49 protein-coding genes and 2 pseudogenes (1 of these 51 only partly in view) are annotated in these 55,907 nt (G+C 73.4%); 19 read left to right on the top strand and 32 right to left on the bottom strand.

Annotated elements, in window-relative coordinates:
• The 3 genes from ACMA1D_RS13880 to ACMA1D_RS13870 all read left to right on the top strand — a co-directional run.
• A protein-coding gene (locus tag ACMA1D_RS13880; RefSeq protein ID WP_414724247.1) for a DNA-binding protein crosses the window boundary here: on the top strand, positions 1–3,341 show its 3' portion. It extends 346 nt beyond the left edge of the window; the window shows 3,341 of its 3,687 coding nt (coding positions 347–3,687); its start codon lies beyond the left edge, outside the window; it ends in the stop codon at positions 3,339–3,341.
• A 340-nt stretch (positions 3,342–3,681) separates the two neighbouring features.
• Positions 3,682–4,053, top strand: a complete 372-nt coding sequence (locus tag ACMA1D_RS13875) for a peptidoglycan-binding domain-containing protein (RefSeq protein WP_414724246.1) — start codon at positions 3,682–3,684, stop codon at positions 4,051–4,053.
• 128 nt (positions 4,054–4,181) lie between these two features.
• Positions 4,182–4,343 (top strand): peptidoglycan-binding domain-containing protein, encoded by a 162-nt coding sequence (locus ACMA1D_RS13870; RefSeq protein ID WP_414724283.1) that lies wholly within the window; start codon positions 4,182–4,184, stop codon positions 4,341–4,343.
• Positions 4,344–4,445: 102 nt separating this feature from the next.
• Here ACMA1D_RS13870 and ACMA1D_RS13865 read toward each other — a convergent pair whose 3' ends face one another.
• A complete protein-coding gene (locus ACMA1D_RS13865) occupies positions 4,446–5,105 on the bottom strand; it encodes a TetR/AcrR family transcriptional regulator (RefSeq protein WP_414724245.1) in 660 nt (219 codons plus the stop codon).
• 111 nt (positions 5,106–5,216) lie between these two features.
• Here ACMA1D_RS13865 and ACMA1D_RS13860 point away from each other — a divergent pair, with 111 nt between their 5' ends.
• Positions 5,217–6,242 carry a hypothetical protein gene (locus ACMA1D_RS13860; RefSeq protein WP_414724244.1) on the top strand — a complete coding sequence of 342 codons (1,026 nt, stop codon included), beginning with the start codon at positions 5,217–5,219 and terminating at the stop codon, positions 6,240–6,242.
• 55 nt (positions 6,243–6,297) lie between these two features.
• Here ACMA1D_RS13860 and ACMA1D_RS13855 read toward each other — a convergent pair whose 3' ends face one another.
• Positions 6,298–6,741 (bottom strand): MarR family winged helix-turn-helix transcriptional regulator, encoded by a 444-nt coding sequence (locus ACMA1D_RS13855; RefSeq protein WP_414724243.1) that lies wholly within the window; start codon positions 6,739–6,741, stop codon positions 6,298–6,300.
• A gap of 86 nt (positions 6,742–6,827) precedes the next feature.
• Between ACMA1D_RS13855 and ACMA1D_RS13850 the strand changes: the two genes are divergently transcribed.
• Positions 6,828–8,300: an MFS transporter gene (locus tag ACMA1D_RS13850; protein WP_414724242.1), complete on the top strand. Its 1,473-nt coding sequence runs from the start codon at positions 6,828–6,830 to the stop codon at positions 8,298–8,300.
• 74 nt (positions 8,301–8,374) lie between these two features.
• Here ACMA1D_RS13850 and ACMA1D_RS13845 read toward each other — a convergent pair whose 3' ends face one another.
• From ACMA1D_RS13845 to ACMA1D_RS13810, 8 genes are all read right to left on the bottom strand, one after another.
• Positions 8,375–9,034 carry an HD domain-containing protein gene (locus ACMA1D_RS13845; protein ID WP_414724241.1) on the bottom strand — a complete coding sequence of 220 codons (660 nt, stop codon included), beginning with the start codon at positions 9,032–9,034 and terminating at the stop codon, positions 8,375–8,377.
• A 299-nt stretch (positions 9,035–9,333) separates the two neighbouring features.
• The gene (locus ACMA1D_RS13840; protein ID WP_414724240.1) at positions 9,334–10,275 is read right to left on the bottom strand and encodes a nucleoside hydrolase; all 942 of its coding nucleotides are present in this window, start codon (positions 10,273–10,275) and stop codon (positions 9,334–9,336) included.
• Positions 10,276–10,482: 207 nt separating this feature from the next.
• On the bottom strand, positions 10,483–11,712 hold the full coding sequence (locus ACMA1D_RS13835; protein WP_414724239.1) for a cytochrome P450: 1,230 nt from the start codon (positions 11,710–11,712) through the stop codon (positions 10,483–10,485).
• Positions 11,705–12,682: an MOSC domain-containing protein gene (locus ACMA1D_RS13830; RefSeq protein WP_414724238.1), complete on the bottom strand. Its 978-nt coding sequence runs from the start codon at positions 12,680–12,682 to the stop codon at positions 11,705–11,707. Before ACMA1D_RS13830 ends, ACMA1D_RS13835 begins: the two co-directional genes overlap by 8 nt.
• Positions 12,683–12,925: 243 nt before the next feature.
• The gene (locus ACMA1D_RS13825) at positions 12,926–13,642 is read right to left on the bottom strand and encodes a class I SAM-dependent methyltransferase (protein ID WP_414724237.1); all 717 of its coding nucleotides are present in this window, start codon (positions 13,640–13,642) and stop codon (positions 12,926–12,928) included.
• 478 nt (positions 13,643–14,120) lie between these two features.
• Positions 14,121–14,723 (bottom strand): RdgB/HAM1 family non-canonical purine NTP pyrophosphatase, encoded by a 603-nt coding sequence (rdgB, locus tag ACMA1D_RS13820; protein WP_414724236.1) that lies wholly within the window; start codon positions 14,721–14,723, stop codon positions 14,121–14,123.
• A gap of 54 nt (positions 14,724–14,777) precedes the next feature.
• Positions 14,778–16,115: an IS701 family transposase gene (locus ACMA1D_RS13815; RefSeq protein WP_414724235.1), complete on the bottom strand. Its 1,338-nt coding sequence runs from the start codon at positions 16,113–16,115 to the stop codon at positions 14,778–14,780.
• A 181-nt stretch (positions 16,116–16,296) separates the two neighbouring features.
• On the bottom strand, positions 16,297–16,557 hold the full coding sequence (locus ACMA1D_RS13810; RefSeq protein WP_414724234.1) for an acyl carrier protein: 261 nt from the start codon (positions 16,555–16,557) through the stop codon (positions 16,297–16,299).
• An 863-nt stretch (positions 16,558–17,420) separates the two neighbouring features.
• On the opposite strand from ACMA1D_RS13810, the gene ACMA1D_RS13805 reads away from it, so the two are divergent.
• Positions 17,421–18,233 (top strand): AfsR/SARP family transcriptional regulator, encoded by an 813-nt coding sequence (locus tag ACMA1D_RS13805; RefSeq protein ID WP_414724233.1) that lies wholly within the window; start codon positions 17,421–17,423, stop codon positions 18,231–18,233.
• 254 nt (positions 18,234–18,487) lie between these two features.
• Here ACMA1D_RS13805 and ACMA1D_RS13800 read toward each other — a convergent pair whose 3' ends face one another.
• Positions 18,488–20,524 carry a LuxR C-terminal-related transcriptional regulator gene (locus ACMA1D_RS13800; RefSeq protein ID WP_414724232.1) on the bottom strand — a complete coding sequence of 679 codons (2,037 nt, stop codon included), beginning with the start codon at positions 20,522–20,524 and terminating at the stop codon, positions 18,488–18,490.
• A gap of 547 nt (positions 20,525–21,071) precedes the next feature.
• Between ACMA1D_RS13800 and ACMA1D_RS13795 the strand changes: the two genes are divergently transcribed.
• The gene (locus tag ACMA1D_RS13795) at positions 21,072–21,737 is read left to right on the top strand and encodes a histidine phosphatase family protein (protein ID WP_414724231.1); all 666 of its coding nucleotides are present in this window, start codon (positions 21,072–21,074) and stop codon (positions 21,735–21,737) included.
• A gap of 139 nt (positions 21,738–21,876) precedes the next feature.
• On the opposite strand, the gene ACMA1D_RS13790 is transcribed toward ACMA1D_RS13795, so the two are convergent.
• Positions 21,877–22,548, bottom strand: coding sequence for a CatB-related O-acetyltransferase (locus ACMA1D_RS13790; RefSeq protein ID WP_414724230.1), 672 nt, complete (start codon positions 22,546–22,548; stop codon positions 21,877–21,879).
• A gap of 99 nt (positions 22,549–22,647) precedes the next feature.
• Between ACMA1D_RS13790 and ACMA1D_RS13785 the strand changes: the two genes are divergently transcribed.
• Positions 22,648–23,310 (top strand): TetR/AcrR family transcriptional regulator, encoded by a 663-nt coding sequence (locus ACMA1D_RS13785; RefSeq protein WP_414724229.1) that lies wholly within the window; start codon positions 22,648–22,650, stop codon positions 23,308–23,310.
• Between the two features lie 120 nt (positions 23,311–23,430).
• Complete coding sequence (locus ACMA1D_RS13780; RefSeq protein ID WP_414724228.1) at positions 23,431–24,213, top strand: hypothetical protein; 783 nt, start codon at positions 23,431–23,433, stop codon at positions 24,211–24,213.
• A gap of 227 nt (positions 24,214–24,440) precedes the next feature.
• Here the strand turns inward: ACMA1D_RS13780 and ACMA1D_RS13775 are convergent, their stop codons facing one another.
• Positions 24,441–25,649, bottom strand: coding sequence for an MFS transporter (locus ACMA1D_RS13775; RefSeq protein WP_414724227.1), 1,209 nt, complete (start codon positions 25,647–25,649; stop codon positions 24,441–24,443).
• Between the two features lie 87 nt (positions 25,650–25,736).
• Between ACMA1D_RS13775 and ACMA1D_RS13770 the strand changes: the two genes are divergently transcribed.
• Positions 25,737–26,237 (top strand): winged helix-turn-helix transcriptional regulator, encoded by a 501-nt coding sequence (locus tag ACMA1D_RS13770; protein ID WP_414724226.1) that lies wholly within the window; start codon positions 25,737–25,739, stop codon positions 26,235–26,237.
• Between the two features lie 242 nt (positions 26,238–26,479).
• Positions 26,480–26,551 (top strand): annotated as a pseudogene (locus ACMA1D_RS13765).
• 204 nt (positions 26,552–26,755) lie between these two features.
• On the opposite strand, the gene ACMA1D_RS13760 reads toward ACMA1D_RS13765, so the two are convergent.
• Both ACMA1D_RS13760 and ACMA1D_RS13755 read right to left on the bottom strand, forming a co-directional pair.
• A complete protein-coding gene (locus ACMA1D_RS13760; RefSeq protein ID WP_414724225.1) occupies positions 26,756–27,520 on the bottom strand; it encodes an NAD(P)-binding domain-containing protein in 765 nt (254 codons plus the stop codon).
• A 212-nt stretch (positions 27,521–27,732) separates the two neighbouring features.
• Positions 27,733–27,912: pseudogene (locus tag ACMA1D_RS13755) on the bottom strand (alpha/beta hydrolase); the annotation flags it as partial.
• Between the two features lie 243 nt (positions 27,913–28,155).
• On the opposite strand from ACMA1D_RS13755, the gene ACMA1D_RS13750 reads away from it, so the two are divergent.
• Complete coding sequence (locus tag ACMA1D_RS13750; RefSeq protein ID WP_414724224.1) at positions 28,156–28,809, top strand: TetR/AcrR family transcriptional regulator; 654 nt, start codon at positions 28,156–28,158, stop codon at positions 28,807–28,809.
• A 181-nt stretch (positions 28,810–28,990) separates the two neighbouring features.
• The gene (locus tag ACMA1D_RS13745; protein ID WP_414724223.1) at positions 28,991–29,590 is read left to right on the top strand and encodes a GNAT family N-acetyltransferase; all 600 of its coding nucleotides are present in this window, start codon (positions 28,991–28,993) and stop codon (positions 29,588–29,590) included.
• A gap of 56 nt (positions 29,591–29,646) precedes the next feature.
• Here the strand turns inward: ACMA1D_RS13745 and ACMA1D_RS13740 are convergent, their stop codons facing one another.
• The 8 genes from ACMA1D_RS13740 to ACMA1D_RS13705 all read right to left on the bottom strand — a co-directional run bounded on the left by ACMA1D_RS13740 (position 29,647) and on the right by ACMA1D_RS13705 (position 38,974).
• The gene (locus ACMA1D_RS13740; protein ID WP_414724222.1) at positions 29,647–30,189 is read right to left on the bottom strand and encodes a GNAT family N-acetyltransferase; all 543 of its coding nucleotides are present in this window, start codon (positions 30,187–30,189) and stop codon (positions 29,647–29,649) included.
• Between the two features lie 107 nt (positions 30,190–30,296).
• On the bottom strand, positions 30,297–31,172 hold the full coding sequence (locus ACMA1D_RS13735; RefSeq protein WP_414724221.1) for an SAM-dependent methyltransferase: 876 nt from the start codon (positions 31,170–31,172) through the stop codon (positions 30,297–30,299).
• 595 nt (positions 31,173–31,767) lie between these two features.
• Positions 31,768–31,953 (bottom strand): DUF1737 domain-containing protein, encoded by a 186-nt coding sequence (locus ACMA1D_RS13730; RefSeq protein ID WP_414724220.1) that lies wholly within the window; start codon positions 31,951–31,953, stop codon positions 31,768–31,770.
• Between the two features lie 318 nt (positions 31,954–32,271).
• Positions 32,272–33,717 (bottom strand): bifunctional folylpolyglutamate synthase/dihydrofolate synthase, encoded by a 1,446-nt coding sequence (locus ACMA1D_RS13725; RefSeq protein ID WP_414724282.1) that lies wholly within the window; start codon positions 33,715–33,717, stop codon positions 32,272–32,274.
• A gap of 222 nt (positions 33,718–33,939) precedes the next feature.
• Positions 33,940–34,647, bottom strand: coding sequence for a hypothetical protein (locus ACMA1D_RS13720; protein ID WP_414724219.1), 708 nt, complete (start codon positions 34,645–34,647; stop codon positions 33,940–33,942).
• Between the two features lie 127 nt (positions 34,648–34,774).
• Positions 34,775–35,647, bottom strand: a complete 873-nt coding sequence (locus ACMA1D_RS13715) for a hypothetical protein (RefSeq protein ID WP_414724218.1) — start codon at positions 35,645–35,647, stop codon at positions 34,775–34,777.
• The gene (locus ACMA1D_RS13710) at positions 35,644–37,128 is read right to left on the bottom strand and encodes an AAA family ATPase (RefSeq protein ID WP_414724217.1); all 1,485 of its coding nucleotides are present in this window, start codon (positions 37,126–37,128) and stop codon (positions 35,644–35,646) included. Before ACMA1D_RS13710 ends, ACMA1D_RS13715 begins: the two co-directional genes overlap by 4 nt.
• A 220-nt stretch (positions 37,129–37,348) precedes the next feature.
• Positions 37,349–38,974: an MFS transporter gene (locus ACMA1D_RS13705; protein WP_414724216.1), complete on the bottom strand. Its 1,626-nt coding sequence runs from the start codon at positions 38,972–38,974 to the stop codon at positions 37,349–37,351.
• A 170-nt stretch (positions 38,975–39,144) separates the two neighbouring features.
• On the opposite strand from ACMA1D_RS13705, the gene ACMA1D_RS13700 reads away from it, so the two are divergent.
• The gene (locus tag ACMA1D_RS13700) at positions 39,145–40,203 is read left to right on the top strand and encodes a cupin domain-containing protein (RefSeq protein ID WP_414724215.1); all 1,059 of its coding nucleotides are present in this window, start codon (positions 39,145–39,147) and stop codon (positions 40,201–40,203) included.
• Positions 40,204–40,359: 156 nt separating this feature from the next.
• On the opposite strand, the gene ACMA1D_RS13695 is transcribed toward ACMA1D_RS13700, so the two are convergent.
• Together ACMA1D_RS13695 and ACMA1D_RS13690 are read right to left on the bottom strand one after the other, a co-directional pair.
• Positions 40,360–41,568 (bottom strand): YncE family protein, encoded by a 1,209-nt coding sequence (locus ACMA1D_RS13695; RefSeq protein WP_414724214.1) that lies wholly within the window; start codon positions 41,566–41,568, stop codon positions 40,360–40,362.
• Between the two features lie 122 nt (positions 41,569–41,690).
• Entirely contained in the window at positions 41,691–42,137 is a 447-nt protein-coding gene (locus ACMA1D_RS13690; RefSeq protein WP_414724213.1) for an NUDIX hydrolase, read from the bottom strand.
• 774 nt (positions 42,138–42,911) lie between these two features.
• Here ACMA1D_RS13690 and ACMA1D_RS13685 point away from each other — a divergent pair.
• Positions 42,912–43,598 (top strand): BlaI/MecI/CopY family transcriptional regulator, encoded by a 687-nt coding sequence (locus ACMA1D_RS13685; protein WP_414724212.1) that lies wholly within the window; start codon positions 42,912–42,914, stop codon positions 43,596–43,598.
• A gap of 337 nt (positions 43,599–43,935) precedes the next feature.
• Here ACMA1D_RS13685 and ACMA1D_RS13680 read toward each other — a convergent pair whose 3' ends face one another.
• From ACMA1D_RS13680 to ACMA1D_RS13670, 3 genes are all read right to left on the bottom strand, one after another.
• Positions 43,936–44,277, bottom strand: coding sequence for a DUF5713 family protein (locus ACMA1D_RS13680; protein WP_414724211.1), 342 nt, complete (start codon positions 44,275–44,277; stop codon positions 43,936–43,938).
• 100 nt (positions 44,278–44,377) lie between these two features.
• Positions 44,378–45,196, bottom strand: coding sequence for an SAM-dependent methyltransferase (locus tag ACMA1D_RS13675; RefSeq protein ID WP_414724210.1), 819 nt, complete (start codon positions 45,194–45,196; stop codon positions 44,378–44,380).
• A gap of 13 nt (positions 45,197–45,209) precedes the next feature.
• A complete protein-coding gene (locus ACMA1D_RS13670) occupies positions 45,210–46,028 on the bottom strand; it encodes a DUF5753 domain-containing protein (RefSeq protein ID WP_414724209.1) in 819 nt (272 codons plus the stop codon).
• Positions 46,029–46,271: 243 nt separating this feature from the next.
• Here ACMA1D_RS13670 and ACMA1D_RS13665 point away from each other — a divergent pair, with 243 nt between their 5' ends.
• Both ACMA1D_RS13665 and ACMA1D_RS13660 read left to right on the top strand, forming a co-directional pair.
• A complete protein-coding gene (locus tag ACMA1D_RS13665) occupies positions 46,272–46,664 on the top strand; it encodes an ATP-binding protein (RefSeq protein WP_414724208.1) in 393 nt (130 codons plus the stop codon).
• Positions 46,661–46,930, top strand: coding sequence for a hypothetical protein (locus tag ACMA1D_RS13660; protein ID WP_414724207.1), 270 nt, complete (start codon positions 46,661–46,663; stop codon positions 46,928–46,930). The genes ACMA1D_RS13665 and ACMA1D_RS13660 overlap by 4 nt, the downstream gene beginning before the upstream one ends.
• 193 nt (positions 46,931–47,123) lie before the next feature.
• On the opposite strand, the gene ACMA1D_RS13655 is transcribed toward ACMA1D_RS13660, so the two are convergent.
• Positions 47,124–47,957: a class I SAM-dependent methyltransferase gene (locus ACMA1D_RS13655; RefSeq protein ID WP_414724206.1), complete on the bottom strand. Its 834-nt coding sequence runs from the start codon at positions 47,955–47,957 to the stop codon at positions 47,124–47,126.
• A gap of 75 nt (positions 47,958–48,032) precedes the next feature.
• On the opposite strand from ACMA1D_RS13655, the gene ACMA1D_RS13650 reads away from it, so the two are divergent.
• Positions 48,033–48,632 carry a TetR/AcrR family transcriptional regulator gene (locus tag ACMA1D_RS13650; RefSeq protein ID WP_414724205.1) on the top strand — a complete coding sequence of 200 codons (600 nt, stop codon included), beginning with the start codon at positions 48,033–48,035 and terminating at the stop codon, positions 48,630–48,632.
• Positions 48,633–48,731: 99 nt separating this feature from the next.
• Here ACMA1D_RS13650 and ACMA1D_RS13645 read toward each other — a convergent pair whose 3' ends face one another.
• From ACMA1D_RS13645 to ACMA1D_RS13635, 3 genes are all read right to left on the bottom strand, one after another.
• Positions 48,732–50,843, bottom strand: a complete 2,112-nt coding sequence (locus ACMA1D_RS13645; RefSeq protein ID WP_414724204.1) for a protein kinase domain-containing protein — start codon at positions 50,841–50,843, stop codon at positions 48,732–48,734.
• Between the two features lie 249 nt (positions 50,844–51,092).
• The gene (locus tag ACMA1D_RS13640; protein ID WP_414724203.1) at positions 51,093–53,264 is read right to left on the bottom strand and encodes a protein kinase domain-containing protein; all 2,172 of its coding nucleotides are present in this window, start codon (positions 53,262–53,264) and stop codon (positions 51,093–51,095) included.
• 4 nt (positions 53,265–53,268) lie between these two features.
• Positions 53,269–54,135: a serine/threonine protein kinase gene (locus tag ACMA1D_RS13635; RefSeq protein WP_414724202.1), complete on the bottom strand. Its 867-nt coding sequence runs from the start codon at positions 54,133–54,135 to the stop codon at positions 53,269–53,271.
• 826 nt (positions 54,136–54,961) lie between these two features.
• On the opposite strand from ACMA1D_RS13635, the gene ACMA1D_RS13630 reads away from it, so the two are divergent.
• The gene (locus tag ACMA1D_RS13630; protein ID WP_414724201.1) at positions 54,962–55,843 is read left to right on the top strand and encodes a DUF4157 domain-containing protein; all 882 of its coding nucleotides are present in this window, start codon (positions 54,962–54,964) and stop codon (positions 55,841–55,843) included.
• Positions 55,844–55,907: the final 64 nt, after the last annotated feature.

The raw sequence follows: 55,907 nt of genomic DNA, 5'->3' as shown, positions 1-55,907 counted from the left end.
CCGGGTTGGTCCCCGCGCTGCGCACCACGGAAGGACCCCCGGCGGCGATCCGCATCCTGACGCCCGGGGAACACCCGATGCGCAACCACGCGCAGGCGTTGCGCCCCAAGGGCCCGGCGGGGCACACCCTCGTCGTCGTGGACCAGTTCGAGGAGGTCTTCACGCTGTGCCGGGACCCCAACGAGCGCGCCGAGTTCCTCGACGCACTGCTCACCGCGCGGCAGCCGGACAGCCGACTGCGCGTCGTGATCGCCGTACGGGCCGACTTCTACGGGCGCTGCGCCGAGCACCAGGCCCTCGCCGAAGCGCTGCGGGATGCGAACCTGCTGGTGGGGCCCCTGAGTCCGGCCGAGTTGCGCGAGGTCATCGTCCGTCCGGCCCAACTCGCCGGGCTGATCGTGGAACGTGAGCTGACGGCCCGACTCGTCGAGGAAGTGGACCGCGAACCGGGCGGTCTGCCCCTGCTCTCGCACTGCCTGCGCGAGACGTGGCGGCGCCGACGCGGCCGGGTCCTTACCGTGCAGGCGTACGAGGCGGCGGGCCGGGTGCACGGGGCGATCGCGAAGACCGCCGAGGAGGTCTACGCGCAGTTCTCCGCCGATCAGGCCGAGTTGGCCCGCCGCATACTGCTGCGGCTGATCACCCCCGGTGAGGGTTCGCCGGACACCCGTCGCCCTCTCGACCGTACGGAACTGAGCTTCGCCCCGGCCGACGAAGTGGCCCTGGTAATCGACCACTTGGCCCGGGCCCGTCTCATCATCCTCGATGAGAACACCGTCGACCTCGTGCATGAGGCGCTCATCACGTCCTGGCCCCGGCTGCACGCCTGGGTGGAGGAGGCACGCGAGCGGCTGCACGTACATCGGCGCCTGACCGAGGCCGCGCACGCCTGGGTGGACCTGGACCGGGACGTGGGGGCCCTGTACCGGGGTACGCGGCTGGCGATGGCCGACGAACACCTGGTGGGCGAGCCGCTGACCCCCATGGAGCAGGAGTTCCTGTCCGCCGGTCGCACCACGCGCAGCAGGGAGCTGCGACGTCGCCGCGCCCTGCTGGCCACGCTCGCCACCCTCCTCGTCCTCGCGCTCGTCGCGGGTGCCGCCGCCTGGCAGCAGTCCCGTACCAGCGAGCGCCGCCACCGTGAGTCCGAGGCCCGGCGGATCGCCGCGATGGCCGACAGCCTGCACACCACCGATCCGGTCACGGCAGCCAGGCTGAGCGTCGCGGCCTGGCGGCTCGCCCCCACCATCGAGACCCGCTCGGCGGTGCTGGCGGCGCTCAACACCCGTGAGCGGGACGTCTTCAGGGTTCCGGAACACGACGCCCGGTCCACCGTCCGCCGCATCACCGGCGACGGGCGGACCCTGGTGTCGGCCTCAGGTGACCACATTCGTGTCTGGGACCTGCGCACCCACCGGCTCACCCACGCCTACCCGGGGCCCGGCGAACGGTTGTCCGGACCCGATGAGGATGTGATCAGTCCGGATGGTCGGACCATGGCCCTAGCCCGTGAGGACTCCCTCAGCGTGTGGGACATCCGCGCCGGCCGGTTGGTGGCCACCCTGCGCACGGAGCAGCCGGTGACCGTCGCGTTCAGCGGGGACGGGCGCAGCCTCGTGACGAGCGGCGCGCGCGAGGTGCAGGTGTGGGACGTGGCGACGCTTCGGCTGCGGCTGCGCGTTCCGGTCGGTGGTGGTGACGGGGGTGCCTCGTACTCGGCGATCAGCGCGGACGGGCGTCGGCTGGCCGAGTGCAGCACCCGGCACCCGCTGCGGATCTGGGACGTCGCCCGCCGCACGCCACTGGACCTGCCGTGGCCGGCGAGGTACGGCTGGGGCGCGTGCTCGCGGAGCCGGCTCACCTTCTCACCGGACAACGCCACCCTCGTGTTCGACGGTCCCGGTGGCATGCGCGTGTTGGACGTCGCCTCGGGACGCGAGCTCGCTGCCCGGGGAGCGGAAGAGCAGGCCGACGTACGGTTCAGCCCGAACGGCGCCTTCATGACGTCGGTCAACGAGGAGGGCCACGTCCTGGTGTGGCGCTTCGCGCTGCCCAACATCACTCCGGTTTTCCGTCACACCCTGAAGAACCAGACCGCTGATCACTACGAGATCGACTTCACCGCGGGTGTGATCCGCTACCTCGACAGCTCGCGCACGGCCGTACGGTCCTTGGCGCTGGGCCAGGTCACCACGGCCGGCTGGCGCCGATGGCCAACGGATGCCGCGCTGTTGTCCCGGGAGGGCCAGACGTTGGCGGCTCTGCGCGCCCCGCAGGAGGCGGTGGGCGAGCGGAGCGTCACCCTCTGGGACACCCGGACCGGCCGGTCCTTGCTCACGATGCCTGACCAGCCGTGCCCCGTCGAATCGGCCGATCCCGAGGCAGCGTCCGACGTGTCCCGCCCCCAGGAACCGCGGGCCAGCGAGGAGAAACTCACCGTCGACGGTGCGGATGCCGGTGCCCCGTCGGAGGGTGCGGAGGACGTCGACTGCATCAATGCGATGGCGCTGAGCGCTGACGGCCGCTTCTTCGCATACGCCCGAAGCAGTACCGCCCCTGACGCTTCCGCCGGTCAACGCATCACCGTCTGGGACGTACCGGCACACCGCAGGAGTGCGAGCATCGTCATCCGGCCCGGCGGGGACGACCTGACCACCGTTCACTCGCTGGCCATGAGCCCCGACGGCCGCACCCTGTACGTGGCCAGGTCGGGCGCGCGAGAGGACGTCGAGGTCTGGGACGTACCGCGGAACAAGCGCCTCCGGACGCTGCGCAACACGCCCGTCACGGGCCTGGCCCTCCGCGGTGACCAGCACCTCCTCGTCACCGGGCAGGGCCAGGTGACCAACCCGTGTACGGGACAGACCCACTACCGCGCCCTCGGCGACGGCATAGCCGACGTGCTGGCCTTCAGCCCGGACGGGGCGCGCTTCGCGGCGGGCGACGCCCGGGGACACGTCAGCGTGTGGAACGGCGGGGTGCGTGATCGGCTGGGTGCGACGGGCACCACCCCCGGCGAGGCCGTCACCGCGCTCGCCTTCTCACCGGACGGCAACACCCTGGCGGTGGCCGGGAGCGACGGCACCGTGCAGCTCTGGGATGTGCCCTCCAGCCGCCCGCTCGGCTCTCCCCTGCCCACCCCGGGTGACCTCCCGCGGGCGCTCGCCTTCAACCAGAACGGCACCGTGTTGTACGTGGCGGGTTCGCACGTACGGGTCCGCGCGTACGACATCGCTCCCGCCGAGGCGGCCCGTCAGGTCTGTACCCGCGCCGGATCGGGGCTCTCCCGCGCGGACTGGAAGAAGTACCTGCCGGGGATTCCGTACCGCAGGACCTGCTGACCGGCCCGAGGTGGCTCCGCCGGCGGGGAGCTTCGGTCCCGGTGCGGTGCTCGGAAGGTGCTGGTGGGGCCGGTGTCCGGCCGTCGTGGATGGCTGGTGGAAGGCTGCGCGTGGCGAGCAGGCCCGCTCGGGAATTGAAAAGTCCCAGGTGAGGGGGGTGCTAATCAATGGTGGCCGGAGAAAGCTCGGTGATGTCAGCGGATCGGGCCAGCGCAGCGTCCGGCTGTGAGCGGGAGGGTCTTCGAGCCCGTACGGCTCGTCCGATGACCTTCAGCACCCGGAACGCCCTGTACTGCTTCCGGGCGCTGTGCCACCCATCACCGAAAGGGATACGACACCCATGACCAAGACGATGCGTGCGCTCGTCCCCGCCGCCCTCGCCGGCGCGCTCCTCCTCGGCGGGGTCGCCTCCGCCACGGCCGCGCCGGCTTCGAGCCCGGCCGCCGCTACCCAGAACGGCCCGTCCACGCTCAGCTACTACTGCGGCTACCACGACGGCTCGAAGTACGCCGACCGCGGTGACCGCGGTAACCACGTGAAGGAGATCCAGTGCCTGCTGCGTGACGCCTGGGGCTACAACATCGGTTCGTCAGGCGTCGACGGCAAGTTCGGGGGAGACACCGAGAAGGCGGTAAAGGCGTTCCAGCGTGACCACGGCCTCAAGGCGGACGGCATCGTCGGCCCCAACACGTGGAAGAAGTTGCGCGGCTGATTCCCCATGGTGCGCCCTCCCGGGGGGGGGGGCTGACTCGGGCGTAGTCACCCAGCACATCGACAGGTGATCACGGCTGGGCAGTGATCGGGCGCACGGTCCGGCCGGGGTGAAGCCCCGGCCGGACCATACCCGCACCATCCGTCCAACCGCACCACGCGCACGGCGACCCAATCGACGGCTACTTCGACGAGGACACCCGGAATGCGCTACTGGCATTTCAGGGTGCCCACGCCGGCGGAGCGGACGGCATCGTCGGCCCCAACACCTGGAAGAAGCTGCGCGGCTGATTCATCCCGTGCCTCAACGACCCCAGCCGGCAGATGCCCGGCTGAGGCTCTCGCCAGCCGGGCACACCCTCACCAACTAACCCAGCCCTGGCCGCTCGGACCTCACTGCTGCCTGCCCCGCTCCACCGCGTCAAACGCCGGCCCGAGCGGTGCCAGGGCCGCACGGAGTCGGTCGGGAAGGGAACCCGCGGGGATGACGAGCCCGCCGGCGTCGTGGGCCCTGTCGGGGTGCGCGGCGGTGGCGGGCTGGAGCCAGTCTTCCAGTGCGATGCGGACTGCCGCGGCCACACTGGCCGCCAGGACGCGGGTCGCGGGTGCCGCGGGGTCCTCGCCCAGGCAGCGGGCGAGTGCCGCCGCGAGTGGGGGTTCGATGTCGGCGGTGGCGCCGAGGAACGCGCCGCGCAGTGCGGTGTGGGTGGTGATGAGCAGGAGCGTCCGTTGGTCACGCTCGCTGGCGTTCGCGTACTGCTCGACCAACGCTTCCGTGACGGCGTCGGCCAGCCGCACGCCGGCGGGGCGGGCCGTGACCGCCGTCGCGATCCGTGTTTCCCGGTCCGCGGTGACGGCGGAGACGATCGCCTGCTCGCGGCTGGCGAAGTAGTTGTTGTAGGTACGCGGGGAGACGCCGGCCGCCTCGGCGATGTCCTCGACCCGTACCCGGTCCGGCCCACGCTCCATGGCCAGACGCAGCGCCGCCCGACGCAGCGCCTCGCGCGTGGCCTGCTTCTTCCGCTCCCGCAGACCGGGTGGTGGTGTCGTCACGGTGTCACCTTTCCACACGAGAGTGCGCGCCCGCAAACTTGCGTACACGCACTTTTCCTGTCAGCTTGCTGGCGAGCCGACCCGTCCGGGGTGGGCGGGGAGGGAACCGTCATGCGTGCCAGAGGAATGACCTACGACACCGGTTTCGTGCTGCACGGGCGGGTGTCTCGCGAGCACTTCGACCCGGCGGTGGTCCGGCGCGAACTCGCCGTCATCCGCGATGACTTGCACTGCAACGCGGTCCAGGTGATCGGCGGCGACCCGGCCCGACTGGAGTCGGCCGCCCGCCTCGCGGCCGAACTCGGGCTGGAGGTCTGGTTCTCGCCCTATCCGCTGGAGCTCGATCAGGAACAGATGCTCACGCTCCTCCGCGACTGCGCCGAGCGGGCGGAGCGGCTGCGGCGGCAGGGGGCCACGGTCGTCTTCGTCACCGGGGTCGAGCTGAGCGTGATGAGCCGCGGGTTCCTCCCCGGAGACAGCCCCGAGGAGCGGGTACGGCACCTGTTGGACCGGCCCGGGCGGCGGGCCGAGGCGATGCGGGAACTCGGCTCGGCCATCAACGCCTTCCTCCACGAGGCAGCGGGTACGGTCCGCGAGCGCTTCCTCGGCAGGCTCACCTACGCCGCCATCCAGTTCGAGCAGGTCGACTGGGCCCCCTTCGACCTGGTGACGCTTGAGTTGATCCGCTCGGCCGAGGTCGCGGACCAGTTCCGGGCGGCCGTACGCACCCTGGCCCGGGGCCCGAAGCCGCTCGCCGTCACCGGGTTCGGCACCGCGGCCTACCGCGGCGCTGGGGACCGCGGCGGACGGGTGCTCGACGTCGTCGAACACGACCCCGCGACCGGCGCCCCGGTGCGGCTGAACGGCAGCTACGAGCGGGACGAGGCGGGCCAGGCCGCGTACCTGGACGAACTGCTGGAGGTCTTCGCGTCCGAGGGCGTGGACAGCGCGTTCGTGTTCCTGTTCGCCCTCGCGGGCTACCCGCACCGCCCGGACGGCGACCCCAGGGACGACCTGGACCGAGCCGGCCTCGGCATCGTCAAACTCCTCGAAGGACGCCGCGGCGAGACCTATCCCGACATGGAGTGGGAGCCGAAGGCCGCCTTCGCGGCGGTGGCCCGGCGGTATCGGAGGTGATCCGTTCGCAGCGCCGCAGGCGACGGCGGCGTTCCGTCGTCGACAGCCGGCCGGGTCACTCCCGCGGCACGTCGATGAGCAGGCGAATGCCGTCGATGAGCGCCTGCGCCTGCCCCTCGGGCCAGTCCGCGATCCGGTCTTCGAGGTGTCGGGTCAGCGCGTCGCGCAGCCCGGCGACCGTGGTGCGGCCCTTCGGAGTCAGGGAGAGCAGGGTGGCGCGGCCGTCGTGGGGGTCGGGGCCGCGTTCGATGAGGCCCGCGGCTTCGAGTCGGTCGGCGTACCGGCTCGCGCCGGACCGGTCGATGCCCACCTCGTCGGCCAGCCGCGCCGCCGACTGCGGTCCGAGCCTGGCCAACCCGCTGAGCACCCGGTAGGTCTGCCGGTCGACGCCCGGCGGGGCCTCGTCGAGGACCGCGTCGTAGAGCGCGCTCCGGTTGCGCCGCAGGAGCAACTGCCCCAGCGCCTGTTCCAGGTCGCGCGCCAAGCCTGTGTTCACCATCCGGCAATAGTACGTGCGAAACGCACGGGTTGGGGGTAGCTTATTGCGTGCAAGTCGCACGCACTTCTTCCGGGGGTTTCGTGGTCATGGGTCATGTGCTGACCAAGCAGCGTCGTAGTGCACTGATCGGTCCTGTGCTGGTGCTCGCCACCTTGGTCTCCAGCCTCATCAGCTCGTTCGGGGCGCCGTTGATCCCCACCGTCGCCCATGAGTTCCATGCGTCGCTGAGCACGGCGCAGTGGTCGCTGACCGTGGCGCTGCTGGTCGGCGCGGCGAGTTCCCCGGTCCTGGGGCGGCTCGGTGACGGGCCGCGGCGGCGGGTGACGCTGCTCGGCGGCTTGGCCGTGGTCACGGTGGGCGGCGTGGTGGCGGCGGTGGCCAGTGGCTGGGGCGGGGGGTTCGGGTGGCTGCTCGTCGGCCGTGGGTTGCAGGGCGTCGGGCTCGGTCTCGCACCGTTGGCCATGGCCACCGCGCGGGACGAACTGCCCACGGCCAAGGTGGCGCCGATGATCGCGCTGCTGTCGGTGTCGGCCGGCGCCGGCCTCGGTGCGGGCTACCCGATCAGTGGGTGGGTGGCCGACGTGTGGGGGCTGGCGGGTGCGTACTGGTTCGGCGCGGTCGTGTCGGGCCTCGCGCTGCTGTGTACCGCGGCGGTCCTGCCGTCGGGCGCGCGGCGTGGCGCCCCCGACCCGCTCGACTGGGTGGGCGCCGTACTGCTCACCCTGGCGCTGGTCACCGTACTGGTGGCGGTGGCGGAGGGGACCCGGTGGGGTTGGGGCTCGCCGGCGGTCGTCAGTCTGCTGGCGGCCGGCGTCGTGCTCGGCGCGGTGTGGGCCCGGCAGCAGTTGCGCGCCGAGCATCCGCTGGTCCAGCTCCGCCTGCTGCGTCACCCTTCGGTGTTGTCCGCCGATGCCTGTGCCATGGTGCTGGGCATCGCGATGTACATGGTGCTTTCGGGTGTGACGGAGTTCGTGCAGTCGCCCCGCTCGGGTGGGTTCGGGTTCTCCGCGTCGGCCGTCGTGGCCGGCCTCGTCCTCATCCCGCTGTCCTTCTTCATGCTGGCCAGCTCCCGCGCCCTGCCCGCCCTGGTGGCCCGCATGGGGACGCGGGCGGTGTTGGTGCTCGGCTGTCTGGTGGCCGCGGTGGGTTGCGGGTTCTTCGCCGTCTTCCACGGTGCCCTGTGGCAGGCGTTCGTCATGACGGGTGTGCTGGGCGTGGGCCTTGGCACCACCTTCGCCGCGATCCCCGGCCTGATCGTACGAGCCGTCCCCGAGGGGGAGACGGGGAGCGCCCTGGGCTTCTACCAGGTGGTCCGCTTCACCGGCTTCTCGCTGGGCAGCGCGCTCGCCGCCACCGTGTTGGCCGCCCAGGCCGACGGCGACGGCCACCCTGCGGTGGGTGGCTACACCTCGGTGCTGTGGGTCTCCGCCGGCTTCTGTGTGGTCGCCGCCGCCCTCGCCTGGTTCCCGCCCGACCGCGCCTCGGGGCGGGCGCCCGCCGAGCGCCCGTCCGCCGATGCGGTCCGGGTGCCGCCGCGGCCGGGCGGCGACGCCGCGTAGGCCCCGGGGCGTAGGGCCAGGGGCTGTCGACCCGTACCGGCCCGGTGGCCCTGCCGACCCGCAGGCCAGGTGGTCTACCCGTTCTTCAGCCAGCCCTCCCGTACCCCCGCCGCGAGCAGTTGCTCGGTGCAGTCCCACAGGGTGTGGGAGCCCTGGTCGATGACCGACGTGCGCTCGTGGACGCGGGGGTGGGTGACGTCGGGGGCGCGCCAGGTGCCGCCCTCGTTGCCCGCGTTCAGGAGCAGGGGTTGGAACCGGTCGAGGGCCTTGGCGAACTTCGCCTCGGGGGTGCGGCGTTCTTCGAACTCGTCCCACAGCGCGTGGAACTCGGCCTCCTGGTCGGCCGGGAGGAGGGCGAACAGCCGCTGGGCCGCGGCGCGTTCGCGCTCGGCCTGGGTCTGCCGGGCCGCGTCGTCGAACAGGCAGGTGTCGCCCGCGTAGATCTCGACGAGGTCGTGCACCAGGACGAGCCTCAGGGTGCGTTCGACGTTGATGGGCTCGTTGGCGTACTCGGCGAGCAGGAGCACCATCAGGGCCAGGTGCCAGGAGTGTTCGGCGTCGTTCTCGCGCCGGTCGGCGGAGAGCAGGGGGCTCAGCCGCAGGACGGCCTTCAGGCGGTCGGTCTCGGCGATGAAGGCGATCTGGCGGGCCAGGCGTTCGGGTATGTCGAGGCGGAGCTCTTCGGTGTCCAGGAGTGGCTTCGTGGTGTCGCGGGTGGGCGGTGGCGTGGTCATGTCGTCCTTTCCCAGGGCCGTCGGCTGTCTCGGGGGTACGGGGGTGGCCGGGTGGCGCAGGGCGGGATGGTGCCGGCCCGGCGCCGGGGTGGCGAGTGGTGTTCCCGGGTCAGTCTGCGACACCCCGACCGGCGGGACCGTCGCGGCCCCGGCCGGCAAGCGCGGGTGGCTCGGGCAGCCGCGGCCGTACGGGGGGTGCGCGGCCCGGCCAGGCCGTACCCGGCTGGCTGACCCGGTCAGGCCGTGCTCGGGTGGGCGGTTCGGCGAAGTCGTTCCCGGGTGGGTTGCCCGCCCGCCGGTCAGACGTGGAGGAGTTCGAGTAGCCGGTCGCGGTCGAGCCGTTCGACGAGGGTGACCGGGGGCCGGTCCCGCAGGGTGTCCCGCCAGTCGACGGCGGTGGCGCCGTGGCGGGCGCTGCCGGGTGCGTACTCGGCGTAGACGCGGTGTTCGGACGCCTGCGTGACCACGGTCGGGTCGAGTGCGACGGCCATGGCCAGCGGGTCGGCGCGGACGTACGCGCTGCGCTGTGCGTAGGACGGGTCGGTGACGAACCGGTTGGCCACCACCCGCCGCAGGGTGGCTGCGGCGCGGCTCGGACCGTCGAAGAAGGCGGTGAACTCTGCCGGGGCGAAGGCGTGGTCCAGCGTGGTCTCCCAGGACAGCAGGACGAGTCCCGGGAAGTGGGCGAAGACCAGGTCGGCGGCGGCCGGATCGGCTCCGGTATTGAATTCGGCGCTGATGGTGAGGTTGCCCCGGCCGTGGATGGCGCCGCCCATCACCACCACCCGGTCCAGGAGTTGCGGCAGGCGCGGTTCGAGCCTGAGGGCGAGGGCGACGTTGGTGAGCGGTCCGAGGGCGACGAGGGTGGTCTCGCCCGGGTGGCGGCGGGCGGTCTCGATGAGCGCGAGCGCCGCCGGCGTGCCCTGTTCCCCGGTCTGTGTGACGGACCAGCGGCCGAGTTCACCGAGGCCGTCCGCGCCGTGGATGTCGGGTGCCTCGCTGCGCGGGCCCGCGATGGGTCCCGCGGCGCCCCGGTACACCGGGATCGTGGCCGCGTCCTCGCCGTACGCGCCCAACAGCCAGCGGGCGTTGTCGGTCACCGTGTCGATGCCGACGTTGCCGGCGACCGTGCAGACCGCGGCGACCGGGACGTGCGGGCGCCGGGGCGCCGGGACCAGCGCCATGGCCAGGGCGTGGGCGTCGTCGAGCCCGGGGTCGGTGTCGATGACCAGCACGCTCATGGGTGAGCTCCCTCCGGGAGGTGGAACACGGCAGTGGCCACGGCCCTCGGCGCGGCGTCCGCTGCCGGGTGGCCGGGCGGCGGGCGGGCCGTGGTGGTGACCGTGGTGGGCGGGGTGTGCCTTGTGGGTGTGGCCGGCAGCTGGTGGGATACGCGCGCCGCCGGTGGGGGTCGGGTCGTACGCCGGACTCGGTGCGGCCGGTTGGAATCAGCCGCGGTGCGGTCGGGACCGCTGTGCGGGGCAGGTGGCCGGGGCGGGCTGCGGACCCGGGGCCGCAGGTGCGGGGCGCACCAGGCGTCCGTGCAGGGTGCGGTAGCGCAGGGTGGGGAGCTCCGGTTCCCGCTCGACGTGCTCCGCCCGGAACGCCACGCCCGCCCGCTTCAGCGCCTCCAGCAGGGCTTCGACGGCGGAGCGGGCCAGCGGCGCGCCGGGGCAGTAGTGGTCGCCGGCGCCGAAGGTGAGGGAGCGTGCGGCGGCCCCGCGGTCCTGGACGCGCAGCGGGTCCCGGTGGTGCTCGGGGTCCAGGTTGGCGGTGGCGAGGCAGAGGTTGACCCGGTCGCCCGCGGCGAGTTCGTACGGGCCGACGGTGACCGGCTCGCGGGCGTAGCGGCTGGCGAACCTGAAGGGGGTGGCGAGCCGGAAGACCTCTTCCCTGAGCCGGGGCAGGAAGAGGTGGTCGAGTTGGTCGTGGGTGACCCGCTCCCCCACCACGCACAGCGCGGCGAGCGTCGGGTCGTGGGCCCCGGTGACGACCTGGGTGAGCAGGGCGGTGGCGGTTTCCGGACCGAAGTCGGGGTCGTCCCACAGGCGTGCGATGCCGGCGACGAACGGTGTCGGGGGCGCCGTGCGTGCCGCGTCCAGCCAGTCGCGCAACCCTTCGACGGAGGCGAGCGCCTGCTCGATCCGTTCCATGTCGAGGCGGGCTGTGGCGAGTTCGTCCATCACGGCACGGCTCAGTTCGATGAGGGGGGTGGCGCCGGCCTGGCCGGTCATGGCGGCGACGACCTCCCGGGCCAGCGGGCGGGCCACCTCCGTCAGCCAGTCGAAGGGGGCCCCGCCCACGGCTGCCAGGCGTTCGTCGGCCACCCGTGCGTAGCTGGTGCGCACTTGGGGTGTGACGATGCCGCGCAGCAGGCGCAGGGTGACCAGGCGGATGCGCTTGTGGTAGTCGGAGTCGGAGAAGACGGGCCAGTGGGCGAAGAACGCCTTGAGGCGGGCGCGCCGCTCACGGTCCGCGTCCGGGAGGTGGGCCAGGCGCCGGTCGGTGGAGCGCTGGGACCAGAACTGCGGGCTGGACATGATGTGGCGTACGTCGTCGGCGCGGAAGGCGTAGATGCCGCCGTTCTCGGCCGCCGCCTGGTACGGGCAGCCGGCAGCCGCCTCGGCGAGCGCGGCGGCCGGGTCGTCCTGGCTGAAGTCACCGAACACGTCAAGCATCGACGGCTCCGGTGGGGCGGTCGGGTGTCGCGGGTGCCTCCTGCCCGGTGTGTTGCGCGGGGGGTGCCGGGGTGGCTTGGGGTGCTTGGGTCCCTTGGGTTGCCGTAGCCGTCGGGGGCGTCGGCGCCGGGCCGGTGGGGTTCGGGGTTGTGGCCGAAGGGGTCGGGGTGGCCGTGGTGGTGGCCGGCGTCGGGGCGTCGGCCGTGGCCGGGGCGCCGGTGCTGGTCGGGTTGCCGGTGCTGGCCGGCGCTGGGTTGCTGGTGGCGTCCGCCGTGGCCGGGGTGCCGGCGGGGGCGTTCTCCGGGGTGGTGGCGCTCGTTGCGGCGGCACGGTTCCTGGTGCGGTTCGATACGTGGAACATCATGGCGGCGCGGTCCCACTCGGGCTCTTCGTCGGCCATGGCGGTGATGCGCCGGAGCACGTCCTGTTCGTCGAGGATGGCACCGACCGCCTCCGCGACCGTCACGTGCCTGGCCGGGCGCCACACCACCTCGACCCGGTCCCCCACCGCGACGCTGCCCCCCTCCAACACCCGGAGGTAGACACCGGGGCGGCGGGCGCCGTTGAAGCGCTTGGCCCACCCCGTCTCCTGCATCCAGCCGCCGAAGGTGCCACACGCCATGCGGGGCGCCATGACTTGCAGGAGCACCTCGCCGACCTGCCACTTCTCGGCGAGTACGGCCCCGCTGGCGTCGAAGTCGATGAGGTCGAGGTTCTCCCCGAATATGCCGTTGCGCAGGGGCCTTTGCAGGCGCTCCGACCACCAGTCGAGGTCTTCGCGCGCGTAGGCGTAGACCGCCTGGAGTTCGCCGCCGTGGAAGTACTCGGCCTGCTCGTCGCCTTCGAGACCGAGTGGCCCCACCTTGACGCGGCCGGTGGTCGGGAGCTTCTTGATGGCCGACCTGCCGCGGCGCCTGGCGAATTCAGCCGGGACGATCGGACCCGTGTTGACCGAAATCACATTTCCCATGCGAATGACGCTAAGCGGCATGTGACAAGCCATCAACCGCGGTCTGATTAATGTGTCAGGTATTTCCTCGACCATTCCACCGGGAATGCGGTGCCCGCCGGAAGACGGCCGTCCCTTCGGGCAACGCCCGGTGTGCCCCAGCGGTCCGGGAGGATTCCGGCCCGCTGGGGCACCTGGGAGCGCCGCGCGGAAAGAGAAGGTCACTGCCGATCACAATTCACATCGCGTGGGACGTGCCCGGAATCACCGTGCGGCGCGGGCGCGGGCCATGACGAAGAAGGCGGGGACGTTCACGTGCCGGCCGTCCGTGGTGACCGTGCCCTGGTAGTCCAGCGGGGCGGTGGAGACGATGTCGAAGCCGGCGGCCTCCAGCTTGCGCTGGAGTGCGTCGTCCTCACGGGCGACGGGCAGCGGGACCCGGTCGAAGACGAACCCGAACTTCTCCGCGGGGCCGCCCGAGCCCTTGAGCTGGCCGAGGATGAAGTCCCTGCTGGCCGGCGCGAGCTCGTAGAAGAAGGCACCGCCCGTGGTGCCGACCAGGTGCGCCAGGGAGGTCACCGCGCGGTCCAGCTCGTCCGGGGTGAAGGCGTGCAGGACGGTGCGGACGTACAGCGAGGCGTCGCCGATCCGCTCGTGCAGCGCCGCGGCCTGCTCGGGCTGGAGCAGGTCGAGCTGTTCGTACTCGACGCCCGGCGCACTGTGATGCTTGCGCGCCCGCTCCACGGCGCTGGGCGCCACGTCCACGCCGATGACCCGTTCGAAGTGGCTGGCGATCGCCGCGGTCTGCGCGCCGTCCCCGCAGCCGACGTCGATGACGGGCTTGGTCGGGTCGAGCACGCTGCCGAACAGGTGCACGTGGGCGTGGGCCACGTAGGTGGGGTCCACGTCCCAGGGCGATGCGCCCGGCGTCGGGGGAAGGTCGGTCCAGAAGCGATCCCACATGGCCTCGAAGCGGCTCATCCGTGCGTCCTCTCTCTGGTTGTCGCGCCAGTTTCCGCACCCGTTCCGCGTATGCGTTCAACCCCTGGATGCCATGAATGCAAGGGAACGGGAATTACCTTTCGATCATTTGCCTGAGTGGCTGGTTCTGTAAAGCGTGAGTGATGCGATGTGTCAGGTCGGGGAGGGGAATTCCCATTGCACTCATGGCTTCACTGACGGGAATTCTTCGCTTCTTTCGGGCAGGCCGGCGGGCCTCGCTGACTTTGGTGCGCGGGGCTGACAGGTGACGGCTATGGAGTTTCTCGTACGGGGGTCGGGAGGAGCCCCGTGGGCCGGAAGGCGAATTCCCGGCCCACGCGTTGCGGCGCCGGATGACCCGGTGGGTCGCTCAGCAGGTGCGTCGACGGGGTGGCCGGTGGGTCACGCAGCAAGGTACGTCGGTGGGTGGGTCGACCGGCAGGTCGGCAGGTACGCCCGTGGGTTGCTCGACCGGGGCTCAGCCGGCCAGTTGCCTGATGTGCGGGACGAGCCCGCGGAAGGCGGTGCCCCGGTGGCTGATGGCGTTCTTGCGCCCGGCATCGAGTTGGGCCGAGGTCACCGTCTCGCCCAGTGGCTGGAAGACGGGGTCGTAGCCGAAGCCACCCGTGCCCTCGGGTGCGGTGCGCAGCACGCCGGGCAACTCCCCGAAGGTCACCCGCTCCGTACCGTCGGGCAGGGCGAGCGCGGCGGCGCACACGTACCTGGCGGTGCGGTGCGGGTCGGCGATGTCCTGCAACTGTGCCAGGAGCAGCCGCCAGTTGGCCTCGTCGTCACCGTGCCGGCCGGCCCAGCGGGCGGAGAAGATGCCGGGCGCCCCGCTGAGCACGTCGACACTGATGCCGGAGTCGTCGGCTATGGCGGGCAGCCCGGTGGCTCGGGCCAGCGCATGGGCCTTGAGCAGGGCGTTCGCGGCGAACGTGGTCCCGGTCTCCTGCACGTCCGGGAGGTGCGGATAGGCGTCCGCGCCCACCAGGTCGTACGGCAGCTCCGCCTCGCTGAGGATGGTCTTCAACTCGACGAGCTTGCCCGCGTTGCGCGTGGCGAGGATCAGCGTGTTCATGGCTCAAGTATCCGATCTGGCAGGAGGGGTGGGGGCGGTGGCGCGTGCTGCCGGTCAGGGGGCAGGCAGGGGCGTTCCGGTGCGGGGGCTGGCGGACACGGTGCCGGCCGGCGGTGTCCCACGGTCTTGGCCCGCCGGCCCGCCCGCGCTGGCGGTCGCCGACGGGTCGCGGCCGAGCCGGGCGGCGGTGTAGGCGGCGGACGCCAGCGTGACGTGCCGGTGCCAGCCGGCCAGCGACCTGCCGCTGAAGTCCCGCAGCCCGACCGATTCGACGGCCCGGGCCACCTCGTGGTCGACGCGGCGGGCCAGATCGGCGTACTCCACCAGCCGTTGCAGGGGCGTGTCGACCAGGTCCGTCACCCATACGCGCTCGGGTGGCCCGGTCGGGTCCGCCCACTCACCGACCAACAGCCGTCGCGCACCGGCCGCGGTCTCTTCCGCCAGCCGGACCGGCACCGCTACGGCCAGGGTGGGAGCTGCGGGCCGCGCGCCGTCCGCTGCCGCGTGCCACACGGGCTGCCGGGCGCTGCGGGCGGCCTCCAGGATGACCTGGGCCGAGAAGCAGCCGCGCCGGTAGCCGGGCATACCGAGGTCGGCCACGGTCAGCCGGGTGTCGAGCGCGGCCCTGGCCAGGACCGGCGTCGCGTCGTAGGCGAACCGCGCCAAGGTGGCCCGGTTCGCGCTGCCCGGCACGTTCAGCACCACCGGTTTGCCGCTCACCCCCACATCACGGGGCGTGGTGAGGGCGGCCGTCGCGGCCCACCCCTGCGTACCGCTGCCGCCGGCGGCCGGCATACCCCGCCCGGCAGCGGGCGCGACCGCCTCGGGCAGGTACAGCAACCAGTTGACCGGTACGGCCAGTTCGGCGGAGGCGAGCCAGGCGCCGTACGCGAGTTGGCCGTGGAAGGTCTTCCGGTGTCGTGGGTCGGGAAGCAGGTCGACGCCCACGGACTGGTTCCCGGCCCGCGGGATGGTCAGCGGGTGTACGACCAGCGCACGGGCCGGGCGCCGGCGCTCAGCCCAGGCTGCCAGGGCCGCGCGGAGGGGGCGCCAGTCCCAGGTCGAGTCGGCGATGAAGTGGTGCAGGCTCTGCGCCGCCGCCGGGTCGCCCGTCACCGCGGCGACGTTCCTGATGGACTTGCGGCCCTGCGCCGCCAGCAGTCCGTGCAGGTACTGCCTGGCCTTGCGCCGCTGGTCCTTGCGCCGCAACGAGGCGAACACCTCGGTGCAGAAGTCCTCCGGTACCTCGGGCGGGCCGCCCGTACGGGCCGGCGCGGCGCACGCGCGGCCCGCGGACCCCCGCGCCGCGCCCTTGCCGGCCGCTGCCGCGGGGCGCCGCGGCACCAACGGGCCCCGGCCGAGGCCCGTACCGGAAGGGGTGTGGACCGTCATCGCCTGCCTCTCCTTTCGCTCCGGCTGTCTCGGTTGGCTCACTGGCCCGGTTGGTTCACCGGCTGGGTGGCTCGCCGGCTCGGTTGGTCCGCCGGTTCGTCCTGTCCGTCGCCGCGGGCCGGTCGATCCCCGGCGGGCCGTCGGTGACCTGGGCCGCGGCCGGCCGCCGGTCAGGGCGTGGTCATGCCTGCGCGAGCTTGCGTCGGACCAGTTCGCGAACGCTGAGCAGGGTGGTGACGTTCGTGAACTCCTCGTCCGAGACGGCGACGCCGTACCGGTCCTCCAGCCGGGTGACGATCTCCAGGACCGCGAGCGAGTCGGCGTTGAGGTCCTCGGCGAACTGCGCGTCGTCGGTGACCTCCGCGGGCGGCAGCTCGAAGGCGACGGCCAGCAGGCTTCGGAGTTCTTCCAGATCGACGGAGCCCGAGGCAGGTTGGGGCACAGTGCTGTTCCTTTCGCTCATCGGAAGGGCGCGCACGGCACGTCGAACACGGTCGGGGCGGTACGGGTACGAGTCGGGTGCGGGGTCAGGTGCGCGTACGGCACCCTTCCCGTACGCGGCGTCGGCCTGGCCGTCGCGCCTGGCCGTCGGTGAGGCGTAAGCCTCCACCGCCCCCTCCGGGGACACCCTTCGTCCCCGCGGTTGCCCTCGTGACCTCGGGCGGTTCCCCTTCCCTCACCCGTGCCGCGACAGTAGCCACGCCGCCCCGCCCCGGGCACCGCACGACCGAGTAGGGACGGCCGCGAACCACCTACCTCTTCGAGTAGTTCCGGCACCCACCGCCGTCCACGGCCCGCCGCCGTCACGGACGTGACACACCCTGCACGGCCCCGCTCGACACCGCCCGGAGCCCGCGCCGGAACGTACGAGACGACCGGCCGCACACACCCTCGGGACGGCCGAAACCGCCTGGTGGCGGCATGGCCGGATTTCCCCGTTCCCCGTCGTCCCGATGGCCTCGGCCCTGCCGATCCGCCGCCGCATACAGCAAACGGGCCAGTGTATTTACGCCAAGATGGTCCTGGACAAGGTGGCCGAGACACTGCACGGCTTACCCTTGTCGATAAAGCAGCACCCGGTCGCCGTTGCCCGCGTGGGTCAAACAGAAGCTTCCCGTACCCGTGGAGCAGGTCTTTCTGTCAGGCGGTTCCCCTCCGCACCCTTCTCTTCGACCAGGGCGGACGTTTTCCCCGGAGAACCGGGCCACGCGCAGTTCCGGCCGACGTCTTCGGCCGACGTCCGCCCCGTCGCACGACGGCATGACCGTGCCGCTTTGTCACTCATCGGATCGCCAAGGGAGCAGTATGCAACTGGAACGGTTCGACTCGGGGCCCTGTTTCGGTCTTCTCGGCACCTCGGAAGTCCTCGTGGCGGGCCGGCGGATCAGCATCGCGGGAGTGCGGCAGCAGACGCTCGTCGCCATGCTCTCGCTGGACGCCGGGAACACCGTGGGGGCGGGCCGGCTCATCGAGGGCATCTGGGGCGCCCGCCCGCCCAAGACCGCGGACGCCCAGTTGCGCATCTGCGTGTCGCGGCTGCGCCGCCGACTGACCGAGGCGGGCACACCGGGTCTGATCAGCACCGAAAGCCACGGCTACCGCCTGGCCGTGGCACGGGACCAGGTCGACGCGCACCGCTTCACCGACCTGTTGGACGAGTCGCGGCAGGTGGAGGCCGCGGGGGACCGCGCGGAGGCCGTACGACTGCTGCGCACCGCGCTCGACCTCTGGCGCGGCCCGGCCGCCGAAGGACTGACCAGCCCGTTGATGCGGGCCGCGGCGGCGCGCCTCGACGAGAAGCGCGTGGGGACGTTCGAGCACTGTTTCGGCCTGGAACTCAGGCTCGGCCGGCACCATCACATCCTGCCGGAACTCATGGCCCACGCCACGGCTTACCCGTTCCGCGAACGCCTTCAGTTCCAGCTCATCACGGCCCTGTACCGGTCCGGGCGGCAGGTGGACGCGCTGCACGCCTACCGGGAGATCCGGCGGAAGTTCGCGAAGGAACTCGGGATCGAACCCTCGCAGTTCCTGCGCACCCTGGAACGGAAGATCCTGGTGCAGAGCCCGGAACTGAACAACGGGACCTATCCGCAGGAGACCAGGGTTCCCGCCTGACCACACCGCCGCGGCACGCCCGTAGCCGACCCGTAGCCGGGCGAGTGGGGCGTGGCAAGGGCACGGCGGCACGCGGTACTACCGCACAGCAGGGCCGTAGTCGCCTGCTGGTGGCGCCCGGGCCCCGGGCGCCACCAGCAGGTAGGTCCCGGGCACCACCGGCGCCCCGCCGGGGGACCCGTCCCCCGCGTACGACACACCCTGCTTTCCCCGCCCCAGCTCGGCACAGCCACCCGCCGGCACGCCGGCTCCGCTCAGTGCAGCGCACGGGCCAGCTTGACCCGGGAGTCCACGTTGAGCTTCCGGTAGATCTGGCGCAGGTGGTAGTTGACGGTGTGCGGGGAGCGGGCGACCCGGTTGGCCACCTGTTGGTTGGTCAGCCCCTCCGCGACCAGGCTGGCGATGCGGTGCTCGATCTCCGTCAACTCCGTCCGCGACCGGGTGCCGCCCGCCCGTCCCAGCCGTCTGGCCGGACCGGCCGCGGGTGTGGGTGTGGGTGCGAGGGAGGAAGCGGAGGCGGTGGTGGGCACGGGCGCGGGCACGGAGGTCGGCGCAGGAGCGGAGGTCTGCGCAGGCGCGGGAGCAGGGGCGGGCACCGGAACAGGCGCGGATGCGGGCGCGGGGGCCGCGGCCTGCGTGCCCCGCCGGGGCTGCTGGGGCCCGCCGCTCCCCACGTGCCTGAGCAGCGTCTCGACCCGGGTGACGGCGGCGAAGGCCCCGATGGAGCGGTACCCCTCCAACGCCGCCCCCAGGTGTCGGCGGGTGGCGAACCGCTCCGCCGGCCGCTCCAGGAACAGGGTGCCCAGGTCTTCACTGGCCGCCGCCGCTGCCCACGGCACGCTGTGCGCGACGGCCGCGTACTCCAGCGCGTCGACGTCCTGGTGCAGCAGCCCCCGGGCGTGCCCGGCCGCTGCGGCGATGCCCTCGTAGCCGGCGTTCTGGTCCGCGAGCCGCGTCACCCGCCGGGTGACCGCCTCGGCCAACGCCGTCTCCCCCGCGGCCCGGCACAGCCGCACCAGATGGGCGGCCCGCCCGGGATCGAGCAGCAGCACGGAGGTCTTGGTCAGGAGCTGCGGAAACCGCTTCACCAGCAGCCCAACCGCCCCGGCGGCGTCCATGCCGGCCGCGGTCACCCGGAAATCGGCCCATTCGTGGCGCACCAGCGCACCGGGCTGGGCCATGATCTCCGAGCGGGCCTGCCAGATCTGGTCCGCCGCCTCCGACCAGTGACCCTGGTCGAGCGTCACCTGCGACAGCAACGACAGGCCCTGGGCGGCGGTCACATGGGCATCGGCCCGCTGCGCCCTCGCCACCCCCGCCCGGACCTCCGCCGCGGCCTGTTCCGTACGTCCCGTGCCGACGAGCAGCCGGCCCCGGGTGATCGACGCCTCCGCCAACGCCCACGCGTGGTCGAGCCGCTCGGCCAGCCGCCGGGTACGGGCGAGGTGCGCTTCGCCCTCCGAGAAGCGGCCGAGGTGGATGAGCATGACGGACAGCGTCAGCAGCGGGTACGGGCGCCATGCGAGGGGCAACACGCCCTGGTCCATCCGCAGCGCCGCACGGCCCCACTCCAGTGCCTGGTCGACCCGGCCCGCGACCCAGTCGAGGTTCGTCAGCACCAGGGCGGCGACCACCGTGGCGATGCTGCGCTCCCCCGTCGCAACCAGCGCCTTCGCCCGGTCCCGCTGCTCCGACTCGCCCGAGCCGAAGAGGGCGAGTATCCGCGCGAGGTCACCGCCGTCGCCCGGCGAACCGTCGACGGGCTCGGGCGCCCGGGCCAGGGCTCGGCTCAACGCCGCGACGGTGTGCGCGTCCAGCGGCCGGCCCGGGCCCTCCCGACAGAGCAGCAGGGCCGAGACCAGGGGCTCGGGTGACTGGTCGGCCGCGCGGGCCGCCGGTGCCGCCCAGGCGGTGGTGGCGGGCTGCCGGGGACGGTCGTCGAGGCCCGGTGCGACCGCGGCGGACCCGGCCGGCCGGTGCAGCGAGGCGCCGCGTAGCAGGGCCTGCCGGACGCGGGCGGGAATCCGGGCCTTGAGCGTGTGGCACAGGCCGGGCGAGCGGAACATCAACCCGTTCCCGGCGAACCCGATCACACCCGCCGCCATGGTCTCTTCGAGCGCCGCCATCATGGACAGCGCCGTCACCGACTGCACGCGAGCGACCTCTTGTAGCGTGAACGCCTCGCCGATGAGCGCGGCGGCCTGGGCGAACTCCAGCGCGTCCGGCGACAGTTGGGCCAACTCCGCCGGCGCGTCCAGCGGTGGCTTTCGCGGCATCAAGTAGTCCGGCATGCGAGGTGTTCACCAGCTTCGGTCGGCCAGCTCTCGTCGTTGCATCGTGAGTGTTACCGACCGCCCGACACCCGAACAAGCCCGCTCCGCTTCCCGCACCGCTGCGGATGCTCCGGTGATACGGCCGTGATACGCGACGTCTCTCGACCCACCGCATATCCGACGAAAGACCTCCCGCCGGCCCGCGACCAGCAGGCTCCGCCCTCCTTGCCTGGCACGCACCACCACCGCAAAGGCAACGGGCGGCGGGGGCCAGTCGGCAGAGCGCAGAGGGTACGGGGAGTGGGCGACAGGTAGTACGCGACAGGTAGTTGACACAGATGTCCCAGCCGGGCCGCAGACGGCAGACCCGGCGCACGGCACGATCGGTTGGGTGGCAGCAAATCTGGCGGCGTGGCAGGCGGTACACCAGAGAGGGTGGGCCCCTCCCCCTGCCGTACGGGCAAGCAGCACACCCAACACGGGCTGCGAGGCGAAGACACCCACGGACGTCGTCGCCGCCCGCCACCACACGCCCCCGAGCCCTCCCCGCGGAACGGAGTCCGACATGGCAGTCGACCTCGTCTACGAGACGCATTCACTCACCGAGGACAACGAGAACGGCATCGCCTCCGGCTGGCTGCCGGGCAGGCTGTCCGCGCGGGGCCGGCGCCTCGCCGCCGAACTCGGCGCCCGCCGCCGCGACACCGGTCTGGCCGCCGTCTACGTCTCCGACCTGCACCGCGCCGTACAGACCGTGGACATCGCCTTCGCCGGTACGACGCTCCCCGTCCACCAGGACCCCAGGCTGCGCGAGTGCGACTACGGCGAACTCAACGGCTGCCCGGTCTCCGTGGTGGCGGCCGAACGCTCCCGGCGCATCGACACCCCCTATCCGGGCGGCCAGAGCTACGGCCAGGTCATCCGGGCCACCTGCGCCTTCCTCCACGACCTGGCCGGGGCCCAGGACGGTCGGCGCGTCCTGCTGATCGCGCACTCGGCGAACAAGTGGGCCCTCGACTGCCTGCTGACCGGAGCCGCGATCGAAGACCTGGTCGACGCCCCCTTCAACTGGCAGGAGGGCTGGCACTACACCCTGCCCACTGGCTGGCTCGAAACCGAAACCGAAACCGACATCGGCACCAGCACGGGTACGGACACAGGTACCGGCCCAGGCGCCAACCCCGGCCGCCACCGCCCTGGCCCACCCCCACGGCCCCGGCCGGAGCAGTAGCCCCTCGCCACTCCCCTGTCCTGAAGAGGATCACCTCCAACCCTGGGGAGCGACACGTCCAACCCTGAGGGAGGCAGCCGGCGAGGCTCACGGCGCGGCGAAGTCACGCGAGGCATCGGCCACCCCGCACCGAGCCGCGTCAGGTCCGGTCGAGCTGCGCGGCGGCCTCCTCCAGTTCGTCGACGGTTCCCGACATGATCGTCCGCAGGTGCGTGGTGATGTGCTGCACGGGCCAGTCCCACCAGGCCACGGCGAGCAACCGGGCGACGTCCGCGGCGTCGTAGCGGGTACGGATGAGCCGGGCGGGGTTGCCGCCGACGATCCCGTAGTCGGGAACGTCGGCGGTGACCACGGCGCCGGCGGCGACGATCGCCCCGTGGCCGATGCGCACGCCGGGCATGACGGTGGCGCCGTGCCCGAACCAGACGTCATGGCCGACGACCGTGTCGCCCCGCCCGGGCAGGTTGGTGATCAGGTCGAAGTGCTCCGCCCAGGAGCCGCCCATGGTCGGGAAGGGGAAGGTGGACGGGCCGTCCATGCGGTGGTTGGCCCCGTTCATGATGAACCGGATGCCGGTCCCGAGGGCGCAGTACCTGCCGATGACGAGCCGTTCGGGCCCGTAGTGGTAGAGGACGTTGCGCGTCTCGAACGCGGTCGCGTCGTTTGGATCGTCGTAGTACGAGAAGTCGCCGACCTCGATCAACGGCGACGTGACCAGCGGCTTGAGCAGCACCACGCGCGGGTGCTCAGGCAGGGGGTGGAGCACGGTGGGATCGGCGGGAACGGCAGGGACGGCAGGAACGGGGGGCATTGCGGTGGGTGGTTCCTCTCTGGCGACTCCTCAGCGACAAGTGTCGCGTTAGGATGCTGGCATACCCCTCCACCGTGATCAACCGCATATGGATCGCCGATGACAGACCCTCTGGACACGCCGTTGGACTCGCCGTTGGACGCCCCGTCGGACCGCCGCTCCGGCGGTCGCTCCGCCCGAATCCGCACCCAGGTCCTGGACGCGGTACGCGCCGAACTCGCCGAGAACGGCCACGAGAGCCTCACGATGGAGGGCGTCGCGACCCGGGCCGGGGTGCACCGCGCCACGGTCTACCGGCGGTGGCGCGACGTCGGCGGCCTCCTCGTCGACCTCATCGACGCCACCGGTGAGATCGACTGGCAGCCGCCGGACACCGGTTCGCTGCGCGGCGACCTGACCGCGCTCAACCAGGAGATCCAGGACTCCCTGCTCGTCCGCCCGTCGTTCGCGGTGGCCCTGATGGCCGCCTCGTTCCACTTCGAACGGGCCGCCCAGGCCCAGACCCGGTTGTGGACGGATCGCTACGCCCAGTGCGAGGTCCTCATCGAACGCGCGAAGGCACGCGGCGAACTCCCCACCCCCCACACGGACGCCCACGCCCTGCTCCTCCTCGCCACGGCCCCCATCTACCACCACCTGGTCCTCCTCCGCACACCCCCCGACCCCCACCTCCCCGAACGCGCCGCAACGGCAGCAACCCTGGCCGCCGCGGCGGGGGCGTTCTCGGTGGGTCGGGGTGGGGGCGGGGATGGGGATGGGTGAGCGGGGCGGGAGGGTGCGGGCTCCGTAATCCGTCTTCCCGCCGGTCAGGCTCCACGGGTCGTTCAACCCTCGTTCAACGCCAACGGCGACGGTCGGGGCTTCACCCACAGAGAGGCCCCCATGCAGCGCCGTGACTTCGCCGTCGTCCTGGCCACCACCGTCCCCGCAGCCCTCGCCGCCACCCCGGCGCTCGCGCACGGCCGTCCCGGCGGTGGGCAGCCCGCCGGTCAACTGCCGCACCGGATGCTGCAAGCCCTGGCCGGAGAGTTGGAGGACCGGAACACGGCGGCCGACCTGGTTCCCCACCTGTACGACGTGGGGTTCGAGTGGGAATCGGAGACCGCTCCCCTCGGCAGGCTGGACTTCCTCATCGCCTACGGTTTCGGCAACCGCCCGGCGGTCGGCGGTGGCAACCCCACGAAGGTGCTGCCGGAGCCCGGGCCGGTCAACGAGGAGCTGGCCGACACGGTTGCCCGCATTCGACGCCGCCGGCGCATCCCCGTCTACGCGCAATGGGAGATCGCCCGGTTCCTCAAGGACAAGCATCAGATGAAGGACGTGACCTCCATCGAGCCGGTGATCGAGCCGGACGGGACCATCACTTATCTGAGCACCGACGGCGTCGCGGCCCAGGTCGCCGAGGCCCGTCGGCAGCTTCCCGGCGGCATCGGCACGGCAGGTGTGATCGGCTTCCGCGACCACGTCAAGCGGTGCGTGCAGACCACCCGTGACCGTGGCATCACCGCGTACGCGCCGCGCGGCTTCGAGATGCCCGGCACCTACGACCCGCAGTCGGGTCAGCCCTGGACCCGGCGCCGGGACCTGTACCTGGTCCACGACATGGCGGCCCAGTGGCAGGTCCTGCGGCAGAAGATGATCACCGCTGCCTACCCCAACGGCTGACCCACCCGGGCCGCCGGGACCGGCCCCCGCCCCCGGCATCTGCCGGCCTGGCCGTCAAACCCCGACGACGACCAGGCCGGCAGCACACCAACGGACGCGGCGCCTTCCCACCCTCCGGCACCCGCGCACCGGTCACGAGCGCACCGACGCCAGCCCACCGCATCCACACGCACACCCAGCAACACCGTCAGGAATCGACAGGAGCCACCTCCTCGCCCTTCTCCCCCTCACCCTCCAACCCGCTCAACTCTCAGCTCCCGATCCACCGTCACCCCGCCGCTTCTCACCCGCGCACCAACCCCCCACACCACCGCCCCGCACACCGCGAAGCCGGCTCCGAGCAGGCTGGAGCCGGTCCAGCCGTGGGTGGCGAACAGAGCGGTGGTCGTGGTCGCGCCGAGGGCTGAGCCCAGGGCGTAGAAGACCATGTAGCCGCCGATGACGCTGCTGGTCCGGTCGGGGTGGGACGCGGTCAGAAGGTGTTGGTTGCTCACGTGGACGGCTTGGACCGCGAAGTCGAGGGCCACGACGCCGATCGCGAGCAGCCACAGCGACCGGGGCAGTTGTGCGATGGCGAGCCAGGAGAGGGTGAGCAGGCCGAGGGCGAGGCCGGAGACGGGGATCGCGCGGCCCGCGTCCGCCCAGCGGCCCGCCCGGGCCGCGCCGAGCGCGCCGGCGAGTCCTGCGATGCCGAACAGGCCGATCTGGCTCTCGGTCAGCCTCCACGGCGCGTCCGCCAGCGGCAGGGAGAGGCCGTTCCACAGCGCGCCGAACGAGGCGAACAGGAAGAACGCGATCAGCCCGCGCGTCAGGAACGCCGGCTCGCGGAACGACCCGCCGAGCGCGCGGACCGCCCTCCGGTACCCCGCGCCCACGGGTGGGCGGGAGCGCCCTTCCGCCGGCAGCAGGTACAGGACCAGGGCGGCGAGGAAGAGGGAGAGCACCGCGAGCGCGAGGTAGATGCTCCGCCAGCCCCAAGCATCGGCCAGCGCGCCGGTCACCACCCGCGCGCCCAGGATGCCCACCACCACGCCCGAGGTCACCACGCCGATGGTGTGCCCGCGTTCGGCGGGCGCCGAGGCCGAGGCCGCGTAGGCCACCGTGGTCTGCACGACGACCGCGAACACCCCGGCAAGCGCGAGTCCCACGAAAGCCATCCACGCCGCCGAGGCCACAGCCACCGCGGCCGTGCCCACCGCGGTGACGACCAGGTGTCCGGCGATCAGGCGCCGCCGGTCCAGCACGTCGCCGAACGGCACCAGGAGCACCAGACCTGCCAGATACCCGAACTGGCCGATCGCCACGATCCACCCGGCGAGCGAAGCCGAAAGCCCCAGGTCACGCCCCATCGGTTCCAGCACGGGCTGCGCCGCGTACACGCTCGCCACCGCAACACCGCACACCACGGCCAACAGCAGCCGCCGCCATACGTCCATCGGGCCCCCAGGGAAATCGGTAGCAGATTGCAACTGATTTGACCGTACGGCATGATGGTTTCAATCTGCAACTCACTGCGAGGTGTCATGCCACGGGCCACTACGAACACGTCCGCCGTCGACTGGACGGACGCCCCCTGCCCCGTCGCCCGCACGCTCGACCTCATCGGCGACCGGTGGAGCATGCTCGTCATCCGCGACGCAATGGACGGCGTACGGGCGTTCACCGAGTTCCAGCGGCGCACCGGAATCGCGCGCAACATCCTCACCGACCGACTCCGCAAGCTGACCGCGTACGGGTTGCTCGCCCAGCGCACCGCGCCGTCGGGCCGCCGCCAGGAGTACGTACTGACCGACGCCGGGCGCGACCTCTTCCCGGTCGTCCTCACCCTGCGCCAATGGGGAGAGCGCCACGCCTTCGAACCGGGTGAGCCCCACTCCACGCTGCTCGACCAGCACGGCTCCCGGGTGCCCGACCTCGCCCCCACCGGCGCCGACGGGACCCCGCTCACCTGCGAGACCACCCACGTGCGGAAGGTCGACGAGCAGCCGGCGGCACCCGACCAGCGCCCCGGCGACGCCGGGTGAAGCAGGTCCGCTTCACCCCTGCGACAGGGCAACTCCGTTCGCACGCAGCAGTTGGAGGGCGAGGGTTGCACCCCAGGCTCCGCGCCACTGGCCACGCGCGGGGAGACGGCACCTTTCCGACAGCGCCTTTCCTGCGGCACCGCTCGGCGTGTGCGCGGGACCCCGACACACCCTGTATGATCATCAGCATCGCTTCACCGCGCGGCATCTTCACACCGAAAGATGCTCGGCGGAGGGGTTGCGCGTCTGTGGTCCAAGGCAAGACGTCCGCCAACCGGCGGGAGATGCAGGTGCAAGGCCTGCCGGGCGCTCCAAGTACGAGGGTCTCGCACACCGTGTGTGCGAGACCCTCTGTCTTTTCCAGACCTTCACGCCGTCAGCCACCACAGCCGGCTGCCGCGAGGCCCGCTGTGATGGCTGACGGTCGGTGGGTTGCGCGAATGAGTGCATGACACCGGTGGACACAGCACCGTGACCGCCCGTAACCAAGACGGCCCACCCCCACCGAGCCGGGCGCGCTACGCCAGGTCGGCGAGGAGCCCGTCCAGGGCCTTGGCGAGCGCCGCGGCGTTGGCCGGGGCGAACCAGGTGGTGCGAATCCGTTCGTTGTTCCCGCCCGGCGTCTCGTGGTCTGCGGCGAGTTGGTGCAGGGGGCGGGCCCCGTCGCCGAGGGAGTGGCCCACGTTCTGGAAGAGGCCGCGCACGTACCGGTCGGCCGCGTCGGGGGCGATGCCCTGGTCGGTGGCCCAGTCGGTGAGTGCAGCGAGGTAGGCGTAGTGGGTGGTGAGCGTCCCGGTCAGGGCGGAGAAGGCGTTGAACACGCCTTCGTCCGCGACGGGAAGCACGCCGCCCAGTCGCTCGAAGAGGGCGTCAACCACCGGGTGCGCGGGGCAGGTCACGGTGACGGAGCGGCGCTCGCGCACGGCGGGCAGCGGGATGGCGCGGACGATCGGGGCACCGGTACCGAGGGTCTTGCGCAGTTCGCCCGTGGCGACACCGGCCATCAGATGGACCACGGTCGTGTCGTCGTCCACCTCAAGACCGGCGAGCGCCTCCCGGTGGTCCTGCCGGCGCACGGCGATGACCACCACGTCCGAACGGTCCACCACCTCCTGGTTGTCCGCACACACCCGGACCCCCGCGAAGCGCTCGGCGAGGACCGCGGCGGTACGGGCTCCGCGGGGCGACAGGAAGACCTCAGGCGGCGCGCCGTCCCCGTGGTGCAGGCCCTCGACGATGGCCCGGCCTATCTCGCCCACTCCGATGATGCCGATGCACTGCACTGTGTCGTCCTCCTGCTGCGGGATGGTCGTGCCCTGGGGTGGTACGGGTGGTACGCGGGGTACGGGTCCGGGCGGTCGCGCTGGGCCGGAGCCGGCGGTCGGCGGTCCACGTACGAGGCGGACCAGCCCACTCCGCCGAGCCGACCCCAGCCCAGCCCAGCCCAGCCCAGCCCAGCCCAGCCGCCAACAGTGCCGCTTACCGCACATCCCGGTCAGCTCACGAGCGCGGCGCGCAGGAAGGCCAGGACCTCCGACTGCGCGGCCTCGGCCTGCGGCTCCACGCCGGGCAGCGCGAGGAACCCGTGCCGCGCCCCCGCGTACTCGGTGAGCCGCACGGGGGTCCCGGCCGCCCGGAGCCGCTCGGCGTAGCGGCGGCCGTGGTCGGCGCCCGCGCATCGGCGGAGGCCCGGAAGCGGTTCTCCGCGTCGCGGTAGGCGCGCAGTTCCTCGGCGGTGATCGTCGCGTAGTCGGGCTCCGGCGGGCGCGCCGCCCTCGCGGTCCGGTTCATGTCTCCCTCTCCCCCGCCGGCCACCCGTCGGATGCTTCATGGCCGGCCAATGCGTTGCCTCCATTATGCACGCGGTGCGTGCAACGGCAAGCGCATAGGCTAAGGTGTGAGGAACGAAAGGGGCGAGATGGCGGACCGCAGGCGATGGTCGACCGAGGAGATCCTGGACACGGCGGCGGAGGTGCTGCGTACGAGCGACGCCGAGTCGTTCAGCGTGCGCAAGCTCGCCGCGGTGCTCGGTACCGACTCCTCCAGCCTCTACCGACACTTCCGCAACAAGACCGAGCTGCTGCGCGCGGTCGCCGACCGGATACTGCTCGCCGCCATGGAGGGTTACGAGCCCGAGGGCGACTGGAAGCAGCGCGTCGCCGCCCTGGCCCTGCGGGTACGGGAGGCGTTCGGCGAGCAGCTCCAACTCGCCGCGGTGTGGGGACGGTACGGGTCGGGAGGCGCCGGGTCCCGCCTGGTCATGGAGGAGTTGCTCCAGGCCCTGCGCGCCTCGGGGCTGCCGGACGAGGAGATTCCGGCGCGCTACCACCGCATCGTGATCCTCTTCGTCGCGCTGATCACCGCCGAGGCCGGCATCAGCAGCATCAGCCCCAAGGAGTACGAGCAGGGCATGGAGCAGTTCCGGGTGGCCGTGCTCGGTGCCGACCCCGAGCGCTTCCCCGCCCTGTCCCACTTCGCGCGCGACATCCGCCCGCTCGGGGCCGACCGGCGCACCGCCTTCGAGGAGATCATCGCCGCCCACCTCGCCCAGATCGAGGCCCAGTTCCCCTGACTCGACCACCCACGTGCCCCGGCAGCCGCGCCCGACCGAGCGGCGCCGAGCCCCCACAGCAGAGGCAGCACGCCCTGGCGGCGCCGGGCCCACACACGCACCCTGGCCGGGTGACACCGAACCCCCGCCGCACCACGACCGGGTGGCACCGAGCCACGGCCACCGCCAACACAATGGGGCCATGGACTCCCACCCCACGGTTTCCGCCCCCGACGTCACCAGCCAGCGGCTGCGGCTGCGCCCCGCGCACGACGGCGACGTAGCGGGCCTGATCGAGCTCCAGACCGATCCACGGGTACGGGCCCACCTCGGCGGGCCGCGGCCACGGGGTGCGGTGGAGCAGTACTTCCGGGCGAACGGTGTCGGTGCCCTGGCGGCGAAGCCCGGTGCGTACGTCATCGCCGACCGGCAGACCGACGTGCTGCTCGGGACGATCGTCCTGGACCGGCGCGCCGCCGACCTGCCCGGGCACGTCGTCGAGCAGGGTGGGGAGTTGGAACTGAGCTACCTGCTGCGGCATGACCGGTGGGGCGCCGGGCTGGCCTTCGAGGCCGGGACGGCCCTGCTCCGCGCCGCCGCTGACGAACTGCCGGACCAGCCGGTCCTGGTGGTGACGCAGACCGCCAACGAGCGTTCCCATAGGCTCGCCGCCCGCCTCGGCTTCCGCACTACGGGCACCTTCGAGCAGTACGCCGCCGAACAGACCCTGGCCGTGGCCGACCTGCACACCTTCCGAACGCCCGTGGCAGGGCGTCCTGCCACGCCGCCCCAACCCGCGTGACGCACGGGCCTGCGGGGCCCTCGCCAGCGGCTGTCCCCCGGCGCTCACCGGCGCGGCTACGCCACGATGCGGCGCTGCCAGCGAACCTCGCCCTCGTACCAGGTGTCGGTGGGGGTGAGTCCGGCGGCCGTGGCGACGGCGGCTGACGCCCGGTGCTCGGGGTGGATATGTGCGATGACGGTCTGCACCGACTGCCGGCCCAGCCAGTCGACCAGGGCCCGGGTAGCCTCGGTGGCCAGGCCCCGCCCCTGCCACGCCACACCCGTCACCCAGGCGACCTCGGCGACGCGCCCGTGCTCGGACCCGGACCCGAACGCGGCCCCCGCGTGGCTGACGGTCGCCTGCACGGTGCCCGTCAGGCAGGACTCGGTACGGAGCCGGATCACCCAGTTCAACCAGGCGACGGCCGGGTCGGGAGAGCCCGCGACCAGGCGTGCGTAGCGCGAGCGCAGGGCCGGCAGCTCGTACGGGGCGCCGCCGATGAAGGTGTGCAGCGCCGGGTCGGCCAGTACGCCGGCCATCTCCTCGGCGTGCTCCACGCGCAGCGGCAACAGGTCCAACCGGTCCGTGCGGATGACCTCGGCCTGGCAACCGTTCATCCTGCAACCACCCACACCCGACCGTCGCCCTTGACGCCCACCCCGCCGGCTCCTTTCGACCACTGCCTGTGGGCCCCATCCTGCCCCATGCCCCACCGGCCCGCCGGTCAGGGCTTCGGGCAGGGCTTCCGCGCCACCAGCCCCCACTGGTCCACCGCCGCGGCCGGCCCGTCGGGGGCCGGGCGCCAGTGGGTGACGGGGACCAGGCCGGGTTCGAGCAGGGTCAGCCCGCGGGCGCAGGCCAGGATCTCCTCCGGGTCGCGGCACCAGTAGGGCGTGGTGTCGCCGCTGGCGTACGCCTCCTGGGCCCGCAGGGTGTCCGGGGTGCGGATGGTGTCACAGGTGATCAGGAAGCTGCCGGGGGCGAGGTGGGTGAGGTAGCGCTGCATCAGGTCGGCCGCCTCGGGGGCCGGCAGGTGGCCCAGGGTGGAGAGGGCGAGCAGGGCCGTGGGACGGGTGAGGTCCAGGGTGCGGGCCGCCGCCGCCAGGACCGTGGCGGGGTCGCGCAGATCGGCTTCGATGTAGGCGGTGGCGCCACCGGGTGCGCTGGTGAGCAGCGCCCGGGCGTGGGCGAGTACGACCGGGTCGTTGTCCACGTAGACGATGCGCGCCGCGGGCCTGACGTCCTGGGCGCTGCGGTGGGTCGGCATGGCGGTGGGCAACCCGGTGCCCAGGTCCACGAACTGGTCGATGCCGTCCGCGGCCACCTGCCGCACCGCCCGGTCCTGGAAGGCGCGCGAGGCCCGGGCCAACTCCCCTGCCTGCGGGTACGAGGCAGCCACGCGCCTGCCCAGTTCCTCGTCGGCCGGGTAGTGGTCCTTGCCGCCCAGCCAGTAGTTCCACACCCGGGCGCTGTGCGGCAGGTCGGTGCGGAGGTCGACGTCGCTGCGGCTGCCGGGCTCGGACTCGGGCTCGGGTGGGAGCGCGGCGGGTTCCGGGCGCGGGGCACGCGTCGCTTCCGCGTCATGGGGGCGATGCTGCATGCCCTCGATCGTGCCCGAGCCGCGCTCGGCTCGCCGACGGATCGGGCGTCGGTGCGTACGGTCCAAGCCACCGGTCGTACGGGCCCGCCGGCACCTGCTGCGGCGGCCGGCGGCGGGCGGGCGGCGCGGCTGGCGACCGCCGCGGGCCGACGGGCGGGGCGCGCGGCCGGGGTGGGTGGTGGGTTGCGGCAGGGCGCGGCGAGTGGGAGGTCAGCGGGGCGTCGTCGGACCGGTGGGGCCCGCCCGTACGCCGTCACGGGGCGCCCGCGGCACAGCCGGGCCAGGGCCGGAACTGCCTCGCTGCCAGCCGTAAATGGCCGAAGACAGGCCCGCCGACCCCGCGCCGTCAACGTGGCCACGGGCCAGATCCCTGGGCAGCGACGGCGGCGGCAACGTCTACACCCTGGGTTGCAACGGCGGCGACCACCAGCGCCGGGGCCCGTGACCCCACGACGACTACACCACCGACCGCCATCCCGCCCTGACCCGACATCAGCACCCGCCCTGCCCCGACCCCGGGGCAGCGCGCCTTCCCACCGCGCGCCCCGGGGCAGGCCGTGCGCCGGTCCCGTGTCAGAGGCCGCGACCGCAGGTCCTACGACGGCGTCGGCCACACCACGGCTTGGGCGACGATGACCCGCTCGCCGTTGAAGGTGATCGCAGGGCCTTCGTGCAGTTCGTAACCAAGAGCTATCGCTTCGCTCACGCGCTGGCAGAACGCGGCGTCGTCCGGGCCGGTCAGAACTCGGTACTTGGGCAGTCCGTCTGGTGGTGTACTCATGGAGAGAAAGATCTCACGCGCGCCCGACCGCCGAACCGGGCGATCGGTCTGGCAGGAACCGAGTGCTCCACAGGACGAGTTGACCCTGTCGTGCCGTGCTCCGCTCCCGCGGCGTTCGCGGAGACGTGCTCCATGCCGCCCGGCCGCGCGTACGTCGGCAGTTCGCCGGACTCTGGGGGTTGGCGCCGCCGCACCCCGACGGCGGGCGGCCCTCGTGGCAGGCGCCACCTCCTCGTGGCAGGCACGTCACCCTGACGGCTGGCATCTCCCTGGAGTACGAGCCTCACGCCGGCAGGGCTTCCTCGTCTACCAGCCACCTCACCCCGGCGGCAGCCCCAGCACCGTACGGGAGTCCCCCACCAGACGCAGTGAGCCGAAGACGACGATCAGGCCGTCGGGGCCGGCGAGTTCGGCGGCGCGGTGGAGGGCTGCTTGTGGGTCTTCGGCGGTCAGGCAGGGGCCTTGGCGGTCCGGGGAGAGTCTGGCGTGCAGGGAGTTGGGGTCAGCGGCCTGGTGGGAGCCGGTGCGGGTGAGGACCAGGGGCCAGTGGGTGGGGAGCGGGGCGATCATGCCGGAGACGTCCTTGTCGTCCATGGCGGCGAAGACCAGGACGGGTGGAACGGCTCGGCCGGCGGCAGCGTGCCCCCCGGCGGCGTGGTCGGCAGCGTCGTGGCTGGCGGCGGTGGGGCCGCCAGCGGCCTGGTCGGCGGCGGCGTGGCCGGCCGCGTGGCGCAGGATCTCCGGGGTGACGGTCGCAACGCCCTGTGGGTTGGTCGCGCCTTCGAGCAGGACGCGGCCGGTCCAGGCGCCCAGCCGGGCCTGCGGGACCAGTTCCAGGCGGCCTGGCCAGCGCGTCGCCGCCAGGCGGGCGCGCAGGGGGTCGGCGGCCGGCTGTCGGAGGTGGCCGCGTTCGATCAGCGCGTCCACGGCGGCGATGGCGACCGCCAGGTTGTGGTGCTGGTGTGCGCCGGGCAGCGGGCAGGGCAGGGCGCGGTGGACGCCGCGCGGCGTGGTGACGTCGACCAGCGTCTGCGGGGCGCCCTGGCTGTCGCGGCCGGCGACCCGGGCCGCGTAGTGGACCTCGTGGCCGACGCGCCACACGGTCAGTCCCGTACGTTCCTTGAGTACCCGCTCGGCGCTGCTGGCGGCCTCGGGTTCCAGCCGGCCGATGACCACGTGGTCGCCGTCCCGTACGGCTGCGATCTTGGCCTGCGCGATCTGGGCCAGGGAGCCGCCGAGGAGTCGGGTGTGGTCGAGCCCGACGCCGGTGAGCACCTTCACGTCCAGGCCGAGTTCGGCAGCCGCGGCCCGGCTGCCGCCGATGCTCGCCTCGGCCACGGCCAGGCCCACGCCCGCCCGGCGGAAGTGCACGGCGGCGGTGGTCGCGAAGAGGCCCTGGGACAGGACGGGCAGGGCGTGGTGTTCGATCGCACGCCACACCTCGGCGAACGCCGCCGTGTACGCGGCGCGCGAGACGGGGACCCCGTCGACCCGGATGCGCTCCCGGGGCTCCTGGAGGTGGGGACTTGGCATACTGCCCACCCGCACTCCGGTCGCGGCCATCGCCGACACCGCGAAAGCGCAGGTCGAGCCCTTGCCGTTGGTCCCGACCACCAGCATCCCGCGCAGTTCCCGTTCGGGGTCACCGAGCGCCGCGAGCAGCTTGGGGACGTTGGCCTGTCGCGCTTCGCGGGAGAGGCCGTGAGGGTTCTCGTGGACCTTCGCGAGGAGGTCCACGCACCGTTGGTAATCCACTCGCCGCATCATGCCACCGGGTGCGACGGGCCGAGAACAACGGCCGCGGGGCGTGCCTGCCACCGCGCCCAACAGCCTTGCCCCCGCTGCCCGGTGGCCCTGGCAGCCGGGTTTCCGGCTCCCGCCCAAGCCCCACCCCAGGGCTCCGGCCAGGCCCCGCCCAGCGTCCCACCCAGGCCCCCGCCGCCCCGGGCCCAGCCCCAGGGCACAGCCCAAGACAGAGCCCGGGGCTCAGTCCGTGGCGTACTGGTCGCGGCGCGCTTGCGAGCGGCAGGTGCGGAAGAAGGCGTCGATCTGCGCGGGATCGTCCTCCACCAGCAGCGCCAGCCAACTGCCGTCCGCGAAGGTCAGCCGGCAGCGCGGGAGGTCCCGGCCGGCGACGTGGGGGACGTCGGGGCGGGCCGTGGCGTACGGGATGCGCGCGAGGACTTCCAGCCCTGGGGCGCGCCCCTTGGGCCAGGTGCGGGAGGGTGCGGCGAGCAGGACGAGTTCGCTGCTGGTCGGCACGAGCAGGCGCGCCGCGTCCGGGGCCTGCTCGTACCAGCTCAGCAGGGTGTGTCCGGCCCTCCCCGACCAGTCGCCGTCGAAGGCGTCGTACAGGCCGAGTTCGCGGGCCCGGGCCTCGCGGGACTTCAGTGCCTCGCGCGCCGCCCTGCGCGCCCGGCGTTCCTCGCGGGTGAAGGCCGGGTCCCAGCCCTCCAGGGCCACCGCGATGAGCAGCGGTGTGAGCAGCACGGCGGTCAGGGCCGACAGTCCGGCGCAGGCCGGGCGCCGGCGCGGGCGCAGCCTGGGCTCGCCGGCCCGCCGGCGTACCTCGGGCGGCGGTTCAGGTATCGCCGCGGCCAGCCGGCACCAGGCGGCGGATTCGGCGAACACCCTGGTCGGGCCGGGTTCCTGGGCGATGAGTTCGGCGGCCCGGGTGCGCATGCGGTCTCCCATGCGGCAAGAGGATAGACAAGGGGGCGCGGGGACGGCGGCCGGCCACACGCCGGACCTGCACGGCCGCCGCGGGACGCTTGCCGCTCGGTCACCCGGGGCGCCCGGTGCCCGGCGCGGCGCCCGCCGTTCAGTCGGCCCGTACCAGTCCCAGCGAGGCGAACGTGTCCAGGCACCAGTTCAGCGCGCTCTTGGCCGTGCGCCACTGCGCGTCGTCGGGTGAGAGGTACGGCAGGATGTAGGGCTCGGTGATCTGGTCGGGCAGGTCCTGCCGGTAGCAGGTCTGCGGGGCGTAGCCGTAGTTGTGCCGGTACATGCGGCGGGCCACGGCCCGCGGTGCGCTGTCCCAGACCGCCAGCCAAAGGCGGCGCAGCATCGCCGGGTGGGCCACGGCGAACATCAGCCGCCCCATGTCCAGGGGTTCCGCCGCCGAGATCACCCGTGCCATGCCGACGTGCCGGTCGACCGTGCCCACGTACGTGCAGAGGCCGGACCAGACCTCCACGCTGTGGCCGGCCTCGACGATGGCCGAGCACAGGGCGGCGAGGGCCACGCCGCGGTGGTGCACGGCGGTGTGCGGGGTGGTGTGGACGTAGCCGGCCGGGATGACGAAGGACACCACCCGCCCGCGGGTGGAGATCCGCTGCGGCACGGCGTCCACCATGCACTCGGGGACGCCGCTGAGATAGGCCCCGATGTCCACCTCGCTTCCGGTCACGTCCCAGGTGGGGGCCAGTGTGGTGGCCAAGGCCAGGTCGGCGATGCGCTCCCGCAGTTCGGCCACTTCGGCGTCGACCGCGGGCAGCAGGGCGCTCCAGCCGTCGGTGGCGAGCCGGAGGGCCTCCTCCCAGGTGGCACCGGCCCAGTTGCCCGACCTGATGGCGCGCCCGGCGCCGTGGGAGATGGTGTCCGGTGCGCGCGCCCGGTCCACGAACTCCTGCCACGACCACATCGGCGGCAGCTTGTGCACGGTGTCGGCGGGGCCGGGGACGTGCCAGATCACTGGCCGGCCTCCGGGATGCCGGGTCCGATGCCCAGGGCCGCGCGGTGCGCCTGGGACATGCCGCGCACCGCCCGCCAGTTGAGCACCTGGTCCAGGCTGGCTCCGGCCTCAAGGAGCTTGGCCGCGTCGATGCTGGCCCGCGGCGAGAACATCAGCGGGAGCCGCTTCTCGGCCGCCACCGCGCGCAACCGCCGTACTTCCAGGAGGATTTGGCGGGCCTCGTGGGCACGGGAGGGTGCGTGGGCGAGCGCGAGGCGCTCCTCAAGTTCCTCGTCGACGGGGACGTCGATGAGGACGTACCGGTCGAGCGTCGCCGCGTCCAGGGCCTGTCGGCCCACGTACTGCCGGTCGCCGCCGGTGCCGTAGGTGTTGGCCGTGGCCAGGAGGCGGAAGTCGGGGTGGGCTTCGACCATGCCGTCGGCGAAGGCGCACGAGCGGATCGACAGGGCCTGGTTGAGCTCGGCGAGCAACCCCGGGTGGCCGCTGTCCAACTCGTCGAGAAGCATCAGCCCACCGTGCTCGAACGCGTCACGGAAGGGGGTTCGGTGGTAGTGGCCGTGGGCGTCGTAGTAGCCGAAGATCTTGCTCATCGGTGTGGTCGGTCCCAGGGACAGGGCGTGGAGCTGCTGGTCGAAGGCGCGGGCGGCCTGGCCCGCCATCATCGACTTGCCGGTGCCCGCCGGGCCCACCAGCAGCACGTGGCAGCCGGCGCCGAGCGCGAGCAGCACCTCGGGCAGCACGGCGTGGGTGTGGCCGCCGATGCGCACCGGGTCGGCGCTGGCGACCCTCACCTCGGTGACCGGCGGGACCTCGCGGGCAGCCACCCGCACCACTTCCTCCCGCACGAACTCGCCCACGCTGCGCAGCAGTTCCTCGCGCGCCTCGGTCTGCGCCGTACGGATCCGGGCCAGCGTCTCGGCCTGCTCCCGCTGTCCCGCGTCGAGCATCTCCTGCCACTGCGTGTGTGCCTCGGCCAGCGCCGCCTGGATGCGACGGTGCGCCTCGTCCTGCTCGCGCTGCTCCGCACCGAGCGTCTCGTGCCACTGCGCCTGGGCTTCGGTCAGCGCCGTCCGGATGCGGGTCAGCGCCTCTTCCTGTTCCTGTCGCCCCGCCCCGACGGCCGACTGCCACTCGGCGTGTGCCTGCGCCAGCGCCTGGGCCACGGCCTCCCGGGAGCCCGCCTGTACCGCGCCCATCGCCTCGGTGACGAGGGCGGCGGCGGTTTTCTCGGCGACCCGTTCCGCGGTCTCGGTCGCGGTGGCGCCGGCGGCCGTCCGGGCAGAGCGGACGATGCCCTCGGCGTCCGCCACGCGTCGCGCGGTGGCCGCGTGGGCGACTTCGGCGGCCACGGTCTGCGCCGTCGACCGCATGGCCTGTTGGGCGTAGGGCGATCGGGCCAGGGCATCGGCATAGCGCACGACGGCCTCGCTCACGAGCGTCTCGGATATACGGCGGACGTCAGCCTCGGTGCTTTTGCGCATGGGGCGATCCTGCTGGTTCGCGGCGTGACCCCTCCCGTACGCCGGGCGCCGAGGGGCGTGCCGTCCGCGACGGACACGACCGCCCCTCGGCGTGGCGTACGACCACCGGGCACACCGGTCGCACCCGCCGCCCGCTGCTGCGCGGTGCGGCGCAGGTCCCGGTCCGGGGTCGGGTCGCCCGTTTACGGGCGGAGTCCGGTTCGGCGTCCCGGGCGCCGCGCTACGGGTGCGGTGTCATCGCCGCTTCCGCGGCTGGGGTGGCTGCCGTCGTGTCGGTGGCTTCCGCGACATCCGCGGCACCCAAGGCGTCCGCGGCATCCGCCTCCTCCGTCGCCGCCGCCGCTTCGGTCGGGACGTGGCGCAGCATCAGCAGGGCGACCGCCGCGGTGACGAGTGCGAGGCCGGCGCCGACGGCGGCGGTGGCGTGGAAGCCGGTGGTGAACGCGTCGCGCGCGGCTCCCAGGAGCTGTTCGGACAGCGGCTGGGGCAGGGTCTCGGCGGCCGATGCGGCGCTGCCCACCGAGTCCCGTGCGGTGTGCGCGGCTTCCGCGGGGAGCCCGGCCGGCAGGCTGTCGTCCAACTCCGCGCGGTAGATCGCGACGCTGACGGAGCCGGTGACCGCGATGCCGAGGGCCAGGCCGAGGTCGTAGGCGGTCTGGCCGGCGCCCGATGCCGCGCCCGCCTTCTCTGCGGGTGCGGCGCCCATGGCGAGCCCCGTACCGAGCACGCTGATGGGCGCGACGCCGAACATCACGAGGGTCGAGCCCAGCGCGGAGCCCCACACCCCGCCGTCGCCCGCGCCGGCCACGGCGATCATCCAGAAGCCCGGCACGGTCAGGACGACGCCGACGGCGATCACGTACGCCGGGCGGAAGCGGCGGGTCAGCAGCGGGGTGAGTTGCGAGCCGAGCACCAACCCCGCAGCGCTGGGCAGCAGCCACAGGCCGGCGGCGAGCGGACTCAGATCGCTGATGTTGAGCAGGAACTGGGGCACCAGGTACTCGATGCTGTTGAGCGCCATCATGCCGAGCAGTAGCGTCAGCAGCGCGCCGGTGAAGGCCCGGTCGCTGAAGAGCCGCAGGTCGATCAGAGGCGTGGACAGGCGGTGTTGTCTGCGTACGAAGAGGACTGCGAAACCGGCGCCGACCAGCACGGGCAGCGCGTGGACCGGTGCCACGCCCGATTCGGCGGCCTTCTTCACCCCGTACACGACCGGCAGCACGGCCAGCAGGAACAGCAGCACGCTCGGCAGGTCGAAGCGGCCGGGGTGGGGGGCGCGGTACTCCGGTACGAGGAGCAGCACGGCCGGCAGCGACAGGGCGACGACCGGCACGCCGATCAGGAACACCGAGCCCCACCACCAGTGTTGGAGCAGGATGCCGCCGATGACGGGGCCGATGGCGATGCCCGTCGACAGGGCGGTGACCCACAGGGCGATGGCGCGGGCGCGCTGGCGCGGGTCGGTGAACATGTGGGTGATCAGCGAGAGCGTCGACGGGAGCACCGCGGCGCCGGCCACGCCGAGTACGGCCCGGGCGACGATGAGCGTCTCCGGGTTGTTGGCGTAGGCCGCGATGAGGGAGGCGGCGGCGATGCCGAGGGAGCCGAGCACAAGGAGTCTGCGGCGGCCGATGCGGTCCCCCAAAGCGCCCATGACCAGCAGGAATCCGCAGGTCATAAAGCCGTAGGCGTCCGTGATCCAGAGCAGTTGGGAGCTCGATGGTCCCAGGTCGGCTGCGAGGTCGGGGGTGGCCAGCCACAGCACGCCGAGGTCGGCGGTCATCAGGGTGACCGGCAGCAGCAGGGCGGCGAGTCCCACCCAGGGCGATGGGGTGCGGCTAGCCATGTCGGGCCTCCCACCCGGCGTGCGGCATCGACTGCCCGCCGACGCGCCCACCTCGTCCCTGGGGTGCCGTGGTCTGAAGGTGTCTCATGGCCTTCAGTCAACGGGCCGTTCGCTGGCTTGAGGATGGCTGTTTCTCCGGGGTAGATGTCCGTGCGTCTAAACTTGCGGCCGTGGATGACGCGCTTTCCCGACTGCTGCACGATGTCCGCCCGCACGGGGTGTTGCTCGACGAGTCCGTCCTCAACCCGCCGTGGTCGCTGCGTTTCGCCGAGGGGGCCCCGCTGAGCCTGGTGGTGGCGTTGCGGGGGTCGGCCTGGGTGACGCCGGAGGGCGGCGCGCCGGTGCGGCTGCCCACCGCTTCCGTGGTCATCGTGCGCGGCCCCGAGCCGTACGCCATCGCCGACGGTCCGGACACCGCACCGCTGGCCGTCGTGCACGGGGCGGATCGGTGCACCACGCCCGACGGCAGGCCCGCGGTGGACGGGCCGCTGCCGATGTGTGGTGACGGGGCCCGCCCGGAGGGCGCCACCGTGCTGCTCAAGGCCACCTATCAGGTGCGGGGCAGCGTCACCGAGCGGGTGCTGGCCGCGTTGCCGCGGATCGCGCTGGTGCCGGCGCCGCCCGAGGGCTGTCCCACCTTCGACATGATCAGCCGCGAGTTGCGCCGGAGCGCCCCCGGGCAGCAGGTCGTGTTGGACCGGCTGCTCGACCTGCTGCTCGTGGCCAGCCTGCGGGAGTGGTTCGAGCTCTCGGACACGCACACGCCGACCTGGTACCGGGCTCACCGCGATCCGGTGGTCGGCCCCGTGCTGCGGCTGATGCACGACGATCCGGCCCGGCCGTGGACGGTGGCCGGGCTCGCCGCCGAGGCCAGCACCTCGCGCGCCACCTTCGCACAGCGCTTCACCGAACTCGTCGGGCAGCCGCCGATGACGTACCTCACGGAGTGGCGCATCCGTACCGCCGCCGACCTGTTGACGCGTACGGAGGACACGGTGGAGGCGGTGGCGCGCCGGGTGGGTTACTCCAATGCGTACGCGTTGAGCGTCGCCTTCAAGCGCACCCTCGGGGTCCGGCCGAGCGAGCACCGCGCGCGCTCCCGCGGCGCCGCGGAGGCGACGGGCAGGGTGGGGGTGGCTGGCGCGGTGGGGGCCGACGGTGCGGTGGGAGTGGCTGGCGCGGTGGGGATGGCTGACTTGGTCGCCACCGCCTCGCCGGTGGGGGCCTGACGGGTGAGGGCCTGACGGGTGCGCGGGCGCCCGGCCCGACCTCGGGTGGAGGTGGCGGGCCGGGCGGCTCGGCTCGGGTCGCTCAGCTTGGGTGGGTTGGCTGGGATGAGTTGGCTGGGATGAGTTGGTTGGGGCCTGCCGTGGTGGCGGACGGGGTCAGGAGCGGCCGGTGGCAGGGGCGGGAAGCAGGATCGAGGAGTCGGGCTCGCCGTCGACCGCGAACCCGCCGGTGGTGCAGCGCCGTTCCAGGTCGACGAGGGTGACCCGGCCGGTGTCCAGTTCGCTGACGTAGGCGAGGGGGCGGTGCGGGTGGAGGGAGAGCGCCGACGGCAATCCGGCCAGCGCGATCGTCGCCAGCGGGCGCAGGGCCGGGTCGAGCAGGGTGAGGGTGCGCCGGACGATGTCGGTGACCAGCAGCAGCCCGGGCGCGGCGGGCCCGGCCGCGTAGACGCGCAGCGGGTCGCCGCCCGCCGTGTCGTACGAACCGGTCACGGCGAGGGTCGTGGCGTCCAGCGCGACCACCGTGCCGTTGCCACGCACGCCGACGTAGAGGGTGCGACCGTCGGCGGACAGGCAGCATCCCTCGGGCCGCGGTCCGGGGGTGGCCACCACCGGCGGCACCATCGGGTCGTGCGGGTGGAGGAGGCTGACGGTGCCGGAGTCGAGCCCGGTGACGTACGCCCGCTCGCCGTCGGGGCTGACGGTGAGCAGATGGGTCTTGGCGCCGCCGGTCGGCAGGGTGCGGGACGGCGCGGTGGCAGTGCGCGGCTCGTCGTAACCCAGGAGGACCGCATCGGTCTCGGGCAGGGCGTAGAGACGGTCGTGCCGGTCGATGGCGAGCCCGTGGATACGGCGGAACGGATCGGTCGGCAGCGTGCGCACCAACTGCCGGGCGCGCAGGTCGACCATCCACACGCCGGTGCCGCCGGGTCCGGGGTCGCCGGACATGCGGACGCCGTAGTGCCCGACGTAGGCGTAGCGGCGGGCGGCGTCCGCGACCACCTCGTGCGGGTAGTGCTCCAACGGTATGCGGGCCAGCAGCTCGCCGGACGCCGTGTCGTGGAAGGCGAGGCCGTGGCCGCTCTTCTGGACGACGGCCAGCACGTCGCCGGTGGGTGTGGGGTGGCGACGGGCCGGGTGGGTGGTCGCTCTGGTGGGGGTGGCGGGGGCCGGTGCGGGCCCGCTGGCGTGGGCCGGCCAGGAGGCGAGGGCCGCGGCGCCGGCCGCCAGGCCACCGCCGAGCAGGGCGCGCCGGGCGAGCCTGGCGCTGCCGATCCGTTCCGGTGCGGCAGGTGGGGCCGCGGTGGGTGTCGTCTGCGGTGCGTGGGGGGTGTCGGTTGTTGCCGCCTGGGCGTTCGGTCGCATGTTGGTTCCGATCTGGGTGGGCGACGTGGGGTCAGGATCGGGGCCGGTGATGCCCGTGGTGCGGTTCTTCCTTGGGGACGCGGGTTCGGCGTCCGCGCGTTGCGTGGGGCGGGAAGTGAGTGTCAGGGGCGGGTGGCGTAGCGCGGGTCGATGTGGCCGAGCCAGGCGTCCTGGTCGTCGGCGAGCGGGTGGGTGAGGGGCAGGGGTTGGAAGCGGCAGGCGAACACGAGGCCGGCATCGCCCCCGCCGCCGCGCACCCGGTGGGTCCACGCGTCGGGTGCGGTGGCCGGCGCCTGGAGGTGGAAGTACGTGGTACGGCGCGGCTGTTGGGTTTCGGGGTGGGGCTTGTCCTCCACCGTGAGCGGTTGTCGGACGGTGGCACCGTCAAGGCCGGTCTCCTCAACCACCTCCCGGAGCACGGCGGCGGCCAGCGACTCCCCCGGCAGCACACCACCGGCCGGCACCTGGGTGCCGGCCGCTGCCATGCCGACGTGGTCGAACACCAGGAGTTCGGGGGTGCCGCGCCGCCGCAGCACGTATCCGGCCACCCGGATGCGAGGTAGTGTCACCCCGCAATTCTGCGCCGTGAGCCGCAGAGTATGCGCAGCGCACCAGCAATGCACCGGCGGCGCCCCGCTCGGCAGGGTGGCTGGCTGGGTGACGCGGGCAGCGGGGCCGGGTGGGACGGGGTGGGAGGACGCGGAGTGAAGTGGGTGGGCGGGAGCTGGGTTGACCGCGGGGCGCGTACGACCATCGGGGCGTACCAGGCGCGTGAGAACCAGGCACACCGGTCCCAGCCTGTCCGGTCCCAGCCTGCCCGACCCCATCGCGTCGGCCCCTTCGCATCGCGCAGAAGCGTCGCGCAGTCGAGCAATCGGGCAGTGGCGGGCCGGCCGACCGGTGGCCGGTCTGTCCGCGTCGTACGAGGTCATCGCACGGGTGGTCGTACGAGGTCACCGCGCGGGTGTGGACGGGTTCGGCCGGGGCGTCGGCCGGGTGGGGTGGCGAGAGGCTGGCGTGCGGGGCGGTGGTCGGGGGCTGGCTGGCGGGGCCGGGCCCGGCACAAGGGCGGACAGCCACCCGAACCGGTGATGCCGAACAGGTGCGTGGCTTCCGTGATGTGACGCGCTCACACCCTGTCTGGTGAGTGGCACAACCCTCGTCCGAACGCCGCCAAACCCGCAGTACGCAGGGCAGATGCGCGCGCAGCGGGGTCGTGCGGGGCCACCGACAGGCCGGTCAAGTAACCTCACTCCCCAGCCTGAGACATGCAAACAGGGGCGCACAACGGGCTTTCATGAGTAGCATCCAGGGCCAACATCCCCCAAAGCACAGGAGAACGTGTGTCAGCCAAGAGTCGGAAGAGCGCGACCCCTGCCACCTTCAACCCGTCCGCCTCGGTGGAGTCCGTGTTGCGGCACATGGACGAGCAGCGCGCGGAGCTGGTCGACCAACTCGCCGAGCTCCAGAACCGACTGGAGCAGTTGGACTCGTCAAAGGCCCTCCTGCTCACCTACATCGGCTCGTCCGACGGTGCGTCGCAGGCGCCGGAGGGTTCCGCTGAGAAGGCAGATGAGCCGCAGGCTGCTGCGGCCACCGCGACCGTGCCGGGCGCGCGGCGCGCCGCGTCGTCCACCGCTCGGCGCACCGGGACGCGCACGGCGCGTTCGGGTGCGGCGGGTCGGGGCAAGTCGCGGAAGAAGTCCCCTGCGTCGAAGGCCGGTTCGCCGGCGCGGGGTCGGCGCGGCCAGGTGATCGTGGACTACCTGGCCGAGCACGGTGAGCCGCGGTCGGCGACCGAGGTGACCGCCACGTTGCAGGAGCGCCACCCGGAAGAGGAGTGGAGTCGGGCCGGGGTGCGCGAGAGCCTGGAGCACCTGGTTTCGAAGAACCAGGCCCAGCGCACCACCCAGGGCCGCTCGGTGTTCTACTCGGCCGCCGCCAGTGGTGCCGCTGTGGCCGACGCCGCTGCGGACGACGACGCCGAATCGGCGGGCGATGCCTCGGCGGACGCCACGGCCACGTCCTGACCCGCCGGCGGCCGAGCCGCGACCGCACCAGCGCAGCGAGCGAGCTGACATCTCGCTCGCTGCGCTGGTGTGTGGGTGGGGCTGGTGTGCGGGTGGGGCAGCGGTCGCGAGCGCTGCCGGGGCCCGGCCGTGCCGGTGGGTGTGGGTCAGACGGGCGGGAAGCCGGCGTCTCGACGCGACGTCACCGGCGCTGGTGGCCGGTGGGCGGGTCCGCTGGCCGACGGACCGGCCGGCGGGCGGCCCGGCCACCGGGGCGTGACCTGTCGCCGCACCCCCGACGGTGGGGCCGGTGGCCGGCGTCGCCGCGCACTGCGGGGCGGCCGGCCGACCGGTTGCCTCACCACTCCCGGGGCGCGATCAGCTCCTCGACGTCCGCGCTCGGGAATCCGTACGTCTCGGCGACGAACCAGAAGTCCCCGGCTATCTCTTCCCGCGCGGTCGTCTCGAACTCGCTGTCTGCCTCGTCGAACTCCGCCTCAAGGTCGTTGAACTCCTCCGTCGCCGCGTGCGTCAGCACGTACAGCGCCGGCAGGTCGGCCGGCCGCTCCGTCTCGATCCGCTCGCACAGCCGCACCAGGATCGCCTTGCCCTTGTCGACCAGGTGGTCGGGGAAGTACTCGTCCTCGTACAGCCCGTGCAAGAACGAGTGCTGGGCAGCCTGGGGGTGGGTGACGGCCATGTTGTGCTCCTGTTGCGGCCTCGGGTGGATCTGACACCGTCAGCATGCACCCCACCACTGACAATCGGCGGCGCCCGCGGGCCCCGCGGGCCCGGCCGGGTCACGGGATGCGGGCGACGGCCCCGTACCCGATGCCGGAGCGGGCCGGCAGGGTGTCGCTGTCGGGGCGCCAGTCGGGCATCAGCACCAGCCCCGGGTCGACCATCTCCAGGCCGTCGAAGAAGTGGCCGATCTGCTCCCGGTTGCGCAGGGTGAAGGGGATGACGCCGGGTTGCTCGTTGTACTGCTGCTCGGAGGCGACGACCGCGTCCGACGTGGGGGCCGAGTGGCCGATGATGAGGTGGCTGCCGGTGGGTACGGCGGCCACGAACTCCCGCACCAGCCGGTAGACCTCGGCGTGGTCCTCGATCAGCCCCAGACTGTCGGAGAAGATCAGCGCGATCGGCTGGGTGAAGTCCAGCGTCTCGCCGGCCAGGCGCAGCACGTCGGCGGTGTCGCGCATGTCCGCGATGAAGCAGGCGGTGCGCCCCTCCGGGGTGCTGTCCAGGTACGCCTGCTGGTACATGCTCACCATCAGGTCGTTGTCGACGTAGACGACGCGGGCGTCGGGCTGGTGCCGCTGGGCTATCTGGTGGACGTTGGGCTCGGCGGGCAGCCCCGCGCCCAGGTCCAGGAACTGGCGCACCCCGGCCTCGCGGGCGGCCCAGCGCACGGTGCGCCACAGGAACTCCCGGCCGGCCAGGGCGATCTCGCTCACCTCGGGGAGCTGTGCGATGACCGCCTCGGCCGCCTGCCGGTCCGCCGGGTACCAGTACTTGCCGCCGAGCATGTAGTTCCAGAACCGCGCCGGGTGTGCCACGGTCGGGTCCACTCCGGTGGGCGGGTGCGGGCGTCCGGCGGGTGTGACGTGGTTGGTCATCGGTAGTGCTCCTTCAAGGGGTCGTTGGGGCGATGAGGTCGGGCAGCGGGGCCTTGCGGAAGCCCGCCGCGGCCGAGGCGGCGTCCAGTCGTTGACGCCAGGTGGCGACCTGCTCGGGCGCCTCGATGATGGTGGTCCCGCCGGGCAGGTCGAGCAGGATCTGGTCACCGATCTCGTCCACGTCGAGCCGGAGCAGCCGGACCGGCGGTGCGCCGGTCATCGGGTGCCAACCGGCCGTCAGCGGCAGGATCTGGAAGGTGACCCTGGGGCGCGTCATGGTGCGCTCCAGGGCCTGGTGCTGGGCGCGCATCACCTCGGGCGGGCCGATGGCGGTGTACAGGGCGGCGGCCGAGACGACGGCCCAGAGCCTGGCTTGGCGCCGGCGCAGCCGCTGTTGGCGTTCGGCGACGAGTTCCACCGCCAGGTCGAGTTCGTCCGCGGTGTGGTTGGGGTTGCGGGCGCGGTAGAGGGCGGCGGTGTACTCCGGGATCTGGAGCAGGTCGGGGACGAGGCCGGGGTGCCAGACGCGGACCAGGGAAGCGGCGCTCTCCAGCGCGACCCACTCCTGGTAGTCGCGGGTCATCACGGGCCGGTAGCGCTGGTGCCACCAGCCTGGCCTGGCGGCCGTTGCTGCCTGTTCCACCAGGCGTTCCCGCTCGGCGAGCGGGATTCCGTACAGGGTCAGGAGTTGTTCGATGAGCCCGAGGTCGATGGAGGTCTTGGCCTCTTCGAGGCGCCAGACGGTGGTGTGGGCGACGCCGGCCGCCTCGGCCGCCTGGGCGACGCTGCGGCCGACCTCCTCGCGCACTCTGCGCAGCCGTTTCGCCACCACGCGGTGTTCCAGCGTGGGGCTGGGTCGTGGCCGCTGCGGCACATCTTCCTCCCCGTTCCGGGTCGCCGCCGCCCCTGGGAAGGGAGGCGCTCAGGAGTATCAGATTCCTGATTGACACATATTGCCAAGCGTGCAAACTGCGCGCATGGTGAGAGTATGAGCTATCGCTTACCAGAGGAACCCCCTCCGCGACACCCCGGCCAGGCCGCCGGTGCGTGCCGTAGCTGGATACCCGCGGAGCCCATGGGGCCGGCCATCGCCCGCCGGCAGGTCCGGGCGGCGCTGGAGCACTGGGGGTCGGACGAGCGCACCATCGAACATGCGGCGCTCCTGGTCAGCGAGTTGGTCACCAATGCGGTGGAACACGGCAGGCACCGCGGCCGGTTGCGCATGGTGTGGTGTCACGTCCGCCGCACGTCGGACGGGATTCGGCTGGGCGTCTGGGGCCCGCCGGGTGACACGGTGCCGCGTCCGCGCCGCCCGCTGGAGGACGCCGGGGACCTGACCGCGCTGGCGGAGTCGGGCCGTGGGTTGCTCATCGTGGACGCGTTGGCGAAGCGGTGGGGCACCCGTCGCGGGCGGGTCAGCCGTGAGGTGTGGGCGCTGCTCCCCGAGCCGGAAGGGGCCCGCTCGTGACGGACCCCTACGCCGCCGAGGTCGAGCGCGCGACCCGGGACCTGTGCGACGCGTTGGAGCGCCTTGAGGCGCTGGGGCAGGCGCCCTACCCGGTGGGCGATCCCAGTGGCCGCGGCCGGCCGCCTGCCGTCGCCGGCTGGGGCGAGCGGGGCATCCTGCTCCCCCGGGAGTCCCTGGTCTGGTCACCGCCGAGCGGCGCTCCTGGCGAGCCCGGCATGTGGATGCGCTGGCCGCACGAGTGGACGGCGCCCCGGGACCGGCTGTGAGCCGCGGGGCGCCGGCCTGGGTGGACCGGCACGGCGACCGGGCCGGATGCCGTACGGTACGGGCCGGCTCGGCGGGCCCGGTCGGGCAGGTCCGGCCGCACGCGCCGGGTCGGGCGACCGCGGCCAGCCAGGCTCGGCCGGAACGCACCAGACCCAACCCACCAGGTCAGACGTGCCTGGCCAGACGCACCCGTCAAGCCCGCCCGGTTGCTGCGGCGGTCCGTACGGCGGTCAGTGCCACGGTCGTGTAGTGCACGGTCATCGACCCGCCGAGCGCGTCGATGGCGGCCCCCACCTCCCGTACCACCTCGGCCTGTCGTTCCGCGTCGAGGGTGGTGAGGGTGCCGTGGGTGGGGAGTTGGTCCAGCCAGGCGGCGCGGTCGTAGGGCTGGTCCCACTCCGTGCGCCACTGTTCTGCGGGGGCGAAGCCACCGGCCTGCCGCAGGCCGTCGATCGCCTTGTCGGTCAGCGCCCGGTAGGCGTGCTGGGCCGGGGTGCCCACGGCGAAGGAGGTGTCGGGGGCGACGCGCTGGTAGGCGGTGGCGAAGGCGTCCGTCACCTCGGGCGGTGGCTGCATCACGTTCCACAGCGCGGCCAGCCGACCGCCGGGGCGCAGCACCCGGGCCGCCTTGGCCGCGCCCGCCACCGGGTCCACCCAGTGCCATGCCTGGCCCGCGACGACCACGTCGAAGGAGGTACCGGCCGGGTCCCAGTCCTCCAGCGTGGCGACCTCGACCGGCACGCCCGACCTGCGGGCCAGGGCCGCCATGCGGGCGTCGGGTTCGACGCCGGTGACGGTGCAGCCGGCCGCTTGTAGTTGGCGGGCGAGGATGCCGGTGCCACAGCCGACGTCGAGCACCGTGCGGCCCGGGCCGTGGTCGATGATCCGGGCCAGTAACTCGGTGGGGTAACGCGGCCTGGTGCGGTCGTAGCGCTCGACGTCGATGCCGAACGACTCGGCCACGGAGCGGAGTTCGTGGGGCTGGGGCCGGGGGCCCGGGGCGCGCCCCGGCGGTATGGTGGGCATACGCCCACTATTAGTGGGCACTTGCCCACTCGTCAAGCGGCGGGTGGGCCCGATCGAGCGAGGGAGCACTGCACCGTGCCTACCGGAGTGGCACTCCACGACGTCCGGGAGCGACTGTTCGAGGCGGCCGGGCGCATCCTGGCCCGGGGCGGGCCGAGCGCGCTGACCAGCCGTGCCGTCACCGAGGAGGCCGGCTGCGCCAAGGGCGTGCTGCACCGGCACTTCGCCGACTTCGACGCCTTCCTCGCCGCCTTGGTGGGCGAGCGGATCGACGGGCTCGCCGGGCGGACGGCCGAGTTGCGGCGGACGGCCGGGGCCGGAAGCGTCACCGACAACCTGACGGACGCGCTCACCGCGCTGTTCACCCCGGTGGCCGTGGCCATGGTGGGGTTGGTGACTTCGCGCGACGCGTTGCGCGCCCGGCTGCGGTCGACGACTCCGGTCGGCATTCCGCTGCTCACCGAGGCCACCGGGGTGGTCGCCGACTACCTCGCCGCGGAGCGCGCACTGGGGCGCATCGCCGACGACGCCGCACTCGACGTACTGGCTCCCACCCTGATCGGCACCGGGCACCTGCTCTTCGCCGACCGCAACGGCGCCCCGCCCGAGCCCGCGGCCGTCCGACGGGCCGTGCACGCGGTCCTCGCCGGAGCGCTCCGCGAACCGGACGCGTAGCGGGCGCGCCCGGGCTCGGCGAGATGGCGCCAGGAGTACGCCCCTCGCGGGCAGTTGGTCCTTTCGTGCAGGCCGCTTGACGGTGGGGCGGAACGGGGGTCAGTACACCGGCAGGGCCAGGAGGGAGCCGGCGTTGAGGACGAAGAGGCGGTTCCCCTCGCCCGCCAGCGTGCGGTTCGGCCCACCGGTGAGCGGATAGGTCTGGGCCGCGGTGGGGCTGGGGCCGAGCCTGGGCAGACCGCTCACCCCGGTGTCACCGCTCTCCACCACCCAGACGCTGCCGGCCTGCACCACGGGTGGCTGCCAGGGCGGCGCGACCCCGACGACGAACGCCGCGGCGTGCGCCTCTTCCCCGTCAGGCCGCAGGAACCGCAGCGCCTCGCTGTCCAGGGCGTACAACAGCCCGCCCACGACGGTGGGTGGGCCCCAGCCGTACGCGCCGCGCCGTACGGGCCCCAACGGTTCGCGGCTCCACACCTCCTTTCCGTCGCTCGCCCGCAGTGCGGCCAGGGTGTGTCCGCCGACGAAGACCGTGCCGCCGTCGACGGCCGGGGCGAGCGCTGCTGCTGCCTGCCCGCGGCGGACCCACGCCTTGGCCCCGGTGCGGGTGTGCAGCGCGAGGACGTCGCCGGTGACCGTGCACAGGACCAGCAACCCCGCGCCGAGTACGGCCACCGGCCGGCCGCCGGTCAGCGTGAGCGGTGGGGTGCGGGTCCACCGTTCACGGGCGTCGGCCGTGGTCAGACAGCGCACCGCGCCCTCGTCCGTGAGCACGTAGAGGTGGTCCGCGTCGGCGGCGAGCAGCGTGCTGGCCGCGGCGTCGGCGCTCCAGCGGGGCGAGCCGGTGGCGGCCACGTAGGTGTGGACGGTGCCGTCCCGGTCCGCGGTGGCCACCAGGCGGTCGGCGATCGACAGATAGCCCGCGTCGGCGTGCGCCTCGCCGGCCCGCCAGCGTGCGGCACCGTCGGTGACCTGGCGGGCCGCGACGCCACCGCCGGCCGCGGCGAAGACCACCACGTCACGCACCGGCAGCGGGCGCGGCGAGGTCGGTTCCGCCACCCCGGGCAGCGGCCCCCACAGGGGGCGGGGCGTGCCGTCCGACGGGCCCGGGGTCGCCGGCCGCGGCCGGACGGCCTGCGGTACGTCGAAGGGGTCGGCCGCCCCGTCGCGGCCGGGCCGGCCACCGGTGAACCACCAGGCGGTGCCGCCCGCCCCCGTCGCCAACAAGGCGCCGGCGGCGAGCGTGCCCAGCAGGCGCCTGCGGGACGCGGCCGGGGCGGCCGGGGTCGTGGGTGGCCGACCCGGGGGCGGTCCCGCGGCGCCCGGATCGTGAACCAGGCGCCGGGCCGCCGCCTCGTGGTCACGGATGTCGTCGGCCAACGGGCCGACCTGCCAAGGGAGTTCGGCGCCGCGGGGCGGGTCCGCCGCGGCCTGGAGCTGGTGGGGCAGCGGCCGGTCGGCCGGGTCCTTGGCCAGACAGGGCCGGATCAGGTCGCGCAGCGGCGCCGGGACCGCGTCCAGGTCGGGTTCGCCGTGCACCACCTCGTACAGCACGCCCGCCGCCATACCGCCGGGGTGGGCCGGGCGGCCGGCGGCGGCGAAGGCGAGCACGGCGCCGAGCGCGAACACGTCGGCGGCCGGCCCGGTGCGCCGGCCCAGGACCTGCTCGGGGGCGCCGTAGCCGGGGGTGGCCGGGATCTGTCCGGTGTGGGTGAGGGTCAGGCCGTGCTCGGGGCGGGCGATGCCGAAGTCGATGATGCGCGGGCCGTGCGAGGTGAGGATGACGTTGCCCGGCTTCAGGTCGCGGTGGACCAGCCCCGCACGGTGGATGTCGCCGAGGGTGCGGGCCAGGGAGTGCGCCACCTGTCGGCACGCAGCCTCGCCGAGCGGCCCGTACCGGCGCACCGCTTCGGCGAGGGTGGGGCCCGCCAGGTACTCGGTGGCGATCCACGGCCGGCCCGACTCCACGTCGGCGGCCCGCACCCGGGCCACCCCGTCGCTGGTGACCGCGCGGGCGGTCAGCGCCTCGCGCACGAAGCGCCGGGCGAGGTCGCCCTCCCCCACCAGCTCGGGCAGCAGCATCTTCACCGCGGCGACCCTTCCCTGCGCGTCGTGCCCCAGGTACACCCGTCCCATGCCTCCCGTGCCGAGCACGCCGACGACGCGGTAGGGACCGAGGCGCAGCGGGTCGTGGGGGCCGAGCGGTTTCACGCGGACTCCTTGGCGGTGGGTGGTTGGCAGGTGGGCTGAGGTGGGTGGGTGGTAGGTCGGAGGACGGGTTGGCGCGGTGGTTGGGTGGCTCGGGGTGGGTGGGTTGCTGGCTGGCTCGGGGGTGCCTCGGGGTGGGTGGGTGTCCGTTGCGGGGCCGGGCGGTGGCTGCGGAAGTGGCCTGGGTGGGGCTGCCCGTACGGCGCGTGGTCGAGCGACGGGGCGTCTGGGGCGCCCGGGCCGGGTGGGGGTTCAGAGCAGCGGGAGGGCGAACGTCTCGTGCTGTTCGCGGAGGTAGAGCCTGCCGCGGGCGGGGTCGGCGGTGAGCACCGTCGCATCGGTCTCGTACGTCCATACCGCCCGGTGCGTACGCCGGTCGACCGCGCGCAACCCCCGGTCATCGAGGCCGTAGAGGTACTTGGCACCGGCCACGGGCGGCGCCTCACGGTTCAGGTGCCGGCCCGTCAGCCCCTCCTCCATCCAGTTGAGGGTGCCGGTGAGGGCGTCGATGGCGGCGATCCCGCGGTCGCCCTCGGTGCAGTAGATGACGCCTTCGTGCACGGTCGGCGCCCCGTACCTGCGGGTCTGGCCCGCGTTGTCGCCGACGTCACGCAGGTCGCCGAATCGCCAGCGCAGATCGCCTTCGGTGATGCGCCGGGCGTCGATGACCGCGTCGCCGAGGTACACGTGGCGCGCGTCGTGCACGGGCCTGGCGGGCGGCTGGCCTTCGTAGTCCTCGGTGTGCAGCCACTCCTGCCGACCGTCGGCGACGGCGTGTACGGACAGGTCGACGGCGTTTTCGTAGACCGCCGGGCGGTGGAGCACCAGGTGGTCACCGCTGATCGCGGCGCCGAGCACGGGCCTGACGTCCGGGGCCGGCGGCGCGGCCAGCGGCCGGCGCCAGTACTCGCGGCGGCTGCGCAGGTCGACGGCGAGCAGGTACCAGCGGTTGCCCGCCGCGGTGCGGGCCGCAAGGTAGGCGCGGCTGCCCGCCACGCACAGGAGTTGGTTACGCGCCTCGCGGCCGTCCAGATCGGCCCGCTCCAGCAATGGTTCGCCCAGCTCGCCTCGGGTGGGGTCGACCTCGGCCAGTACCAGCTCGGTGCCCTCGTCCGCCTCGCGCAGCGCGTAGACGACCGTGCCGTCGGTGGCCCAGCGCCAGGCTTCGGAGACCTTCGACTGCCAGGTGCCCTCGCCGCTCTCGGGGTTGACGCCGGCCAGGACGATGCCCGCCGGCATCACCAGACCCCGCCGGGTGGGCACGATGTCGCCCTCGGTGTCGGGGCGCCGGCCGGTGAAGGTCCACAGCCGGTCGGGAGGCCGCTGCCGGGTCGCGGTGCGGGTACGGGTCGGGCGCGCGGCGGGTGCCCGACCCCCCTCGCCCCACCGGGCCCAGGCCGCGCCACCGGCCAGCGCGGCGCCGGCGACGGCGCCCGCGCCGGCAACCGCGAGCAGCAGGCGCCGGGTGGGGCCGGGGGCGGCGGTCGGCGCGTGGGGTGGCGGCAGCTCGGCGGGCGGCGGTGGCAGTCGGTGTGGCAGTGGCTGCCACAGGGTGTCGGCGCGCCGCGCGATCTCGCCGAGGACGGCCGGCGGCAGCGCGTCGGCCAGCAGGACCGCCCCGTCGCCCGCGGCGAGTTCGGCGGCCAGCTCCGCGGTGCTGGGCCGGTCGGTCGGGTCCTTGGCCAGGCAGCGGCCGAGCAGCGGGGCCAGGCCGGGCGGCACGGCGCCGAGGTCGGGGGCGGCGTGCCGGATGCGGTAGTGGAGTTCGTCGGGCCGGCCGGTGCCGAACGGGGGATGCCCTGATGCGGCGAAGACCAACACCCCGGCCAGGGCGAACACGTCGCCGGCCGCCGTGTGTTCCAACCCCGCGGCCTGCTCGGGGGACTGGTAGGTGGGGGTGCCGAGGGTGTGGCCGAGGCCGGTGAGCGGCTGGTCGCCGATCGCGCGGGCGATACCGAAGTCGATGAGCTTGGCGCCCGTCGCGGTCACGATGACGTTGGCCGGCTTGAGGTCGCGGTGCACCGCCTCGCAGTGGTGGAGTTGGCCGAGCCCGTCGGCGAGCGCGGCACCCACCTGGCGCACCGCGCGCTCGGGCAGCACCCCGCAGAGCCGTACCGCGGCGTCGAGCTGTGGCCCGATCACGTACTCCATCGCCAGCCAGGGCTGCGGGGCGACCGGGTCGGCGTCATAGACGGTGGCGGCGTGCGGACCCTGGGTGACGCGGGCCGCGTCCGCCTCCAACCGGAAGCGGCTGCGCACCGCCGGCTGGGTGGCGAGGTGCGGGTGCAGCGTCTTGACGGCCGCGGTACGCCCGCCGGCCGTCCGGGCCAGGTAGACGGTGCCCATGCCGCCGGCGCCGATGCGGGCCAGCAGCCGGTAGGCGCCGAGGGCGTGCGGGTCGTCGTGGGTGAGAGGGGAGAGCATCGCGTCAGGGCACCTCGGTGGGAAGCCGGGCAGCGAGGGTGTGTGCCGCCTGTACGGACAGGGCCGCGACGACGCGGCCAGGAAGGGGGGCGAGCTCGGTACCGGGGGTGAGGGTTCCGTAGCCTGCCGATGACAGCAACTCGCCGACGAGCTGGGCGGGTTGGGGCCTTGCTTCGGGGTCGCGGGCGAGGCAGGCCGTGATCGGCGCGCGCAGCCCCGCGGGGATCTCGGCGCGTTCGGGCACGGCGTGCCCGGTGGCCGCGTACGCCAGGACGGCGCCGAGCGCGTACACGTCGCCCGGCTGCTCGATCGGGCCGCCGGCGAGCTGTTCCGGCGCCAGGCACTCCTGGTCGAGACCGGGCAGACCGGCCCGCGACGCCCCGGCGGGTGCCGTGGCGCGCACCGCCCCGAAGCAGCCGAGCACCGGCCCGTACGCGGTGAGCAGGACCGCTCCGGGGCTGAGTCCCGCGTGGGGCGGGCCGATGGCGTGCGTGGACGCCAGTGTCTCAGCGAGGGTGGCGCCGATGGCCCGTACCGATTCCTCGGGCAGCGGGCCCTCGTGCGCGGCGAGCGCCGCGGTCAGTGGGACGGCCGGCCGGTAGGGCGTGGCGTGCCACGGGAACGCGGCGGTGCCGCCGACCTCCCGCACCGGCCACAGCCCCGGCTGGGCCAGCTCACCGGCCCGCCGCGCCTCGGCCGCCCAGCGCACCGGGTCCACCCCGGCCGCCGGCAGGCTCACCCAGACGGAGCGCGCGCCGTCAGCGCTGCGCGCCAGGTAGCGGCGCTCGGGCGGCGTGCGGGGCCCGTGCGCCGCGTCGAGGCGGGCCAGCGTGACGTACTGCCCGATGCGCGGTGGATCATCAGTCCTCAAGCCTTCCAAGTCCTGCTCCCTCAGCCGGCGTTGGCAGGCGAGCCTACTGGGGCTCGGGTGGGAGTGGGGTGTGGGAGGGGTGTGGGTCGCCTGCCCTGGGGGCCACGGCGCGGGCCTGCGGAGGGCCCGGGGCCTGCGGCGGACCGCCGAGTAGGGTGTGTTGGCCGACGGAGGTGTGTGGCTTGGCTTTTGTGCGTGGCTGGCCTTGCGAGCGGGTCGGCTTCGCCGCCTGACCGGGCGGCCGGCTCCGCTAAGTGGTCCTTGCCCTCGCAAGGTTGGTCCGACATACGGGTTACCGGCGACCAGCGTGAACGTGTGGTCCCCGCGCCTGCGGGGCGGTCCGGCCGGGTGGCTGTCGGTCGTTTGGCTGGTGGCGCGGTCCCCGCACGTGCGGGGGTGGTCCGATCCACGGCTTGCCCGCGACGAGCGTGAAGGTGTGGTCCCCGCGCAGGCGGGGTGCCCGGCCCCAGGCGGAGTGGCCGGCCTCGGATCGCCGCATTGCGTCGCGGGGTTCCTTCTCCGTACGGGGCTCGTACGGGGTGGTTCGGGTGCAGTCCAGCACGTCGGCAACCCACCCGAGCAACCGCCGCCCGTACGCCGCTCGGCCGTCCCCGACTCTCCCTCGCGCCACGCTCCCCCACGCCCGTACGCGTACGACCCGCCCCGCGGGCCCCTGCGACTCGCAGCGCCCCGCACCGTGCCGCTGCCCGATCGGGCAAGGAGGGCTGCCCCGGTCCCGCAGCGGTGAGGCTGGACGGGGCGTGGGCGGGGCGCTCAGCCTGGAGGGGCAGGCAGATGGGGGCGGAACGTCGCGAGGGAGTCGACGATGTACGAGCACGACCACGCCAGCGACCCCGAGCACCAGCACGAACACGGTGCGGCTGCCGCGCGGCAGCCGGGTGCCGAGGCCCAGGAGCAGGCCCGTACCCCGCACGTGCTGCGGGCCGCGGTCGCCGGCCGTACCGATGTCGTCGGCCGCTCGGGCATGGCGACGTTGCAGCGCGCCGTCGGCAACAGCGCCGTGCGCGCCCTGGTGCAGCGCGCGCGGAGCGAGGAGAACGGCGACGGGGCCGATGCCGCCGAGTCCGCGGCACGGCCGCGCTCCTCCGTGCACGACGTGCTGTCTTCGGGCGGTGGCCGCTCCCTCGATGCCGAAACCCGTACGGACATGGAGGCCAGGATCGGCGCCGACTTCTCCGACGTACGGGTGCACACCGACGACGCGGCGCACGCCTCCGCGCAAGAGGTCGGCGCCCATGCGTACACCGTCGGCAACAACGTCGTCTTCCAGCGCGACGCCTACGACCCGTCGTCCCCGCAGGGGCGGACCATGCTGGCCCACGAGCTGACCCATGTGGTCCAGCAGCGTTCGGGGCCCGTCGAGGGGACCGACGCGCCGGGGGGCATCCGGGTGAGCGATCCGCAGGACCGGTTCGAGCAGGAGGCCGTCGCCAACGCCGAGCGGGTGATGGCCCAGCCGCCGGCGGCTCCGACCGCAGACACCGGGCCGACGCCCGCGCCCGTCGCCACGCCCGGGCCTGCTGTGCAACGCGCACTCGCCCCGACCGTGCAGCGCGCCGACGACGAGGGCGAGGACGAGGAACCCGCCGACGTGCAGGGCGCGTTCGTCCAGCGGGCGGCGACGAAGCCGGAGGACCTGGAGAAGCAGGAGGAGCAGGACGGGCAGGAGGAGACGCCGGGCGGGTGAGTGCCGGGTGGGTAGGTCTTGGCTGGGTGGGTTTGGGCTCGGTGGGCGCGGGCCGGGTGGGCGC

This window comes from Streptomyces sp. 796.1, from assembly GCF_047525675.1.
GTDB lineage: Bacteria > Actinomycetota > Actinomycetes > Streptomycetales > Streptomycetaceae > Streptomyces.
Note: the sequence above shows the minus strand (reverse complement) of the source record. Positions and strands in the feature narration are given on the sequence as shown.

Bases quoted from the DNA above. Each gene is read 5' to 3' on its own strand.
- ACMA1D_RS13740 (WP_414724222.1), bottom strand. From the start codon at position 30,189: ATGAACGGTTGCCAGGCCGAGGTCATCCGCACGGACCGGTTGGACCTG.
- ACMA1D_RS13640 (WP_414724203.1), bottom strand. From the start codon at position 53,264: ATGCTCTCCCCTCTCACCCACGACGACCCGCACGCCCTCGGCGCCTAC.
- ACMA1D_RS13630 (WP_414724201.1), top strand. From the start codon at position 54,962: ATGTACGAGCACGACCACGCCAGCGACCCCGAGCACCAGCACGAACAC.
- ACMA1D_RS13655 (WP_414724206.1), bottom strand. From the start codon at position 47,957: ATGCCCACCATACCGCCGGGGCGCGCCCCGGGCCCCCGGCCCCAGCCC.
- ACMA1D_RS13675 (WP_414724210.1), bottom strand. From the start codon at position 45,196: ATGACCAACCACGTCACACCCGCCGGACGCCCGCACCCGCCCACCGGA.
- ACMA1D_RS13710 (WP_414724217.1), bottom strand. From the start codon at position 37,128: ATGCGCAAAAGCACCGAGGCTGACGTCCGCCGTATATCCGAGACGCTC.
- ACMA1D_RS13770 (WP_414724226.1), top strand. From the start codon at position 25,737: ATGCCACGGGCCACTACGAACACGTCCGCCGTCGACTGGACGGACGCC.
- ACMA1D_RS13780 (WP_414724228.1), top strand. From the start codon at position 23,431: ATGCAGCGCCGTGACTTCGCCGTCGTCCTGGCCACCACCGTCCCCGCA.
- ACMA1D_RS13735 (WP_414724221.1), bottom strand. From the start codon at position 31,172: ATGCAGCATCGCCCCCATGACGCGGAAGCGACGCGTGCCCCGCGCCCG.
- ACMA1D_RS13835 (WP_414724239.1), bottom strand. From the start codon at position 11,712: ATGCTTGACGTGTTCGGTGACTTCAGCCAGGACGACCCGGCCGCCGCG.
- ACMA1D_RS13860 (WP_414724244.1), top strand. From the start codon at position 5,217: ATGCGTGCCAGAGGAATGACCTACGACACCGGTTTCGTGCTGCACGGG.
- ACMA1D_RS13805 (WP_414724233.1), top strand. From the start codon at position 17,421: ATGCAACTGGAACGGTTCGACTCGGGGCCCTGTTTCGGTCTTCTCGGC.
- ACMA1D_RS13815 (WP_414724235.1), bottom strand. From the start codon at position 16,115: ATGACGGTCCACACCCCTTCCGGTACGGGCCTCGGCCGGGGCCCGTTG.
- ACMA1D_RS13750 (WP_414724224.1), top strand. From the start codon at position 28,156: ATGGCGGACCGCAGGCGATGGTCGACCGAGGAGATCCTGGACACGGCG.
- ACMA1D_RS13680 (WP_414724211.1), bottom strand. From the start codon at position 44,277: ATGGCCGTCACCCACCCCCAGGCTGCCCAGCACTCGTTCTTGCACGGG.
- ACMA1D_RS13825 (WP_414724237.1), bottom strand. From the start codon at position 13,642: ATGAGCCGCTTCGAGGCCATGTGGGATCGCTTCTGGACCGACCTTCCC.
- rdgB (WP_414724236.1), bottom strand. From the start codon at position 14,723: ATGAACACGCTGATCCTCGCCACGCGCAACGCGGGCAAGCTCGTCGAG.
- ACMA1D_RS13840 (WP_414724240.1), bottom strand. From the start codon at position 10,275: ATGAGCGTGCTGGTCATCGACACCGACCCCGGGCTCGACGACGCCCAC.
- ACMA1D_RS13795 (WP_414724231.1), top strand. From the start codon at position 21,072: ATGGCAGTCGACCTCGTCTACGAGACGCATTCACTCACCGAGGACAAC.
- ACMA1D_RS13665 (WP_414724208.1), top strand. From the start codon at position 46,272: ATGGGGCCGGCCATCGCCCGCCGGCAGGTCCGGGCGGCGCTGGAGCAC.
- ACMA1D_RS13775 (WP_414724227.1), bottom strand. From the start codon at position 25,649: ATGGACGTATGGCGGCGGCTGCTGTTGGCCGTGGTGTGCGGTGTTGCG.
- ACMA1D_RS13790 (WP_414724230.1), bottom strand. From the start codon at position 22,548: ATGCCCCCCGTTCCTGCCGTCCCTGCCGTTCCCGCCGATCCCACCGTG.
- ACMA1D_RS13725 (WP_414724282.1), bottom strand. From the start codon at position 33,717: ATGCGGCGAGTGGATTACCAACGGTGCGTGGACCTCCTCGCGAAGGTC.
- ACMA1D_RS13875 (WP_414724246.1), top strand. From the start codon at position 3,682: ATGACCAAGACGATGCGTGCGCTCGTCCCCGCCGCCCTCGCCGGCGCG.
- ACMA1D_RS13695 (WP_414724214.1), bottom strand. From the start codon at position 41,568: ATGCGACCGAACGCCCAGGCGGCAACAACCGACACCCCCCACGCACCG.
- ACMA1D_RS13800 (WP_414724232.1), bottom strand. From the start codon at position 20,524: ATGCCGGACTACTTGATGCCGCGAAAGCCACCGCTGGACGCGCCGGCG.
- ACMA1D_RS13845 (WP_414724241.1), bottom strand. From the start codon at position 9,034: ATGACCACGCCACCGCCCACCCGCGACACCACGAAGCCACTCCTGGAC.
- ACMA1D_RS13855 (WP_414724243.1), bottom strand. From the start codon at position 6,741: ATGGTGAACACAGGCTTGGCGCGCGACCTGGAACAGGCGCTGGGGCAG.
- ACMA1D_RS13745 (WP_414724223.1), top strand. From the start codon at position 28,991: ATGGACTCCCACCCCACGGTTTCCGCCCCCGACGTCACCAGCCAGCGG.
- ACMA1D_RS13730 (WP_414724220.1), bottom strand. From the start codon at position 31,953: ATGAGTACACCACCAGACGGACTGCCCAAGTACCGAGTTCTGACCGGC.
- ACMA1D_RS13850 (WP_414724242.1), top strand. From the start codon at position 6,828: ATGGGTCATGTGCTGACCAAGCAGCGTCGTAGTGCACTGATCGGTCCT.
- ACMA1D_RS13830 (WP_414724238.1), bottom strand. From the start codon at position 12,682: ATGGGAAATGTGATTTCGGTCAACACGGGTCCGATCGTCCCGGCTGAA.
- ACMA1D_RS13720 (WP_414724219.1), bottom strand. From the start codon at position 34,647: ATGGGAGACCGCATGCGCACCCGGGCCGCCGAACTCATCGCCCAGGAA.
- ACMA1D_RS13785 (WP_414724229.1), top strand. From the start codon at position 22,648: ATGACAGACCCTCTGGACACGCCGTTGGACTCGCCGTTGGACGCCCCG.
- ACMA1D_RS13705 (WP_414724216.1), bottom strand. From the start codon at position 38,974: ATGGCTAGCCGCACCCCATCGCCCTGGGTGGGACTCGCCGCCCTGCTG.